The organism is Actinopolyspora biskrensis (genome assembly GCF_013408175.1).
Taxonomy (GTDB): Bacteria; Actinomycetota; Actinomycetes; order Mycobacteriales; family Pseudonocardiaceae; genus Actinopolyspora; species Actinopolyspora biskrensis.
Genome location: NZ_JACBYW010000001.1, coordinates 345,454 through 401,831, shown reverse-complemented (window position 1 = coordinate 401,831; position 56,378 = coordinate 345,454). Strand labels below are relative to the sequence as shown.

Annotated in this window: 56 protein-coding genes and 1 pseudogene (2 of these 57 only partly in view); 24 read left to right on the top strand and 33 right to left on the bottom strand. The window is 69.6% G+C overall.

Features of this window, described 5'->3' with window-relative positions; genetic code table 11:
* The 3 genes in view from FHR84_RS01820 to FHR84_RS01810 are tightly spaced (at most 2 nt apart) and all read right to left on the bottom strand, a layout consistent with a single transcriptional unit that may run on beyond the window.
* Positions 1–388, bottom strand: partial view of an ABC transporter permease gene (locus tag FHR84_RS01820; RefSeq protein ID WP_179533659.1) — the 5' end (the start) only. The gene continues 515 nt to the left of window position 1, outside the view; only the first 388 of its 903 coding nucleotides appear in the window; its start codon is at positions 386–388; its stop codon lies beyond the left edge, outside the window.
* On the bottom strand, positions 385–1,419 hold the full coding sequence (locus FHR84_RS01815; RefSeq protein ID WP_179533658.1) for an ABC transporter permease: 1,035 nt from the start codon (positions 1,417–1,419) through the stop codon (positions 385–387). The genes FHR84_RS01820 and FHR84_RS01815 overlap by 4 nt, the downstream gene beginning before the upstream one ends.
* Positions 1,420–1,421: 2 nt before the next feature.
* Positions 1,422–3,269, bottom strand: a complete 1,848-nt coding sequence (locus FHR84_RS01810; RefSeq protein ID WP_179533657.1) for an ABC transporter substrate-binding protein — start codon at positions 3,267–3,269, stop codon at positions 1,422–1,424.
* A 164-nt stretch (positions 3,270–3,433) separates the two neighbouring features.
* Between FHR84_RS01810 and FHR84_RS01805 the strand changes: the two genes are divergently transcribed.
* Positions 3,434–4,261, top strand: coding sequence for a M55 family metallopeptidase (locus FHR84_RS01805; protein WP_179533656.1), 828 nt, complete (start codon positions 3,434–3,436; stop codon positions 4,259–4,261).
* A 65-nt stretch (positions 4,262–4,326) separates the two neighbouring features.
* On the opposite strand, the gene FHR84_RS01800 is transcribed toward FHR84_RS01805, so the two are convergent.
* Positions 4,327–5,043 carry an Imm1 family immunity protein gene (locus FHR84_RS01800; RefSeq protein WP_179533655.1) on the bottom strand — a complete coding sequence of 239 codons (717 nt, stop codon included), beginning with the start codon at positions 5,041–5,043 and terminating at the stop codon, positions 4,327–4,329.
* A 466-nt stretch (positions 5,044–5,509) separates the two neighbouring features.
* Between FHR84_RS01800 and FHR84_RS01795 the strand changes: the two genes are divergently transcribed.
* On the top strand, positions 5,510–6,253 hold the full coding sequence (locus FHR84_RS01795; protein WP_179533654.1) for a sugar isomerase domain-containing protein: 744 nt from the start codon (positions 5,510–5,512) through the stop codon (positions 6,251–6,253).
* A gap of 160 nt (positions 6,254–6,413) precedes the next feature.
* Here the strand turns inward: FHR84_RS01795 and FHR84_RS01790 are convergent, their stop codons facing one another.
* From FHR84_RS01790 to FHR84_RS01770, 5 genes are all read right to left on the bottom strand, one after another.
* Positions 6,414–7,226: an enoyl-CoA hydratase/isomerase family protein gene (locus tag FHR84_RS01790; protein ID WP_179533653.1), complete on the bottom strand. Its 813-nt coding sequence runs from the start codon at positions 7,224–7,226 to the stop codon at positions 6,414–6,416.
* A 159-nt stretch (positions 7,227–7,385) separates the two neighbouring features.
* On the bottom strand, positions 7,386–7,595 hold the full coding sequence (locus FHR84_RS01785) for a helix-turn-helix domain-containing protein (protein ID WP_017975887.1): 210 nt from the start codon (positions 7,593–7,595) through the stop codon (positions 7,386–7,388).
* A gap of 621 nt (positions 7,596–8,216) precedes the next feature.
* A complete protein-coding gene (locus tag FHR84_RS01780) occupies positions 8,217–9,845 on the bottom strand; it encodes an ABC-F family ATP-binding cassette domain-containing protein (protein WP_179533652.1) in 1,629 nt (542 codons plus the stop codon).
* A 378-nt stretch (positions 9,846–10,223) separates the two neighbouring features.
* Complete coding sequence (locus tag FHR84_RS01775; RefSeq protein WP_179533651.1) at positions 10,224–10,901, bottom strand: acVLRF1 family peptidyl-tRNA hydrolase; 678 nt, start codon at positions 10,899–10,901, stop codon at positions 10,224–10,226.
* Complete coding sequence (locus tag FHR84_RS01770) at positions 10,898–12,505, bottom strand: deoxyguanosinetriphosphate triphosphohydrolase family protein (RefSeq protein ID WP_179533650.1); 1,608 nt, start codon at positions 12,503–12,505, stop codon at positions 10,898–10,900. Before FHR84_RS01770 ends, FHR84_RS01775 begins: the two co-directional genes overlap by 4 nt.
* A 143-nt stretch (positions 12,506–12,648) precedes the next feature.
* Between FHR84_RS01770 and FHR84_RS01765 the strand changes: the two genes are divergently transcribed.
* The gene (locus FHR84_RS01765; protein WP_179533649.1) at positions 12,649–13,884 is read left to right on the top strand and encodes a lycopene cyclase family protein; all 1,236 of its coding nucleotides are present in this window, start codon (positions 12,649–12,651) and stop codon (positions 13,882–13,884) included.
* Positions 13,885–14,314: 430 nt separating this feature from the next.
* Positions 14,315–16,111: a GGDEF domain-containing protein gene (locus tag FHR84_RS01760; protein ID WP_179533648.1), complete on the top strand. Its 1,797-nt coding sequence runs from the start codon at positions 14,315–14,317 to the stop codon at positions 16,109–16,111.
* 121 nt (positions 16,112–16,232) lie between these two features.
* Here the strand turns inward: FHR84_RS01760 and FHR84_RS01755 are convergent, their stop codons facing one another.
* The 7 genes from FHR84_RS01755 to FHR84_RS01725 form a co-directional block, all read right to left on the bottom strand.
* Positions 16,233–16,670 (bottom strand): metal-sulfur cluster assembly factor, encoded by a 438-nt coding sequence (locus FHR84_RS01755; protein ID WP_179533647.1) that lies wholly within the window; start codon positions 16,668–16,670, stop codon positions 16,233–16,235.
* Positions 16,667–17,128 carry a Fe-S cluster assembly sulfur transfer protein SufU gene (gene sufU, locus FHR84_RS01750; protein ID WP_017975895.1) on the bottom strand — a complete coding sequence of 154 codons (462 nt, stop codon included), beginning with the start codon at positions 17,126–17,128 and terminating at the stop codon, positions 16,667–16,669. The genes FHR84_RS01755 and sufU overlap by 4 nt, the downstream gene beginning before the upstream one ends.
* A 10-nt stretch (positions 17,129–17,138) precedes the next feature.
* A complete protein-coding gene (locus FHR84_RS01745) occupies positions 17,139–18,479 on the bottom strand; it encodes a cysteine desulfurase (RefSeq protein WP_179533646.1) in 1,341 nt (446 codons plus the stop codon).
* The gene (gene sufC, locus FHR84_RS01740) at positions 18,476–19,249 is read right to left on the bottom strand and encodes a Fe-S cluster assembly ATPase SufC (protein WP_092520576.1); all 774 of its coding nucleotides are present in this window, start codon (positions 19,247–19,249) and stop codon (positions 18,476–18,478) included. The genes FHR84_RS01745 and sufC overlap by 4 nt, the downstream gene beginning before the upstream one ends.
* A 104-nt stretch (positions 19,250–19,353) precedes the next feature.
* A complete protein-coding gene (sufD, locus tag FHR84_RS01735) occupies positions 19,354–20,553 on the bottom strand; it encodes a Fe-S cluster assembly protein SufD (RefSeq protein WP_179533645.1) in 1,200 nt (399 codons plus the stop codon).
* The gene (gene sufB / locus FHR84_RS01730) at positions 20,553–21,959 is read right to left on the bottom strand and encodes a Fe-S cluster assembly protein SufB (RefSeq protein ID WP_179534367.1); all 1,407 of its coding nucleotides are present in this window, start codon (positions 21,957–21,959) and stop codon (positions 20,553–20,555) included. The genes sufD and sufB overlap by 1 nt, the downstream gene beginning before the upstream one ends.
* A 50-nt stretch (positions 21,960–22,009) precedes the next feature.
* Complete coding sequence (locus FHR84_RS01725; RefSeq protein WP_179533644.1) at positions 22,010–22,858, bottom strand: helix-turn-helix transcriptional regulator; 849 nt, start codon at positions 22,856–22,858, stop codon at positions 22,010–22,012.
* Between the two features lie 198 nt (positions 22,859–23,056).
* On the opposite strand from FHR84_RS01725, the gene mptB reads away from it, so the two are divergent.
* The 5 genes from mptB (at position 23,057) to FHR84_RS01700 (ending at position 28,945) form a co-directional block, all read left to right on the top strand.
* Entirely contained in the window at positions 23,057–24,676 is a 1,620-nt protein-coding gene (mptB, locus tag FHR84_RS01720; protein WP_179533643.1) for a polyprenol phosphomannose-dependent alpha 1,6 mannosyltransferase MptB, read from the top strand.
* Positions 24,677–24,687: 11 nt separating this feature from the next.
* Positions 24,688–25,626, top strand: coding sequence for an ATP-binding cassette domain-containing protein (locus FHR84_RS01715; RefSeq protein WP_179533642.1), 939 nt, complete (start codon positions 24,688–24,690; stop codon positions 25,624–25,626).
* A gap of 122 nt (positions 25,627–25,748) precedes the next feature.
* Positions 25,749–26,465: an ABC transporter permease gene (locus tag FHR84_RS01710; protein WP_218862127.1), complete on the top strand. Its 717-nt coding sequence runs from the start codon at positions 25,749–25,751 to the stop codon at positions 26,463–26,465.
* A 139-nt stretch (positions 26,466–26,604) separates the two neighbouring features.
* Positions 26,605–27,456, top strand: a complete 852-nt coding sequence (locus FHR84_RS01705; protein WP_179533641.1) for an SCO6745 family protein — start codon at positions 26,605–26,607, stop codon at positions 27,454–27,456.
* A 511-nt stretch (positions 27,457–27,967) separates the two neighbouring features.
* Positions 27,968–28,945 (top strand): COX15/CtaA family protein, encoded by a 978-nt coding sequence (locus tag FHR84_RS01700; RefSeq protein ID WP_179533640.1) that lies wholly within the window; start codon positions 27,968–27,970, stop codon positions 28,943–28,945.
* A gap of 5 nt (positions 28,946–28,950) precedes the next feature.
* Here the strand turns inward: FHR84_RS01700 and FHR84_RS01695 are convergent, their stop codons facing one another.
* Positions 28,951–29,439: a GbsR/MarR family transcriptional regulator gene (locus tag FHR84_RS01695; RefSeq protein ID WP_017975906.1), complete on the bottom strand. Its 489-nt coding sequence runs from the start codon at positions 29,437–29,439 to the stop codon at positions 28,951–28,953.
* A 232-nt stretch (positions 29,440–29,671) separates the two neighbouring features.
* Here FHR84_RS01695 and FHR84_RS01690 point away from each other — a divergent pair, with 232 nt between their 5' ends.
* Positions 29,672–30,019, top strand: coding sequence for a hypothetical protein (locus FHR84_RS01690; protein WP_179533639.1), 348 nt, complete (start codon positions 29,672–29,674; stop codon positions 30,017–30,019).
* A 326-nt stretch (positions 30,020–30,345) separates the two neighbouring features.
* On the top strand, positions 30,346–30,690 hold the full coding sequence (locus FHR84_RS01685; RefSeq protein WP_179533638.1) for a methyltransferase: 345 nt from the start codon (positions 30,346–30,348) through the stop codon (positions 30,688–30,690).
* A gap of 64 nt (positions 30,691–30,754) precedes the next feature.
* Here the strand turns inward: FHR84_RS01685 and FHR84_RS01680 are convergent, their stop codons facing one another.
* A complete protein-coding gene (locus FHR84_RS01680; protein WP_179533637.1) occupies positions 30,755–31,687 on the bottom strand; it encodes an ATP-grasp domain-containing protein in 933 nt (310 codons plus the stop codon).
* Positions 31,684–32,001, bottom strand: a complete 318-nt coding sequence (locus FHR84_RS01675) for a hypothetical protein (RefSeq protein WP_179533636.1) — start codon at positions 31,999–32,001, stop codon at positions 31,684–31,686. Before FHR84_RS01675 ends, FHR84_RS01680 begins: the two co-directional genes overlap by 4 nt.
* Positions 32,002–32,180: 179 nt before the next feature.
* Here FHR84_RS01675 and FHR84_RS01670 point away from each other — a divergent pair, with 179 nt between their 5' ends.
* Positions 32,181–33,149 (top strand): quinone oxidoreductase family protein, encoded by a 969-nt coding sequence (locus FHR84_RS01670; RefSeq protein WP_179533635.1) that lies wholly within the window; start codon positions 32,181–32,183, stop codon positions 33,147–33,149.
* Positions 33,150–33,215: 66 nt separating this feature from the next.
* Here the strand turns inward: FHR84_RS01670 and FHR84_RS01665 are convergent, their stop codons facing one another.
* A complete protein-coding gene (locus FHR84_RS01665) occupies positions 33,216–33,584 on the bottom strand; it encodes a globin domain-containing protein (RefSeq protein WP_179533634.1) in 369 nt (122 codons plus the stop codon).
* A gap of 434 nt (positions 33,585–34,018) precedes the next feature.
* Here FHR84_RS01665 and FHR84_RS01660 point away from each other — a divergent pair, with 434 nt between their 5' ends.
* On the top strand, positions 34,019–34,714 hold the full coding sequence (locus FHR84_RS01660; RefSeq protein ID WP_179533633.1) for a DedA family protein: 696 nt from the start codon (positions 34,019–34,021) through the stop codon (positions 34,712–34,714).
* Positions 34,715–34,748: 34 nt separating this feature from the next.
* On the opposite strand, the gene FHR84_RS01655 is transcribed toward FHR84_RS01660, so the two are convergent.
* Entirely contained in the window at positions 34,749–35,789 is a 1,041-nt protein-coding gene (locus FHR84_RS01655) for a DUF2157 domain-containing protein (RefSeq protein ID WP_179533632.1), read from the bottom strand.
* A gap of 374 nt (positions 35,790–36,163) precedes the next feature.
* Here FHR84_RS01655 and tkt point away from each other — a divergent pair, with 374 nt between their 5' ends.
* The 6 genes from tkt to pgl all read left to right on the top strand — a co-directional run bounded on the left by tkt (position 36,164) and on the right by pgl (position 44,492).
* Positions 36,164–38,233, top strand: a complete 2,070-nt coding sequence (gene tkt / locus FHR84_RS01650; RefSeq protein ID WP_179533631.1) for a transketolase — start codon at positions 36,164–36,166, stop codon at positions 38,231–38,233.
* A 54-nt stretch (positions 38,234–38,287) separates the two neighbouring features.
* Positions 38,288–39,394 carry a transaldolase gene (gene tal, locus FHR84_RS01645; protein WP_179533630.1) on the top strand — a complete coding sequence of 369 codons (1,107 nt, stop codon included), beginning with the start codon at positions 38,288–38,290 and terminating at the stop codon, positions 39,392–39,394.
* A 145-nt stretch (positions 39,395–39,539) separates the two neighbouring features.
* Complete coding sequence (locus FHR84_RS01640; protein ID WP_179533629.1) at positions 39,540–41,165, top strand: glucose-6-phosphate isomerase; 1,626 nt, start codon at positions 39,540–39,542, stop codon at positions 41,163–41,165.
* Positions 41,166–41,194: 29 nt separating this feature from the next.
* Positions 41,195–42,724, top strand: a complete 1,530-nt coding sequence (zwf, locus tag FHR84_RS01635; protein ID WP_179533628.1) for a glucose-6-phosphate dehydrogenase — start codon at positions 41,195–41,197, stop codon at positions 42,722–42,724.
* Positions 42,721–43,695: a glucose-6-phosphate dehydrogenase assembly protein OpcA gene (gene opcA / locus FHR84_RS01630; RefSeq protein WP_179533627.1), complete on the top strand. Its 975-nt coding sequence runs from the start codon at positions 42,721–42,723 to the stop codon at positions 43,693–43,695. Before zwf ends, opcA begins: the two co-directional genes overlap by 4 nt.
* Entirely contained in the window at positions 43,692–44,492 is an 801-nt protein-coding gene (gene pgl / locus FHR84_RS01625) for a 6-phosphogluconolactonase (protein WP_179533626.1), read from the top strand. Before opcA ends, pgl begins: the two co-directional genes overlap by 4 nt.
* A gap of 275 nt (positions 44,493–44,767) precedes the next feature.
* On the opposite strand, the gene FHR84_RS01620 is transcribed toward pgl, so the two are convergent.
* On the bottom strand, positions 44,768–45,169 hold the full coding sequence (locus FHR84_RS01620) for a VOC family protein (protein WP_179533625.1): 402 nt from the start codon (positions 45,167–45,169) through the stop codon (positions 44,768–44,770).
* A gap of 177 nt (positions 45,170–45,346) precedes the next feature.
* Positions 45,347–45,571: pseudogene (locus FHR84_RS22695) on the bottom strand (RraA family protein); the annotation flags it as partial.
* Positions 45,572–45,727: 156 nt separating this feature from the next.
* Between FHR84_RS22695 and FHR84_RS01610 the strand changes: the two are divergent.
* Positions 45,728–46,195, top strand: coding sequence for a helix-turn-helix domain-containing protein (locus tag FHR84_RS01610; protein WP_246300088.1), 468 nt, complete (start codon positions 45,728–45,730; stop codon positions 46,193–46,195).
* A 9-nt stretch (positions 46,196–46,204) separates the two neighbouring features.
* Complete coding sequence (locus tag FHR84_RS01605; RefSeq protein WP_179533623.1) at positions 46,205–46,753, top strand: VapC50 family PIN domain-containing toxin; 549 nt, start codon at positions 46,205–46,207, stop codon at positions 46,751–46,753.
* 166 nt (positions 46,754–46,919) lie between these two features.
* On the opposite strand, the gene rraA is transcribed toward FHR84_RS01605, so the two are convergent.
* From rraA to FHR84_RS01590, 3 genes are read right to left on the bottom strand one after another with little or no spacing between them, the layout of a single operon-like run.
* Entirely contained in the window at positions 46,920–47,402 is a 483-nt protein-coding gene (gene rraA / locus FHR84_RS01600) for a ribonuclease E activity regulator RraA (RefSeq protein ID WP_179533622.1), read from the bottom strand.
* An 18-nt stretch (positions 47,403–47,420) separates the two neighbouring features.
* A complete protein-coding gene (locus FHR84_RS01595) occupies positions 47,421–48,089 on the bottom strand; it encodes a 4'-phosphopantetheinyl transferase superfamily protein (protein ID WP_179533621.1) in 669 nt (222 codons plus the stop codon).
* Entirely contained in the window at positions 48,086–48,955 is an 870-nt protein-coding gene (locus tag FHR84_RS01590) for a metallophosphoesterase family protein (protein ID WP_179533620.1), read from the bottom strand. Before FHR84_RS01590 ends, FHR84_RS01595 begins: the two co-directional genes overlap by 4 nt.
* A 202-nt stretch (positions 48,956–49,157) precedes the next feature.
* Here FHR84_RS01590 and FHR84_RS01585 point away from each other — a divergent pair, with 202 nt between their 5' ends.
* Both FHR84_RS01585 and FHR84_RS01580 read left to right on the top strand, forming a co-directional pair.
* Positions 49,158–49,526, top strand: a complete 369-nt coding sequence (locus FHR84_RS01585; RefSeq protein ID WP_179533619.1) for a hypothetical protein — start codon at positions 49,158–49,160, stop codon at positions 49,524–49,526.
* 249 nt (positions 49,527–49,775) lie between these two features.
* Positions 49,776–50,306, top strand: coding sequence for a GNAT family N-acetyltransferase (locus tag FHR84_RS01580; protein WP_179533618.1), 531 nt, complete (start codon positions 49,776–49,778; stop codon positions 50,304–50,306).
* A 147-nt stretch (positions 50,307–50,453) separates the two neighbouring features.
* Here the strand turns inward: FHR84_RS01580 and FHR84_RS23440 are convergent, their stop codons facing one another.
* From FHR84_RS23440 to FHR84_RS01560, 4 genes are read right to left on the bottom strand one after another with little or no spacing between them, the layout of a single operon-like run.
* A complete protein-coding gene (locus tag FHR84_RS23440) occupies positions 50,454–50,948 on the bottom strand; it encodes a DUF3558 family protein (RefSeq protein WP_425489851.1) in 495 nt (164 codons plus the stop codon).
* 29 nt (positions 50,949–50,977) lie between these two features.
* A complete protein-coding gene (locus FHR84_RS01570) occupies positions 50,978–51,466 on the bottom strand; it encodes a hypothetical protein (protein WP_179533616.1) in 489 nt (162 codons plus the stop codon).
* 14 nt (positions 51,467–51,480) lie between these two features.
* Positions 51,481–52,419 (bottom strand): hypothetical protein, encoded by a 939-nt coding sequence (locus tag FHR84_RS01565; protein WP_179533615.1) that lies wholly within the window; start codon positions 52,417–52,419, stop codon positions 51,481–51,483.
* 4 nt (positions 52,420–52,423) lie between these two features.
* On the bottom strand, positions 52,424–52,789 hold the full coding sequence (locus tag FHR84_RS01560; protein ID WP_179533614.1) for a hypothetical protein: 366 nt from the start codon (positions 52,787–52,789) through the stop codon (positions 52,424–52,426).
* Between the two features lie 615 nt (positions 52,790–53,404).
* On the opposite strand from FHR84_RS01560, the gene FHR84_RS01555 reads away from it, so the two are divergent.
* A complete protein-coding gene (locus tag FHR84_RS01555; protein WP_179533613.1) occupies positions 53,405–53,581 on the top strand; it encodes a hypothetical protein in 177 nt (58 codons plus the stop codon).
* Positions 53,582–53,760: 179 nt separating this feature from the next.
* Here the strand turns inward: FHR84_RS01555 and FHR84_RS01550 are convergent, their stop codons facing one another.
* The 3 genes from FHR84_RS01550 to FHR84_RS01540 all read right to left on the bottom strand — a co-directional run.
* Positions 53,761–54,588, bottom strand: coding sequence for an ESX secretion-associated protein EspG (locus FHR84_RS01550; RefSeq protein WP_179533612.1), 828 nt, complete (start codon positions 54,586–54,588; stop codon positions 53,761–53,763).
* Positions 54,589–54,709: 121 nt separating this feature from the next.
* Entirely contained in the window at positions 54,710–56,206 is a 1,497-nt protein-coding gene (locus FHR84_RS22690; protein WP_179533611.1) for a PPE domain-containing protein, read from the bottom strand.
* A gap of 9 nt (positions 56,207–56,215) precedes the next feature.
* Positions 56,216–56,378: the 3' portion of a DUF3558 family protein gene (locus FHR84_RS01540; RefSeq protein ID WP_179533610.1), read on the bottom strand. Its footprint extends 359 nt past the window's final position; 163 of the gene's 522 nt are visible here — the last part of the coding sequence; its start codon lies beyond the right edge, outside the window — the gene reads right to left on this strand; the stop codon is at positions 56,216–56,218.

Here is a 56,378-nt window from a genome sequence, read left to right as displayed (position 1 = left end):
GCAGCACGGTCTCCACCCAGCCACCGAAGTGCGCCGCCGTCAGACCGACCACGGTGCCGATCACCATCGAAAGCACGGCGGCCGCGGCCCCGACCAGCAGGGACATGCGCGCCCCCCACCAGGTCAGCAGCAGCACGGAGCGCCCCGACTCGTCCGTGCCCAACCAGTGCTGCGCTCCCGGTGGCCGCAGCGCGGACGCGTCGACCCCCGTGACGTCCAGCTCGGCGGAGTCGGTCAGCACCGGTGCCAGCACGGCCAGCAACACGGCGCACACGAGGACCGCGAGCCCGAGCACCCCACCGCGTTCGGCGCGGTAGACGCGCCACGAATCGGCCAGCGCGGCCAGTCGCCGCGAACGCACGTTTCCGGAGGGGGGATTCGTGGTCATGAGGCACGCACCCGTGGGTCGAGAACCCGGTACAGCAGTTCGGCCAGCACGTTCATCACGATCACGCTTCCCGCCAGGACGATGAACGTTCCCTGCAACAACGGGAGGTCGGGGACACGAAGCGCCTCGTAGGTCAACAGCCCCAGTCCGGGCCAGGAGAAAACGGTCTCCACGGTGATGGCACCGGAAACGACCAGCCCCAGGTGGAGGAATATCAACGTCACCGTGGGCAGCAACGCGTTGGGAACGGCGTGCCTGCGCCGCACCAGGTCCTCCCGCAGTCCCTTCGCGCGGGCCGTGGTCAGGTACTCCTCGCCCATCTCCTCGAGCAGGGAACTGCGCATCACCATCATGAACTGGGCGTGGATGACCGCCACCAGCGTCACGCACGGAAGCACGAGGTGGTGGCCCACGTCGAGCACGCGCGGCAGCACACCGGGTGGAACGTCGGGGGAGGACATTCCCGCCACCGGGAACAGCCCGGGCATCGGCCCGACCCCCACTCCGAAGGCCATCAGCAGCAGCAGACCCAGCCAGAAGGTCGGAACGGACCACAGGGTCAGCCCCACCGAGGTGAACCAGCGGTCGGCGGAGCCGCCGTGACGCCACGCCGCGCGCGTGCCCATCCACAGCCCGAGCAGCACGGCGAGCACCGTCGCGGTTCCCACCAGCAGCACGGTGGGGCCGATCCGCTCCCCGATCAGTTCCGCCACCGGCCGGTTGTAGGTGTAGGAGGTGCCCAGCTCCCCGCGCACCAGGTTCCCGAGGAAGTCGCGGAACTGCACGTACAACGGCTGGTCCAGCCCGAAGCGGTGCCGCAACGCGGCCAGCTGCTCGGCGCTGACCGGTGCCGACCTGGTCATGGTGCGTGCCGGATCGCCGGGCAACACCCGGAACAGGAAGAATCCGAGCACCACCACCAGCAGCAGGCTCAGCGCCCCGCCGCCCAGCTTCAGCGCCACGAACCCGAGGATCCGCGGCGCGCGGGCGGGGGGCCTCCGGACGTCGTCCCTGTCACGCGTGTCGGTCATGGCTATTCCCGGTGTTCCGCGGTACGACGCCTGTGAGCGCTCGCGGAGAACACCACGAGCGCGCCGAGCAGGACCACGCCCACGATCACGAACGCCGCGGAGCGGTACCCGGCCCCGCCCCCGGCGGTTCGCGCCCGTTCGGTCGGTTCCGCCCGGTAGTAGCCCCAGTAGCCCTGCTGGGCCGTGATGACACCGCGTTCCGCCGGCTGCCTCTCGAATCCCGCGAAACGGTCCGAGCGGTAGGCCTCGAGCGCGTTCGGGTAGAACAGGATCAGGCCGGTCGCCATCTCGTGGAACCGCCCTTGGGCCCGCTTCACCAGTTCCACCCGCGCGTCCCGGTCGAATTCGGCCAGCTGCCGCGCGTACAGCTCGTCGTAGCGCTCGTCGCAGAGGAAGCTGTCCGGGAGGCCTCCGCCCCCGGGGTTGGGCCTGGCTCCGCAGGTCTGCAGCCGCAGCACGTAGTCCGGATCGGGGTTGACGGACCAGCCGCTGATCACCATGTCGAAGTCGCCTGCCGTTGTGCGCTGGTTGACCTGGTTGTCCGACACCGGCTGCAGGCTCACCTCGACCCCGATCCCGGACAACCACTCCTTGACGAACTTGCCCACCAGCGCGTCGGTGGACGAGTCACCGTGCAGCACGAATTCGAAGTCCAGCGGCCGCCCGGAAGGCCCCCGGCGGATCCCGTCGGGACCGCGGGGATACCCGGCCTCGTCCAGAGCTCGGTCGGCCGCCTCGAGCGAGAAGGAGCGTCGCTCGTCGTCCGGGGGAGACCAGTGGTACTTCCGGAAGATGGGAGGCAGGTAACCGGCTCCGACCGTGCCGTGCCCCCCGAGCACCCGGTCGACCAGTTCGGACCGGTCGATCGCGCGGTCCAAAGCTTTGCGCACCCGGACGTCCCGCAGCGCGGGGTGGCCGGTGCCGATGGGGTCGCCCGCGCTGTTGGCCGCTCCCGGGTTCAGCACGAGCTCGTAGAACCGACGTCCCTTCCCCTTCACCCGTTCGATGTTCTCGGCCCCCTTCAGGGCGTCGAACTGCGCGGGGGTCAGCTTTCTCGCCACGTCGATCTCGCCCTTGCGCAGCGCCTGCACCGCGGCGTCGCTGTTCTCGAAGTTGACGAAACGCAGCCGGTCCACCGTGGGCGCCCCGCGCCAGAAGTCCTCGTTGGCCTCGAGGGTCAGGGACTGCTGCGGCCGGTAGTCGGTCACCTCGAAGGGGCCACTGCCCACGATGGGCATTCGCCGGTTCGCGAACCCGGCCACGTCGTCGACTTCCGACCAGACGTGTTCGGGCACGATCGGCACGGCGAGGGAGCGCATCGTGGCCTGGGGAGTCTCGGTTCTGATCACCACCCGCCCGTCGTCGGGGGCGGAGACCTCCGCGAAGTTGTCCACGTAGTTCCCGTTGGCCGTCGCCGCCGCCGAGTCGGTCATCATGCGGTCGAACGTGTAGGCGACGTCGTGGGCGGTGACCGGTTCCCCGTCCGACCACTTCACTCCTTCACGGATGTGAAAGGTCCAGGTGAGCTTGTCGCGCGAGGACTCCCAGTCGGTGGCCAGCTCGGGGACCACCGAGAAGTCCTCGGAGCTGTAGGTGGTCAGGGTCGGGTAGATCAGCCGAAAGACCTCGGTGGCGGCCCGGCTGAAACCGAGGAAGGGATTGAGCGAATCGAACTCCTGCTGAATCCCGACCCTGAGGGTGGCCTCCCCCTCCTGTCCCGAACCGTCGCCGCGCTCGTTCGCGGAAAGAGCGCCGGGGGCGAGGACCACGGGAAGCAGCAGCCCGGCGATCACCACGGTGGCCGCGGCACGCGGAAAGCTCGGTCGAACACCGGCAGACCGCACACCCATGGTGATCACTCCCTCACGTCACGTGGTAGAAAAGAACCACCGGACCCGTCTTCCAGTCAATGGTTCACCGTTTCGGCGTTGCGAGCACGTCGGACGAACACCGGACGCGCCCCGCCGCGTTTCGGGGGCTGCTCGAGAGGGCCACGGGTTCTAGGGTGGTTCTCGTGCGGATCCTGATCTCTGCGGACATGGAAGGCGCCACCGGCGTGACCGGTGTCGACGACGTGATCGCGGGCACCGAGCCCTGGCGGCGTTTCCGGGAGCTGTTCACCGGCGACGTCAACGCCTGCGTGTCCGGCCTGTTCGCGGCCGGGGCGACCGAGACGCTGGTCAACGAGGCCCACTCGGTCCAGCGTCACCTGCTGCTCGAACGGCTCGACGGGCGCGCTCGGATGCTCACCGGCAGGCACAAACCGCTGTCGATGATGGAAGGCGTCGATTCGGGAGTGGACGGTGTGGTCTTCCTCGGCTATCACACCGGAGCGGGCGCGGAGGGCGTGCTCTCGCACACCTACATGGAGAGCGGGTTGTCCGGGGTCTGGCTGGACGGTATCCACGCCAGCGAGGGAAGGCTGAACGCCGCGTTGGCCACCGAGCACGGAGTGCCCGTTCTGCTGGTCACCGGTGACGACCTCACCTGCGTGGAAGCCGGTTCCTACGCTCCGGAGTGCCGGACCGTCCCGGTGAAGGAATGCGTGAGCAGGTACGCGGCCGTCTGCTCCACTCCGGAGCGGACGAGTTCCGCGATCAGGACGACGGCGTCCGACGCCATGGGACTCGCCGGCCGTGGCGAGGGCGAGGTCGAGCCACACCGGGTCGAGCTGGAGTTCACCGGAACCCACCTCGCCGCCGCGGCGGCCCTCGTGCCCACAGTGGAGCAGCTGTCACCCCGACGTGTCGGTTTCGACGCCGCGGACATGACGACGGCGATGAAAACCTTCAAGGTGATCACCACCGTGGCCTCCAAGGCCGCCCAGGACACGTACGGGTGAGCCTCGCCCGCTGGGGCACGAGCCACGCGGTGCGAACGTTTCGCGCGTAACCGGTGGGCACCCGTTCACTCGCCCCAGCGGGCCTGCTGCCAGCCCACGTTCTCCGGGCACTCACCGCTCCGCACGAACTCGTCGAGCGCAGCGCGCAACTCGGTGAAGCCGACGACCGAACTGCGCGGAAAGGTCAAAGCGCTGCCCAGGTCGAAACGCAACACCGGCGCCTCCGCGGACTCCCGCGAACTGCGGGTCTGCCAGGAGTACAGCTGCCCGTCCTCCTGCTCCTCGGTGAAGTTCAGCGCCCCCACCTCGTCGTCGGCGGACGTCACCACCCGGACCTGCCGGTACGGCCCCGGAACCCCGTCGTCCTCGTAGGGCCGGTCCCAGACGTAGAGGTGGCAGGCACTCCCCTGCCGCGGCGGACGGAGCAACCGCTCGACCAACGCGTGCTTGTGCTCCTCGTCTTCGGCGTACTCCCGTTCACCGTCGACCACCCCGGTGGCGACCATGATCCCCAGCTCCGTGTTGCGCGCGCCGGTCGCCTCGGCGCGGAACGCGTCGAGTTCCGCGCGGGCCTCCCGCAGCGCGCGCAGGGTCGCCCCCTGGTGGTAGACCAGATCGGCCCAGTACGAGTGCTCCATCACCCTGTTCAGATCGGAGTAGGCGGACTCGGTGGTCTCGATCAGTTTGTCCACTTGGTCCAGCGGAACATCCGTCAGCCGGGCGAACACCTCCGAGAGGTTCTCCGGGGCAGCGGACTCGTCGTGCGACGGCGGATTCGACATGCTTTCCCCGTGTTTCAATCCGTGTACCCGATTCCCTGGTGGCACCGTTCGAACCTCTCCGCCACCGGGCTGTGGTGATCATGTTGCCAGCTCGGTTCGCCACGGTGGCGAGGCGGTGACCGAATCGCACCAACGACATCCGAGTGGGAACGGTACCGGCCGCTTCGTGCTCCGCGGACCCCAGGTGGGGAGGCCGTGCGGCCCGAACGCGGTCTCCGCGCCGGAGGCGTCCGCCCACGCGGAGTGATCCGCCACACAACTCCCCGCCGGAAGGCGGTTCCTGGGAGCATCGATTCCGCGAGAGCATCCCGGACGATCGAGGTTCTCCGCTCGGGGTGCGTGGCGATGCGGGCGGCGGAACCTCCCGCGGCGGCGCCGGACCGCTCGGACGGTCGTTCGGCGCCGGGAGCGCCGAAGCGCCGCGCCGATCGCCGACACGACGGAAAGACATCAGTGAGAGGACGGCATGCCGGACGGTTCGCACGCACGCAAGCACGCCGAGCGGAGTCTGCACGACCTGGATCGGGTGGTCGAGCACAACGGAGCGGCCCTGGGGGAGGCCGCGAAACTACTGATCGAATGCGTCTCGGCCGACGGTCTGGTGTTCACCGCCGGGGCCGGGCACTCGCTCGCCGGGGTCCTGGAAAGCTTCTACCGGGCAGGCGGACTGGCCGCGGTGCGTCCGCTCTACCACCCCGATCTGCTTCCGCTGCACGGAGCGGCCACCAGCACGGCCACCGAACGCAGACGAGGGCTCGCGGAGGAAACACTGCACGAGGCCGGCTTCGACGGCGGCACCGACGTGCTGGTGGTCTTCTCCAACTCCGGGATCAACCCCTACCCGGTCGAACTGGCCGCCACCGCGCGGGCGCGGGGGTCCGAGGTCATAGCCCTCACCTCGAAAGCAGCGGCGGAGGGCGCACCACGCCGCACGGACGCGGGCACCCTGAGCGAGCAGGCGACGCTGGTGCTGGACACGCTGGTACCGCCCGGGGACACCACCTACCCCGAGTCCGGCCCCGTGACCGCGCCCGCTTCCTCGCTGGCCAACGTGTTCCTGTGGAACCTGCTCATGGTCGAGGCGTACGAACGAGCCGACGAGGACGGGATCTCGCTGCCCTGGTGGCGCAGCTCGAACGCCCCGGGCGGTGACGAGGCCAACGCGTCCCGGCTGGAGCACTACTCCGGGCGGATCACGCGACTGCGCTGAGCCGGAGCGGCGGACTGCCCGGTTCGGACGACACGGCGGAATGCCTCAACTGGTCCAGACCGGATGTCGTCCGCGAGACCGCCCGCTCGCCCCGGGACCGAACCGCTCGACGACCGTCGATCGTCCGAACGCCACGAAACGGCCCGCACCGACGCGAAGGTCACCGATCCGGAGCGGTGGCTCCGCTCAGCTCCCCGAGCCTGCGGAGCTGAGCGGCCCGCTCGGCGGCGAGCTGCTGCTCCGGGTCCTCGGCCTCACTCGCCTGGGAGAGCAGTGCGAGAGTCTCCCTGACGGCACCGTGCGGCGCCTGCGCGATGGCATCGGCCAGCCGATCGGTGGCCGCCTCCAGCTCAGCCGGTTCGACCACGGAATTGGCCAGCCCGACGCGCGATGCCTCCTCGGCCGGAACGTCCCGTCCCGTCAGACACATCTCGGTGGCCCGGGAGTAGCCGACGGTCTGCACCAGCGGGAGCGTTCCACCGAGGTCCGGCACCAGACCGAGACTCGTCTCGGCCATGCGGAACACGGCGTCGGAAGCCAGCACCCGCATGTCACAGGCCAGGGCCAGCTGGAACCCGGCACCGATGGCATGCCCCTGAACGGCGGCGATGGTCACCCGTTCCGGATCACGCAACCAGCTGAATCCCTGCTGAAACGCGGCTATGTCGGCATCGGCCTGCTCCACCGGCCGCGATGCCAACGAGAGCAACCCGGGAGAACCGTCCACCTCCGCGGACTCGAACAGCCGACGGTCCAGCCCCGCGGAGAACGCCCTGCCCGCCGCTTTGATGTCGACGACGCGCACCTCTTCGGCGAGGTTCTGGCCGATTTCGCGCAACGCCCTCCACGTGTCCGGCGTCTGCGCGTTGAGCTGATCCGGCCGGTCGAGAACGATCGTGGCCCGGGCCCCACTGATCGTCAGTCGGACGTGCCCTCGGTCAAGTACACCGGGATCAATTGCCGATTCCGTCAAACGGTCCTCCGTCGCGATACACCACAGCGGTCGACGATGGCCACCAGCCTAGAGGACCGATCATGTCGTCGCGATCGGAGTCCGTAATCTTCACCGGCCGTTCGGGCACGGCGTGCCCGGCGCCAACAGCGTGCCGGGCACGCCGCACAGCTGCGAATGCTATTTCTTCTTGGATCGGGTCGCTCCTCCGCGCCCGCGCAATTGCACTCCCGACTCGACCAGCACGCGGTGCACGAAGCCGTAGGAACGGCCCGTCGCCTCCGCGAGTGAACGAATGCTCGCCCCCTTCTCGTACTTTTTCTTGAGATCGCTGGCCAGCTTGTCTCGTGCGCTTCCTGTGATTCGCGCACCCTTCTTTAGATCAACCACAGTGTCCCCGCCTTCCCCGTACAGGTAGGGCCGCTCACGACCCCTGTCAAGCCAATGATCGAACAGGAAAGCCGGAAACGCCAGACGACCTCGGCAACAGATCCCCCGGTGAAGCCGAATATATTCCTATTGATCTTGAAAATGCGGTATGGAGCACCGAAAGCCAAGATCAACAATTCGCTTCGAATATGCCCCGGGCCGTTCCGTCAGGGATTGACGAGGGAAAAAGGAGCGCTCGGCACGGCCCGCGGGCCCTGTCGCGGGCCCTGTCGCGGGCCCTGTCGCGGGCCTTCTCACCGCCGGTGCGGACCGGGCGGATGCTGCGCGGCCGGCTGCGACGTCCCGAAGCGGCGGAAGCAGCTTTCACGAGGCTCGCCCGCCGGCACCGCCGCGAACGAACCGAATCGACGAGTTCCCGCCAGGGACTTCCAGCGAAAGGGTTCCGTCCAACGCAGGCGCTCTGAGCCTGGGCGGTCGGCACCGCCGCGGGTTCTCGGTCGAGTGCCCGGCGAGGACGGCCCCGACGTCGTGTGGGGCTACCCGATGTCGGGGCCCCCGCGGCCGGGCGCCGACTGAGGTTCCGCCAAGTGACCACCCACGCGAGCCGACCAGCGAGCTCGGTCAGGCCAGTTGAACCAGGTCCATGTACTCCTCGGACCAGTGGTCCTCACTGCCGTCCGGAAGCAGGATCACCCGCTCCGGCTCCAGCGCCTCGACGGCACCGGGGTCGTGCGTCACGAGCACGACCGCGCCCGTGAAGCTGCGCAGCGCGTCCAGCACCTGCTCCCGACTCGCCGGGTCGAGGTTGTTGGTCGGCTCGTCCAGCAGCAGCACGTTCGCCGAACTGGAGACCAGACCGGCCAGCGCGAGCCGCGTCTTCTCCCCGCCGGAAAGCGTGCCCGCTGGCTGCTTGAGCTGCTCACCGTTGAACAGGAAGGCGCCGAGCAGCGTGCGCAGCTCCTGCTCGGGGGTGTTCGGAGCCACCCCCCGGATGTTCTCCCAAACGGTGGTATCGGTGTCCAGGGTCTCGTGCTCCTGCGCGTAGTACCCGATGCGCAGCCCGTACCCCGGCTGGACCTCACCGGCGTCCGCGGACTCCACCCCGGCCAGCAGCCGCAGCAGGGTGGTCTTGCCCGCGCCGTTGAACCCGAGCACCACCACCTTCGAACCGCGGTCCACGGCGAGGTCCACCCCGCTGAAGATCTCCAGCGAGCCGTACGACTTGGACAGCCCCTGAGCCGTCAGCGGAGTGCTGCCGCAGGGAGCGGGCGAGGGGAAGCGGATCTTGGCCGTCTTCTCCGACGCCTGCTCCTCGTCGAGGTTGGCGAGCATGTCATCGGCACGCCTGGCCATGTTCTTGGCCGCCACGGCCTTGGTCGCCTTGGCCCCCAACTTGTCGGCCTGAGCCTTGAGGGTGGCCGCCTTCTTCTCCGCGTTCGCCCGTTCCCGGCGCCTCCGCTTCTCGTCGTCGGCACGGGCTTCCTGGTAACGACGCCAGTTCATGTTGTACACATCGGCCTCGCCCCGCACCCCGTCCAGGTACCAGACCTTGTTGACCACGGCGTCGATGAGCTCCACGTCGTGGCTGATGACCACGAGCCCCCCGTCGTGGGCCTTGAGGAAGTCCCGCAGCCAGTTGATCGAGTCGGCGTCCAGGTGGTTGGTGGGCTCGTCGAGCAGCAGGGTCGTGTTGGACGCTCCCCCGGGGCCGGCTTCCGAAGCCGCGAACAGGATGCGGGCTAGCTCCACCCGCCTGCGCTGACCACCCGAGAGAGTTCCCAGCGACTGGTTGAGCACCCCGTCCGGCAGACCGAGGTTGCCGCAGATCCGGCCCGCCTCCCCCTCCGCCGCGTATCCACCCCGCGCGGCGAACCGCTCCTCCAGCTTGCCGTACCTGCGGATGGCCCGGTCCCGCTCCTTGTCGTCGACGAGCTCGGCCATCTCCGACTGGGCCTTGTCCATGTCCCGCAGGATTCGATCCAGCCCACGCGCGGACAGCACCCGGTCCCGCGCCGTCACGGAGAGATCCCCTTCCCGCGGGTCCTGGGGCAGGTAACCGATCTCGCCATGCCGGGTGATCTCGCCCCCGTAGGGCTCCCCCTCACCCGCCAGCACGCGCAGCGTCGTGGTCTTGCCGGTACCGTTGCGTCCGACCAGCCCGACTCGGTCACCGGGTTGGACGCGCAGCGCCGCGTCCGAGAGCAGTATGCGGGAACCGGCCCTGAGTTCGAGGCCATTCGCAGAGATCAACGAAAAACTCCGGATCGAGACGTATGGGGCTACAGATTTGCAGACGGCAACAGCCGTGACGAGCACGCGCTCCGCCGGCACGGAGTCGCGGGCCGCACCGACGGCGACCGAAAGAGGGTCGTACCGAGCTCGCGGACCCCACGACACGACATCACGAGTTCGCGCGGGGAGGGACCGCGGGCCGCGACCACTCGCGGGAGCGGCCATCCGCGCTCGACGAATCCACGAGCACGGAGAAAACGGCCGGTCACGAACCGGGACGAGTATACCGGCCACGACCGCGGAGCCGACAGGTATTTGTCGCCCGGAACTCACGAGCGCCTGCGCGGGCCCGAAGGCTCCGGACCGGGCGAAGCAGCGCTCCGCGGCACACGACCATCACTCCGGGGGCTCGCGAACCTCCACCTCCACGGCGCTCGCCCGCCGCGCCGCCTCCTTGAGCACGCTGAGCCTCGGTTCGGCCACCTCCAGCACCCGCGGCTCGGCCAGGGACAACAGCCGCGACAACCGGCTGTCCTCCTCCAGCTCGGAGAGCGCCCGCCGGTCACCCCCGAGCACCACCCCGTCCAGGGACTCGCGCTCCGGAAGCAGCACCTCGGCCACGGCCTCGGCCGCCGAGTCCACGGCCTTGCGGGCCTGGCCCGCGCGTCTGCGCGCATAGCGCTTCTGCGACCAACCTCCGGCCTTGTTCCTGCCCTGCACGTAGTGGCGATCGGTGGAGGAGGACACGATCCGCTCCCCCTCCGCGACACCGACGCTGTGCGCGCCGTGCCGGACCAGAACCAGCCCCGTCCGCCTCCGGCGGGACACGTGCGCGACCAGCCCGTCGACATCCAGCCCGGACGATTCCCCGTGCGGAGGTGCGAGTTCCTCGAAAGGGACCCGCACCCGGGCGGTCGCACCGTCCTCGGCCAGCACCCGGACCTCGCGCGGGCCCACCGAGGTCGACTCGGCACCCCCGTGGTTCCCCACGAACCGCTCGAACCAGCCCGGAAGCCTCGCCGGCTCCACCTCCACCGCTCTGCCGCCACCCGGCAGCTGTCTCACCTTGCTCACAGGACGAAGGTGTCAGACCACAGCTGGGTGGTTCGACCGGACAGGGACTCCAGCAGCGCGGCGGCCTGCTCGTCGGTCAACGAGGCGACGAAGTCGATGACCGCGCGCCCCCTGGCCATCCGCTCCAGCCTCTCCCGTTCGGGAACCTCGTCCACGGGACCGTTGCTTCTCGAGCGGCCCAACAGCTCGGGGTCCTGCACGCTCACCGCCTCGAGCTCGGCCGCGGCGTGCTCGAACAGGTCGCGCAGCCGATGCGGCAGCCGGGCGGACTCGCTGCGGTCGATCAGCCATTCGTCCAGCGCCTGGACCAGCTTGCTCAACAACCTGTCCTGACCGCGCTGGTGCAGCGCGAGGTCCGGACGTTGCAGCACGAAGCGCCGGTGCACGAACTTCAGTATCTGCACCTCGTGCCACTGCTCCGTGTCCAGGGTCACGTGCCCGGAGCGGGTGGTGGGATCGGCCTCCACCCGCACTCCTTCCACCAGACGCCGGGTCCAGTTCCCGGAAAACGCCGCGACCGCCTGCTCCGCCTGCTTGGAGCGGTCGAACGGCTGTTCCAGCAGCTTGGTGACGAGATCGGACTGAACCTTCTTGACCGCGTTGACGAACGCCTCGTCGTCGGCGATCCAGGAATCCTTGGAACGCAGCCTCCTGCGCAGGCTCTCCAGGGAGTACCCCGGGGCCTCGATGCCACGCTGCAGCGCGTGTTCGTCGATGCGGGCCAGCTCGACGCAGCGACCGAGCCACTCGGTCAGCTCCGTGGAAACGGTGGCGTGCTGCAGGATGCCCACACGGTGGAAATCCTCCAGGTCGTGGATCGCGTAGGCGATGTCGTCGGCGGTGTCCATGACCGAGGCCTCAACGCTCTGCTGCCAGCTCTCCAGACGGCCGGAGAACACGGACCTGCAGTCGAGCATGTCGTCGAGCTCGGTGCTGTAGCACGAGAACTTCGAGGCCCCCGTCTCCGGCGCGTCCTCCGGCTCGGAGGCCCCGCGCGGCGGTACCGGCAGCGAACGCGGATGCGGATCGGGGCGGGACAACCGCGTCCACGGGTACTTCAGCAGGGCGGCCCGCATCGCCGCGGTCAGGTCCAGGCCGTCCCCTCCACCCCCGCGGACGTCGATGCTGCTGACGATGCGGAACGTCTGGGCGTTGCCCTCGAAGCCGTCCACGAGCCCGAAGCGCTGACGCGCGATGCGGTCGAGAACCCGTTCACCGAGGTGCCCGAACGGAGGGTGCCCCAGATCGTGGGCGAGCCCCGCTCCCTCCACCACGTCGAGGTCGCAGCCACCGAGCCGGTTCATCGTGTCCCGACCGGCCGCGTCGCCGAGCAGGTTCTCCCCCAACGCCCGCGCGACCTGGGCGACCTTGAGGCTGTGGGTCAGTCTGTTGTGCAGCAGCAGGCCGGAGCCGCTGGGACTGACGACCTGGGTGACCCCGCCGAGACGCGCGAAGAAGGCGGAGCCGGAGACCCGGTCCCGGTCCGCGCGGAACGGGCTGGAGGCCAGATCCGACGACTGGTGCGGTGTCCCGTGCTCCTCGACTCCTCCCGTTCCGGTGCTGCTGCGCCGTGCGGTTCGCCCGGTTGGCGGATCCTTTTCCATGCCGTCACGCTATCTTCTGCCGACCCGGGGCGAGCACCGCTCGTCGTTCGTGTCGGCCCGGCCGCTCTCGTCGGGTGGGGACATCCCGCACTCCACCGGGGATCCCGACGGGAGCGCCGGGGTCCCCGCCGATTGGAGGCACGATGACGGATGTACTGGTCTGCGGAGCGGGCCCCGCGGGGAGAGCACTGGCCGCCGCCTGCGCCGACATCGGGCTGGGCGTGACCCTGGTCGATCCCGCTCCGGACGAGTGCTGGCCCCACACCTACGCGCTGTGGCGCGCGGAGCTGCCCGCGTCCCTCGGTGACGAGGTCGTGGCCACCACGGCCGGGAGGATGACGGCCGTCGGAACCCGCGCCCATTCCCTCACGGGCGAGTACTGCGTGCTGGACAACGCGGAGCTGCACCGCCGGTTGCGCAGAACGACGGTCCGCGAGGTGACCGGAACCGTTCACACGCTGGAGCGAACGGGAGACCGACGAACGGTCCGGCTGCGGGACGGGCGTTCGCTTCGGGCCGCGGTGGTGGTCGACGCCACGGGAGGCAACCGGACCCTCTGCGGAGGACGGCCGGCCCGCACGGCCAGCGAGCAGACCGCCGTCGGCGTGGTGGTGGACGAACCGCAGGCCCGACCGCTGGCCACCCCGGAGCAGGGGATTTTCATGGACTGGCGCCAGGCACCGGGCAACGACGGCTCGTGGCCGAGCTTCCTCTACGCGGTGCCCTGGCCGGGCAACCGGATGCTGCTGGAGGAGACGGCGCTGGCGCGTCGTCCCGGTCTGCCGTTGAGCACGCTGCGCGGTCGGCTGCGGAGCAGGCTGCGCGCGGCCGGTGTGCCCTTCGCGAAGGGCACGCACGAGGAGCGGGTCCGCTTCGCGCTGGACGACCCCGTTCCCGAGTCCGGACGGACGGTTCCGTTCGGGCTGGTTCCCTTCGGCGCCTCCGCGGGACTGATACACCCCGCCACGGGATTCAGCGTGGCCACCGTCCTGCGGCTGGCCCCGTTCGTCGCAGGTGCCCTGTCCGACGGCCTGGAGCACGGTCCGGTGACCGCGGCCCGCGACGCCCGCTCGGTGATCTGGCCCGGCTCGGCCCTGCTGAACCGCGTGCTGCAGCTGCGCGCCGCCGAAGGGCTGCTCGCGATGCCGCCCGAGGTGGTCCCCCGTTTCTTCGACGTGTTCTTCACGATGCCCGCCGAACGACGCCACTCGTTTCTCACTTCGACGAGTGACCCCGGCGGCAGCAGCGGGGCGATGACGGAACTGTTCCGCCGTTCTCCCTGGTGGCTGCGCCACCGGCTGGTTCACGGGGGCCTGTTCGGGCACGGTGTGCTCGGAAGCGGCGGAGGCAGGAGGCCCCGGGACGGGACGCGCCCCTGAGCCTCCTTCCCCACGCGGGCCGGGACCTCCCGGAACCGGCGGCGCAGCGTGTCCCCCCGTGATCGGTCTGTTGTGTGGATCGCCACATCGCACACCCCTGATTGCTGTCACGGCGGGAACGAACGCGCTATGTTGTCGCAGGACGACCAGTAGGACTTCGTTGACTCGGCTGCCCTGGTGGTCGCCGGACGAAATCCTTCCACCCGCTCGCGGAAGCAGGGTCTCGACATCGGGTAACGACCTACGCGCCGGTCGAGGACGCCCTCGCGAGAGCACGACGCGGAAGACCCCGCGGTGGTGCCTGCGAGCTGGGGGGATGTTTCGGTGCTCTCCGCTCCGAAGCACGAGCTCGAGGACTCCGAACGAGCGCTGTCAGGCAGGAGCGTTGATATGTCAGTGAACAGCTGGTGAACGGACTCGCTGAGAAGGCATGAATCCGGGCAGTATCGACCACGTGCTTGGGCCCGCCAACGACGTGCGATTCGCGTTCCAGCCACTGATCAACATCCGCACCGGCGCGGTGGTGTCCGTGGAGGCGCTCGCCCGTCCCGCGGACGGGCACATCACCGACCTGTTCCGCGAGGCCGCCCGCGACCGGCGGGTCGGTGAGCTGGACGTAGAACTGGCCGTTTCAGCCGTGGACCGGGTTTCCGAGCAGCAGTCCCTGCTGCCGCTGCACCTCAACGTCTTCGGCGGGACGGTCGCCTACGAATCCGATCGGATGCGCGCGCTGCACGACAAACTCGCCGAGGTCGGACGCCGCGCCCCCGAGATCACCCTCGAACTCAGCCCCCCGTTCGCCAGGTTGGAGTTCGACAAGCTCCGCACCGAGGTCGAACGGTTGCGCTCCCACGGGTACCGGATCGCGATCGACGGGATCGGTGAGGGGGACGTCCCGCTCAAGCTGATCACGGACCTGGGGCCGGACGCCATCAAACTCGACCCCGGAGTGGTGCAGGGGCTGCCCGACGACCCCGGAAGCACCGCTCTGCTGAGGTCGCTGCGCGGCCTGTGCGAGGCGACCGGAGCCGTGCTCATCGCGGAAGGCGTGGAGAGCGAGCGTCAGCTGGACGCGCTCCGGCAGTCGGGGGTCCGGACGGTCCAGGGCAACCTGTTGGCCCCGGCCGCGCGGCGGCCGCCCACGTCCCTGCAGATCACGGAACCCGCCGCCGAGATCACCGACGCCCCCGCCGACTCCGTGCCGACGCCTTCCGGCCCCCGGGTCACCGATTTCCTCTCCCCGGCGACCATGCTGCCCTCCGATACCACGGCGGACTCGGTGCGCGGGGTGCTGTCCGATCACCCAGAGGTCAGCGGTGTGGTGCTCGTGGACCAGTACAACAGGCCCGAGTACTCCATCGACCGCAACCGTTTTCTGCTCGCCGTCACCGGCCCCTACGGTCACGCGCTGCACGCACAACGACCCGCCGCCCGGCTGGCCGACGAACCCAGGGTGGTCAACACCGCCACCACGGCGATGGAGGCCCTGAACCTGGTCAGCGGTTCCGATCAGACGAGGGTGCACGACGACGCCGTGGTCGTGGACGAGCAGGGCAGGTGCCTCGGGGTGGTCCGCGCGGTTCATCTGATTCGCGGCATGGCGGAGTTCCGGGCGGAACAGGCCGCCGCGCTCAACCCGCTCACCAGACTCCCCGGCAGCGACGCCATCCAGCGCGATGTGGACTCGCGGATCGCAGGCGGCGAGGTCTTCGCGCTGAGCTGGCTGGACATCGACGGTTTCAAGAGCGTCAACGACAACGCGGGCTTCTCCACCGGGGACGAGCTGATCCGCTCGGTCGGCAGGAGTCTCACCGACGCGGCCACCGCCCTGGACTCGGTGCGGGTCGGGCACGTCGGCGGGGACGACTTCCTGCTCGTGGCGAACCTGGACGATCTGGTCACCCTCGCCGAGATGGTCCTCGACCCGCCCCGGGAAGCCGGGGGGATACGGGTGGGCCTCTCCCTGTCCACTCTCGTGTGCACCCAGAGCGGGACCGCCTCGTACCAGGAGGCCTCCCGGATGCTGGTCCCGCTGAAGCAGCAGGCCAAGTCACTCGTCGGGTCCAGCTGGGTGATGTCGCGGATCGGCTCGGACCGTGTCGACGTGCTGCGTGGCCACGAGGACATACCGGAGCAGACCGAGCCGGTGTTCCCGGACCGCGATCCGGACCCGCCCCTCGGCGGTTCGGGCGGGCCGCACAACGGGCGCCGCCGGGGGAACCTCTGACGGCTCCCCGGTTCGGGGCGGAGGCCGCCGCGACGAGAACGGACCCCGGGAAACACCTTCCCGGGGTCCGTGCGGGGATCGCTTCAGTTCGCGGGAGTCCCGCCTTCCACGGCCACTCGACTCACAGCGTGAAGCCGAGGGCCCTGAGCTGCTCCCGTCCCTCCTCGGTGATCTTCTCCGGCCCCCACGGCGGAATCCACACCCAGCTGATCTGGAAGTCGTTGACCAGACCGCCACCGGGTCCACCGGTCAACGCGGAGCGCGCCTGCTCCTCGATGACGTCGGTGAGCGGGCAGGCCGGGGACGTCAGCGTCATCTCGATGGTCGCCGAGTTGTCCTGCTCGACCTGCACTCCGTACACCAGACCGAGGTCGACCACGTTGATTCCCAGCTCGGGGTCGACCACGTCGCGCATGGCCTCCTCGACGTCCTCCTTCGAGGCCAGCTCGGCCGCTGCCGTCGCGGTCTCGGGCATGCCCTCGGCCCCGCGAACCACCTCGTCGGCGCCTTCCTCCGTGGCGACCCCGCCCGTGCGGGATTCGTTCTCAGTACTGGTCATGACGCTCCCACCTCATCGACAACGCGCGATACGGCGTCCCGGAACGCCATCCACCCCAGCAGGGCGCATTTGACCCGCATGGGGTACTTGGCGACTCCTGCGAAGGCGACACCGTCCTCCAGGACGTCCTCGTCGGGTTCGACCTGGCCGCGCCCCTCCATAAGCTCGGTGAAGGCGGCCTGCTTGTCCAACGCCTCCTGCAACGGACGTCCGACCACCAGATCCGTCAGCACCGAGGTAGCGGCCTGACTGATGGAACAGCCCTGTCCGGAGTAGGAGACGTCCTCGACGGTGGCCTCCGTTCCGGTACCGGTCAAGTGAACGCGTAACGTGACCTCGTCACCACAGGTCGGGTTGACCTGAAACGACTCGGCGTCGAACGGTTCCCGCAGACCGTGCCGATGCGGATTGCGGTAGTGGTCCAGGATGATCTCCTGGTACATCTGTTCGAGCTGCATCACCACATCCTCAGCCTGCCGTCGGTGTCACCGCGAAGAAACGCTGCGCCTCCCGAACAGCATCCGCCAACGCCGTGACCTCGTCGAGCTCGTTGTACAGGAAGAAGCTCGCCCGGATCGTCGCCGGAACTCCCATCCTCCGGTGCAACGGCCACGCGCAGTGATGTCCGACTCTCACTTCGACGCCCCGGTCGTCCATCACCTGACTCGCGTCGTGCGGATGTATCCCGTCGATCACGAAGGAGACGGCCCCGCCGCGGTCCTCGGTGTCCGTGGGACCGATGATGCGCACTCCGTCGACAGCCGACAACTCGCGCAGCGCACGCTCGACCAGCTGGTGCTCGTGCTTGGCGACCCGTTCCATGCCGACCACCGACAGGTAGTCCACCGCCGCGCCGAGCCCGACCACCTGGGAGGTCATCGGGACTCCCGCTTCGAACCGCTGCGGCGGCTCGGCGAAGGTCGAACGGTCGATGTGGACCAGTTCGATCATCGAACCGCCGGTCAGAAACGGCGGCATCGCCCTGAGCAGCTCGTGCCTGCCGTAGAGCACCCCGATCCCGGAGGGGCCGAGCATCTTGTGCCCGGAGAACACGGCGAAGTCGACTCCGAGGGCCCCGAAGTCGACGGGCCCGTGCGGAACCGACTGGCACGCGTCGAGCACGACCAGCGCGCCGACCTCGTGCGCGCGCCGCACGATCGAGTCGAGCGGGTTGACGGTTCCGAGCACGTTCGACTGCTGGGTGACCGCGACCACCTTGGTCCGCTCGTGCACCAGGGTGTCCAGCTCCGAGAGGTCGAGCCGTCCCTCGTCGGTCACCCCGAACCAGCGCAGCGTGGCGCCGGTCCGCTCGCACAGCTGCTGCCACGGGACGAGGTTGGCGTGGTGCTCCATCTCGCTGACCACGATCTCGTCCCCCGGGGCGAGGCGGAAACGCTCCGCCTCGGGACCGGAGGTGGCCGCGTTGCTCATGGCGTAAGCGACGAGGTTGACGCCCTCGGTCGCGTTCTTGGTGAACACGATCTCGTTCGTGTTCACCCCGACGAACCGGGCGACCTTGGCACGCGCGCCCTCGTAGGCGTCCGTGGCCTCCTCCGCGAGCTGGTGCGCGCCACGGTGCACCGCCGCGTTGGAGTTCTCCAGGAAAGAGCGCTCCGCGTCGAGCACCTGACGGGGGCGCTGGGAGGTCGCCCCGGAGTCCAGGTAAACCAGATCGCGCCCGTCCCGGACCGTCCGCTGGAGAATCGGGAAGTCGGCACGGATCGCGGCGACGTCCAACGGCGCCGACGTGGTGCTCCCACCTGTCTGCTCGGTGTCCTGCCCCCGGACACCGGGAGGCTCAACGGTCATGACTGGACGGTTGCCTCCTTCTTGTTCGCGAAACGGACGTAGCCCGACTCCTCCAGCTCGTCGGCCAGCTCCGGACCACCGGACTCGACGACCTGGCCACCGACGAAAACGTGCACGTAGTCGGGCTTGATGTGCTTGAGGATCCGGGTGTAGTGGGTGATCAGCAGCACACCCTTGTCCCCGCTCTCCCGGTAGCGGTTGATCCCGTCGGAAACCACGCGCAGCGCGTCGACGTCCAGACCGGAGTCGGTCTCGTCCAGGATCGCGAACTTCGGGTCGAGCAGGTCGAGCTGCAGGATCTCGTGGCGCTTCTTCTCACCGCCGGAGAAGCCCTCGTTGACGCTGCGCTCGGAGAACGACTCGTCGATCTCCAGGTTGCCCATCGCCTGCTTGACTTCCTTGACCCAGTGACGGATCTGCGGCGCCTCACCCCGCGTGGCCGTGGCGGCACTGCGCAGGAAGTTCGACATGGACACGCCCGGAACCTCGACCGGGTACTGCATGGCGAGGAACAGGCCGGCGCGAGCGCGCTCGTCCACGCTCATCTCCAGCACCTCCTCACCGTCGAGCAGCACCGAGCCCGAGGTGACGTTGTACTTGGGGTGCCCGGCGATCGCATAGGCCAGCGTCGACTTGCCGGAACCGTTGGGGCCCATGAACGCGTGGGTCTCGCCGGAACTCACGGTGAGGTTCACACCGGTCAGGATCTCCTTGGATCCCTCCTCGGTCTCGACCTCGGCGTGCAGGTCCTTGATTTCCAGGGTGGCCATCGTGTTCGTTCTTCTCCCGGTGTTGGCGCGAAAAGCTGTTGTCTGACGCCGCGGCAGCGGCGGTGGGCGGGGCCGAAACGCCGGAGCGCTTCGGCCGTGGCCGGTTAAACTCCGACCGCCGCCAGTTCCTCGTCGATCGCGGCCTCCAGCCGCTCGCGGACCTCGTCGATCGTGATCTTCTGCAGGATCTCGCCGAAGAAGCCGCGCACGACCAGCCGACGTGCCTGGTCGTAGGGGATGCCCCTCGCCTGCAGGTAGAAGAGCTGCTCGTCGTCGAAACGCCCGATCGCGCTGGCGTGACCGGCCCCGGCGATCTCTCCGGTCTCGATCTCCAGGTTCGGCACCGAATCGGCGCGAGCCCCCTCGGTGAGCACGAGGTTGCGGTTGAGCTCGAAGGTGTCCGTGCCCTCGGCCGCTGCCTGGATCAACACGTCGCCGATCCAGACCGACCTGGCCGAATCGCCCTGCAGCGCCCCCTTGTAGGTGACGTTGCTGCGGCAGTTCGGCTGGGCGTGGTCCATCAGCAGCCGGTGCTCCTGGTGCTGGCCGCCGTCGGTGAAGTACACCCCGAGGATCTCGGCGTCACCGCCGCGGTCGGCGAAGGTCACCTTGGTGTTGACCCGCACGAGGTCCCCGCCGAGAGTGACGGCGAAGTGGCGGAACACCGCGTCCTTGCCGAGGTGGGCGTGCTCGGAGGAGACCTGGGTGGCGTCCCCCTCGAAGTCGTGGATGGTGATCACCGACAACCGCGCGGATTCCTCGGCGATCATCTCGACGTTGTCACCGATCACGCCGGAACCGCGGTAGTCCAGCACCACGGTGGCCTCGGACATGGGCTCGGCCCGCACCTGCAGGTGCCCGTAGGCGGTGCTGTCCCGCCCCGGTCCGTGCACGGTGACCGTGACCGGGTCGGCGGCCCGGGTCTCCTTCGGGATGGTCACCACGGTGGCCTCGGTGAACGAGTTCCACGACTGCGCGGCGACCCTGTCCGCGGGCGCGCCACCCGTGCCGAGGCGCTCGTCGTCCCGGCCGACGGTCTCGACCTTGGCGGCCGAGCTCCCGTCCACTTCGACGCGCAACGAACCGGTGGCCGAGGCGGACCCGTCGTGCAGTCCGCGCAGCCGCTTCATCGGGGTGAAGCGCCAGTCCTCCTCACGACCGCCGGGAACCTCGAAGGCCTCCACGTCGTAGGAGGTGAAGCGGTGACCGCGGGAACTCCGCGGCGGAGCCGCGGAGTTCCGCTGGCCACCGGCCTGCTCGTCGAGGCCATCACGGCCGGACGTTTCGAGAGTCGACTCCGTCATCAGCCGACGGCCCCTTCCATTTGCAGCTCGATCAGACGGTTGAGTTCCAGTGCGTATTCCATGGGCAGCTCGCGAGCGATCGGCTCGACGAAACCACGCACCACCATCGCCATGGCCTCGTCCTCGGTCAGACCACGCTGCATGAGGTAGAACAGCTGGTCGTCACTGACCTTGGAGACGGTGGCCTCGTGGCCCATCGTCACGTCGTCGACGCGCACGTCCACATAGGGGTATGTGTCCGACTGGCTGATGTTGTCCACCAGCAACGCGTCGCACTTGACGTTGGACGCGGAGTGGTTGGCGCGCTTGGCGACCTTGACCAGACCGCGGTAGGAGGTGCGCCCACCACCTCGGGCGATCGACTTGGACACGATCGACGAGGAGGTGTGCGGAGCCATGTGCTCCATCTTCGCGCCGGCGTCCTGGTGCTGGTTCTCACCGGCGAACGCCACCGAGAGGACCTCGCCCTTGGCGTGCTCGCCCATCAGGAAGACCGACGGGTACTTCATGGTCACCTTGGAGCCGAGGTTGCCGTCGACCCACTCCATGGTGGCGCCCTCTTCGGCCTTGGCACGCTTGGTGACCAGGTTGTAAACGTTGTTCGACCAGTTCTGGATGGTCGTGTAGCGGCAACGGGCGTTGCGCTTGACGACGATCTCCACCACGGCCGAGTGCAGCGAGTCGGTCGAGTAGATCGGCGCGGTGCAGCCCTCGACGTAGTGGACGTAGGCACCCTCGTCGACCACGATCAGCGTCCGCTCGAACTGGCCCATGTTCTCGGTGTTGATCCGGAAGTAGGCCTGCAGCGGGATGTCCACGTGGACACCCTTCGGCACGTAGATGAACGAGCCACCGGACCACACGGCGGTGTTCAGCGCGGAGAACTTGTTGTCCCCCGCCGGGATCACCGAGCCGAAGTACTCCTCGAAGATCTCGGGGTGCTCACGCAGCGCCGTGTCGGTGTCCAGGAACTTGACACCTTTTTCCTCGAGGTCCTCACGGATCTTGTGGTAGACCACCTCGGACTCGTACTGCGCGGCGACACCGGCCACCAGACGCTGTTTCTCCGCCTCGGGGATTCCCAGCTTGTCGTAGGTGTTCTTGATGTCCTCGGGCAGGTCGTCCCAGGTCTGGGCCTGTTCCTCCGTGGAACGGACGAAGTACTTGATCTTGTCGAAGTCGATCTCCGACAGGTCCGCGCCCCAGTTGGGCGTGGGCTTGCGCTCGAACAGGCCGAGCGCCTTCAGCCGAGCCTGCAACATCCAGTCGGGCTCGTCCTTCTTGGCGGAGATCTCCCGGACGACGTCCTCGTTCAGGCCACGCTGCGCGTTCGCGCCGGCGACGTCGGGATCGGCCCAGCCGTACTCGTAGTTGCCGAGCGTGGCGAGGGTCTCCTCCTGGGACATTGGTTCGGAACTGGGCACCGTGGTGGGTGTGCGCTGCTCCGCAGCGGCAGTCATACGGGCTCCCCTCCATCATGAGGAATCGGGGCGGTCTCCTGTTGCTTCGGTTCCCGCTCGGCGGTCCCCGGTTCAACAGCGTCGTGGTCGGTTTCCGAGCGTCCTTCCACCCGGCCCTCCGACCAAACGTGCGGGACGTGCGTGGTGCAGGCCGCGTCGCCGTTGGCGATCGTAGCCAGCCGTTGCACGTGGATACCGAGAACCTCGGCGAAGGCCTCGGTCTCGGCTTCACACAGCTGCGGGAAGTCCGCAGCCACGTGGGCCACCGGGCAGTGGTGCTGGCAAAGCTGCTCACCCGATCCGACGTCTCGTGTGGAGGCGGCGTACCCCTCCCGCGTCAACGCGTCGGCCAGCACCCGAGCACGTTCGGCAACGGTCTCGCCCGCTGCCAGAGCTTCCCGGTGGTGCTCGACGAGAGCAGCCATCCTCCGCTTGGCGAACGAACGCACCGCCTGCTCTCCGGACTGCTCGGCCAGAAACCTCAGAGCCGACGCAGCCAGGTCGTCATAGGCGTGGCCGAACCGTGCCCGACCCGATTCGGTCAGCAGGAACAGCTTAGCCGGACGTCCCCTCCCCCTGCGGCCTCGGCGGGTGGACTCCCTGATCCACGCCTCGCCGTCCGCGACGAGCGCGTCGAGGTGCCTGCGCACCGCCGTGGCGCTGATACCGAGGTGCTCGGCCACCGCGGCCGCGGTGACCGGCCCCTGTTCCAGCACCATCCTGGCGACCAGCTGCCGGGTCCGCCCGTCGCCGGCGTTCGGAGCCGACTGCCCCTGTTCGGCAGCCGGTTCCGCGGCGGCCCATCCGGCCGTCGCGCCCGGTGGGGAGGCTCCGACGTTTTTCACAACACTGATGTTACCTAATTATCCGGCTCCTGGCAGGAGGCAGGGTTGACCACATGACCTGACTCACACCTCCGGAGGTCCGGAAAGCGCCGTCCGGGGGAGTGCCCGCACCAGTGAGCCGGCAGCACGCCCCGGTCCGAGGACACGGGCGCGCCCGTGGACACCACCGCGGGAAGCCACTCGCTAGGCTCGGTCGACATGGCGGCAGGCGCAGCAACCGGCACGGGGGAGCACGGCGAGCACCCCCGCGAGCGGAAACGACTCGGAACGACGACGGAGCTTCCCCCCGAGAGCGGGGACGAAGCCCCGGCGCCGCTCGACGAGCGGGAACGCCGCCAGCTCGCGCTCACCCGACGCTTCGGGACCACCGGAGCGCTGATACTAGCCGTGGGTGCGATCGGCGCGGGAGCCGCGCCGGTGGACAACCCCGTCTCCGGGATGCGTCTGATCGGGCTGCCCGCCCGGATGCCCACGGTGGCCATGGCCTGCTCCTGGCTGGGCGTGCTGATGATCGTCGTCGCCTGGCTGTGGCTGGGCAAGCTGGCCACTCCCGGGCGGAGCAGAGTGCTGTCCCGCACCCAGCTGGGCCGCACCATCGTCATGTGGGGGCTCCCGCTGGCCGTGGCCCCTCCGCTGTTCAGCCGCGACATGTACGCCTACCTGGCGCAGAGCGCCGTCGCGGCCAGCGGGGCCGACCCCTACCAGGTCGGGCCCGACACCGCCCTGGGAGTGGACAACCCGCTCACCGCCAACGTGCCCAACATCTGGCGGGACACCCCGGCGCCCTACGGGCCGCTGTTCCTGATGCTCGGACGCGTCGTCGCCGTGCTGGTCGGCAACAACGTCGTCTTCGGCGTGCTGCTGTGGCGGATCGTCATGCTCGCCGCCCTGGCCCTGGCGATCTGGGCCATCCCCCACCTGGCTGCCCGCTGCGGTGTGCACCCCTCCTGCGCGTTGTGGCTCGGCGCGGCCAATCCGATCGTGCTGTTCCACGTCGTCAGCGGCATGCACAACGAAGCGCTGCTCATGGGGCTCATGCTCGCCGGGATCGAACTCGGGCTCAGGATGCGCGGGAACCTCGGGACCGTGGCCGCCGCCGTGGTCATAGTGATCGCGGGTGCCATCAAACCACCCGCGTTCATCGCGCTCGGATTCTTCGGGATCTACCTGGCCAGACGACGCGGCGGGAGGATCGTCGACCTGCTGCGGGTGGCCCTGCTGCTCACCGTGGTCTTCCTCGCCACGATGACCGTGATCACGATGACCAGCACCTGGGGACTCGGATGGCTGGAGACCTTCGACGTGCCCAACCGCATCAAGACCTGGCTCGCGCCGATGACGGCGCTCGGGATGTTCGGAGGCGGCGGGGTCGGCATGCTGCTCGGCATCGGCAACCACACCGACGCCATGCTGAGCATAACCAAGGTCGTCGGTTACGGACTGAGCGTGGCGGTCTGCCTGTGGCTGCTGTGGCGCTCGTTCCGCGGCAGGATGGAACCCCTCACCGGGCTCGGAATCACCCTGGGAGCGGTGGCGCTGTTCGGACCGGTGCTGCACCCCTGGTACCTGCTGTGGGCGCTGCCCCCGCTGGCCGCCTCCACCCACGACTCCCGGTTCCGGACGGCGATCACCGCCGTCAGCGCCGTGGTCGCGCTGCTGGTTCCCCCGACGGGAGCCGCCTACGTCCTGCGTGCCTACATGATCCCCTTCGCCGTGATCGCCGCGCTCGTCGCGTTCGCCCTGGTCCTGCTGTGCGTGCGCGGAAGGGTTCCACGCCTGTTGCCGACCCGGGGGGAACGCCTCCCGGCCGGGTCCTAGGCTGGGAGAGCGTGACCCCAGACGCCGACCACGCTGCCGTGCGAGTGCGCGGACTGACCAAGCGATTCGGCGAGAACCTCGCCGTGGCCGATATCGACCTGTCCATGGCCCACGGAGAGGTGCTGGCCCTGCTCGGCCCGAACGGAGCGGGGAAGACCACCACCGTGGAGACCTGCGAGGGCTTCCTGCGCCCCGACCACGGGCAGGTGCGGGTGCTCGGGCTCGATCCCGTCGCGCAGGGTCCACGGCTGCGGCCGCGCATCGGTGTGATGCCGCAGGGCGGCGGCGCCTACCCCGGGATCCGCGCCGAGGAGATGCTCCGCCTGGTCGCCTCCTGCTGTGCCGCACCGCTGGATCCGGCGTGGCTGCTGGAAACGCTCGGGCTGAACGAAGCGCGCTCCACCCCGTACAAGAGGCTCTCGGGCGGACAGCAGCAACGCCTGTCCCTGGCCTGCGCCCTGGTCGGCAGACCCGAACTCGTCTTCCTCGACGAGCCGACGGCGGGCATGGACGCGCACGCCCGCAACCTCGTGTGGGAACTGATATCGGCCCTGCGCTCCGACGGAGTCGGGGTGCTGCTGACCACGCACCTGATGGACGAGGCGGAGACCCTGGCCGACCGCGTGGTGATCGTGGACCACGGACGGGTGCTGGCCGACGGGACTCCGGCCGAGCTGACCGCGGGCGAGGAACGGCGTCGCGAGCTGCACTTCCGCTCCCGCCCCAAGCTGGACCTGGACCTGTTGCTCTCCGCCCTGCCCGAGGAGTGCGCGGCCTGGGAAACCCGCCCGGGCCAGTACCTGGTGCGCGGCGAGATCGACCCGCAAACGGTCTCGACCGTCGCCTCCTGGTGCGCGCAGCACGGCGCGCTCGCCGACGAGTTGCGGCTGGGACGTCGCAGCCTGGAAGACGTCTTCCTCGACCTCACCGGACGGGAGTTGCGCGCGTGACACGAGAAGACCTCGGCGACCAGGAGGACACCCTGGGAACGGAGCTCCGCGCGAGGAGGGACTCCCCGAGCTTCGCCCCGGGGACGTTCCACCCCGCCCCCGGAAGGGCGAGCCCCCTGCGGATGCTCGTCGCGCAGACGCGGACGGAGACGCTGCTCACACTGCGGCACCCGGAACAGACGCTGCTCACACTGCTCATCCCGCTGGTGCTGCTGATCGGCCTCAGCGAGCTGGACATGGGGATCGTGGCCCAGCCGCGGGTCGACTCCGTGGCCCCGCGCATCCTGGCGCTGGCCGTCATGTCCACCGCCTTCACCGGCCAGGCCATAGCCCTCGGCTTCGACCGGCGCTACGGGGTCATCAAACGCCTCACCGCCACCGCCCTGCCGAGATGGGTGCTGATCGCGGGACGCGTGCTCGCCGCGCTGCTCGTGGTCGCGTTGCAGACACTCGTGCTGTCCGGCACTGCGGTGGCCCTCGGCTGGCTCCCCTCGATCACGGGCGCGCTGCTGGCCGTGCCCGTCCTCGTGCTCGGGACGCTGGCCTTCGGCGCCGGAGGCGTGCTGATCGGAGGGGCCCTGCGGGCCGAGATCGTGCTCGCCGTCGCCAACACCGTCTGGTTCCTGCTGCTGCTGGCGGGGGGACTGGCCGTGCCGGCCCGGCACCTCCCGGCGGCGTTGACCGTCGTCGCCGACTACCTCCCCTCGGGAGCGCTGGCCGAGGCCCTCAGCGCCTGCTTCGCCGAAGGCGGAGGTCCTCCGCTCCGCTCGTTGCTCGTCCTGCTCGGCTGGGGACTGGCCGCGGGCGCGCTCGCGGTCCGCACCACCAGGACGAGCTGAGGGACTCGCGTGACGAGCGACACCCGCCGGCGGCGGGGCCCGGGCCGGCCTGCTGCGGCGGGGCCCGCGTGCGGCTCCGGCGGGACGGGTACCGCGACGAGACGTGTCCTTCTCCACGGAGACGATCTAGAGTGCGCCCATGCAGACTCGGATCTCCAGGGAAGCCAAGCAGGCCCTCGAAGCCCCGCACTCGATGATCTACTTCGCCCCCGAGGCGGAGCGGGAGACGACCGCCCTCGGACTCGAACCGGGCGCCATGTCGTACTTCGCGGCGCGCGCCGCCCCGCTGGGCCCGGTCGGCCCCGGTGTGGTGAGCGCGACCTTCTACAACTTCAACCCCGAACTGGTCGCCACGTGCGTCCCGAAGGCGTGGTCGATCGCCGACCCGGTGGAGATCGTCGCGGCACGCTTCCGCGCCGCATCGGCCGCGCTGGAGCGGATGCTCGGCTCGGAGACGCTGGAGTCGGAGACCGTCCGCGAGGCTGCCGAGCTGGCCGCCAGGGCCACCGAGGGGTGCTCACCCGCGGGCAAACCGCTGTTCGCCGCGCACGCGGACCTGTCCTGGCCCGAACGGCCCCACCTGCGGCTCTGGCACGCGCTGACCCTGCTGCGTGAGTTCCGGGGCGACGCGCACATCGCCGCGCTGCAGCAGGCGGGGATCGGCCCGCTGGAGGCACTGGTGCTGCAGAACGCGACGGGCAGGGGGATGAACGCCGCCACGCTGCGCCGGACCCGGCACTGGTCCGAGCAGGACTGGGAGACCACCCGCCGGGAACTGACCGAACGAGGGCTGTTCGACGATTCGGGCGAGCTCTCCGCCGAGGGGGAGGATCTCCTGGAACGGGTCGAGGAGGCCACCGACGAGGCCGCGCTCCCGCCGTGGCGGCACCTCGGTTCCACGGAAGCGGCTCGCCTGTTCGAACACGGCTCCGCGCTGAGCAAGCAGGTCGTCAAGGCGGGCGCCTTCCCCAAGGAGGCCTTCATCCAGTGACGTTCGACGGCTCTCGCTGCGTAGGTGGTTGCTTGGCCGGCACGCGAGTCGGCGCCTTGCTGTGTTGGGCCGCTCTTGGGTGGCCACCTGCGCGGCGAGCGGCCCGGCCTCGCAGTGCACCCGACTCACGCACCGGAGCTTCTCCTCCTGCGCGGGCTGAAGCGTCTGCGCTGACCGAGGCATTCCGCTGGAAGTGCGCCGATCTCCCCCTTCGGCGCGGCCAGCACCGAAAACCCAGACAGCCCCGTCCAAGAGAATCACTCCAACGCGGGTGCTCTGAGCCCGAGTCACCGGCACCGCCGCGGGTTCCCAGCCGAGCGCCCGGCGAGGACGGCCCCGACGTTGTGCAGGCCGCTGTCCGATGTCGAGGATCCCGCAGCCGGGCGCCGACTGAGGTTCCGCCACCCGCACCGCCAAGCAAAAAGACCCGCCGACCAGTACTCAGGTGACGCACGGCACGATCCGCGGCCCCGCCCTCGCCCGCCCCGCGCGTGTGCCTACCATCGTCCTCGTGCCGACACTCTCGCTGCCCGAGCGGATCTCCCGACCGTCTCCCCGACTCGTCCTGGGTTCGGCGATAGCGGTGCTGGTGACCCAGTGCCTGATCGCGGTCACCGGTGCCACCGTCCGGGTCACCGGCTCCGGGCTGGGGTGCCCCACCTGGCCGCAGTGCTTCCCGGGAAGCATGGTCCCGGTCTCGCACGCCGACATCGAGCCGCTGCACCAGGCCGTCGAGTTCGGCAACCGGCTGCTCACGTGGGTGGTCGCCGCGGCCGCGCTGATCTGCGTGCTGCTGTCCTGGCGCGTGCGGCCCGTGCGGCCGCGGCTGCGGCTGCTGGCCGCGGTGGTGCTGCTCGGCGTACCGGTGCAGGCGGTGATAGGCGGTATGACCGTGCTGCTCGACCTGCGCTGGTGGAGCGTGTCGCTGCACTTCATGGCCTCGGCGGTGCTGATCTGGCTGGCCGGGCTGCTGGTCAGGGCCGCGCGTGAGGGCGACGATCCCGCGTACCCCGTGGTCCCGGCGGGCATGCGCAGGCTGCTGGTCGCGTTGACCGTGGTCGCCGCCGCGATGGTGTTCGCCGGAACGCTGGTGACCGCGGCCGGACCGCACGCGGGCGATCCGGCCACTCCGCGGCTGCCGCTGTCCATCCCGCTGCTGACCCAGACGCACGGGCTGCTCGTGATGGCCTACCTGTGCCTGCTGGCGGTTTTCGGCGTGTGGCTGCGCAACGCCTCTCCCACGCGGGGACTGCTGCGGGCCTACGCCGCTTCCTGCCTGGTCGTGCTGGCCCAGGGGATCGTCGGGTCGGTGCAGTACGCGATCGGCGTTCCCGAGGGGCTGGTCGTGCTGCACGTGGCCGGGGCGACACTGGTGATCGCCACGGTCTCGCTGCTGTGGGGCGAGTCCCGCTACCGGGGCGAGCCGGTCGGGCCGGAACGCGCGTTCACCGAACGCGGGACGGGTGTCTCGGAGACCGTGAGCGGCTGAACCGCTCAGCTCCTGCGCCGGGAGTCGCGTTCCCAGCGTCGCCACAGTTCGGGGATCTCCTCCGACAGCCACTGGTAGAACTCGTGCACGGTCCGCAGCCTGCGGGCCCGCTCGCCCTGGCCGCTGAACATGCGCAGCCCGGACTCGAGCAGCCCCTCCAGCTCGACCATGCGGTGCATGCGCGCGCTGACCAGCTCGGGCCAGCGCTCCTCCTCGACCCGGTACAGCGCCGCCTCGCGGCCCTGCCGCGTCGTCTTGGAGATGATGCCCATGCGCAGCAGAAAGCGCACGTTGGTGCTCACCGATCCGGTGCTGGCGCTGAGCGCGTGGGACAGCTCGGCCGCGGTGCGTTCCGGCGGGTCGCAGATCAGCAGGAAGGCGAGGATGCGCCCCGCGATCAGCGGCATCCCCTCGGTCGCCTCGAAGTGCGCCGCCATCTGCTCGATCCACTCCGACATGGCGGGCCGGTCGGTGCGCTGGGTGTACTCGGCCACTGCTGTGCTCGCCTCCGGTGCCGGACCACGGCAGCACCGTGATCGGTTTCGCTCAACACTGAAACAATAGGCTTAACCGACGTACGAGGGCAAGTCGACCGGCTCGATGCGCGGGACCGAAAGTGCTCGAGCGCCGGTTACGTGACGAGGACGAAGCCGCTACTGTGCGAGATCGGCGCGGTGGCACCGTGCCACGGAAATCGGCAACCGCGGTGTTCGGGAGCAGCAGCGCATGGACGACGACATCCCCACCCCCACCGAACGAGGGCAGCATCAGCACGCCGCGTTGGAAGCGCTGGTCGAGGTGGCCCGCCGAGGCCGCCAAGGCGGGCTGACGCCGCTGGACTGGACGGTCAGCACCACCGGCGCGCGGCTGCTGGGCCAGGTGCCGCCCTGGAGCGAGCAACGCGCCGACGTGCTGCACCAGTGGGCCGCGCTGCTGGAGGCCCAGCTGCTGCCCGAGGACGGCACCGGCAACCGGTTGGCAGCGGTCGCACGCGTTTCCGGCCCCTCCCGGCCCGTCACCATCACCTTGACGGCCACCGTCGACGAGATCGCCGCCACCCTCGCCCCGTGGTGAGCGGCACGGCAGCGACCGGACTGCGCGGCGGGTCCTCCCGCGGTGCCGTCGCGGGGACGCTCCCGACGTCGGGCACCCGCTCACGGGACCGCGAGAGCTCCACTCGACGAGCACCCACGAGAACCGAACCGACGAAGTACGACCGGGAGCCGTGTTGAACAGCGGGATGTTGCGGCGCAGAGCCTCCGACGACTCGATGATCGAGTACGTGAATCCGTCGCCGACCCGCCTGGCGGGGGTGCTGGGCCTGCCCACTCTGGGTTTCTTTCGCCGCGAGCGTGGTAGCGGCGTGGCGCCGCGCGGGAGCCGTTTCGCTGCCACCGACCGTGAAGCGGGCAGGCGCGATCACCGCGGTGGCGGGCGGGGGGCTCACCGCGGCGGGAATGAGCCGGTTCACCCCGAAGCAGGTCGCCGGTGCCGAGCTCGACCGGCTCGTCGACTCCGGCGTCTACCGGGTGACCCGCAACCCCCAGTACACGGGATACACGCTGTCGCTGGCCGGACTCGCGGTCGCGCGCGGATCCGGCGTAGCGGCCCTGCTCGGGGCAGGCGTGGTGGCGTGCTTCCGCTACTGGATCTCCCTGGAGGAGTCCTACCTCGACGACAAGCTCGGCGAGACCTACCGGGAGTACCGGCGCCGCACGCACCGCTGGCTCGGCCCGCCGAAGTGAGCCGGGCACTCCGGCCGGAGCGATCCACTTCCGGGTCCACCCCGGCCGGAACCGGAGCGCGGGCTCACTCGGCGCGGCGCGCGAGCTCGGAACGCACGGCCGAGGCGAACCGCAACGGCGCGGCCCGGTCGGCGAGGGAGAACCCGAGCCGGGGCTCGGTGAGCTCCAGCTCGAGCAGCATGGGCGCACCGTCCTCGCCGCGCACCAGGTCCACCCGGGCGTAGAGCAGCTCGTGGCGGGTGATCCCGAGCAGCGCGCTCGTGGCGTCGAGCACGTCCTCGGCGGCCCGGCGCAGTTCCGGTGCGGGCTCGGTGGCGAAGGGCCCCTTCTCGATTCCGAGCTCTCCGGAGTCCCCCGCGGGGTCCAGCAGCGGGCCCTTGACGAAGCCGTGCGAGTACACCCCGCCGAAGAAGACGACGGCGGTCTCCCCCTCGCGGTCGACGGCGGGCTGGTAGGGCTGCACGAGCGCGGCCACACCCTCCTCGTGCAGCGCGTTCAGGTGCCGCACGGCCTCCGCGCGCTGCTCCGGGAGGAAGCGCACCGCTCCCCTGGAGCCCGCGCCCACGCTCGGCTTGACGACGAACTCCCGGTCGGGCCAGTTCACGGACTCCGCCGTCCCGCAGGCCGCGGTCCCGGCCGGTTCGCCCGGATCGACCACCTCGGTCGGGGTCACCGGCAGTCCGGCGGAGATAAGCTCACCCAGGTAGCGCTTGTCGGTGTTCCACCGCACCACCGAGGCGGGATTCGCCAGCGCGGGAACGGACTCGCACCACTTCAGGAACTCGTCCCTGCGGTTCGTGTAGTCCCAGGTGGTGCGCAGCACCACCAGACCGGCCTCGGCCCAGGGGCGCGACTCGTCCCACACCGCCCATCCGGCGTGCAGGCCGAGTTCGGCCAGCGCCTCCGGCAGCAGCGCCTCGTCCACGCCGGTCTCGGGCCGGTCGGCGGAGGTCGCCAGCAGCACTTCGCGGTTCGGAACGTCGACCGGACCGCTCATCGCGCGCGGGGCCCCGCCATGCGCCTGCGGTGGCCGGGGCCTATGGTCAACGCCGCAGCGGTGTCGGCGTCCCACTCGCTGCTGTCCAGCCCCTCGACCTGCTCCACCACCGACTCGCCGGTGGCCGGATCGGGCACCATGACGTCACCCAGCGCGCCGTCCGCGCCGATCAGCACGATCCGGGCCCCACCCCGTCCGAGGTTCTCGACCACGGCCCGCGCCGATCCACCGTGCCCGGAGACGAAACGCGTCGCCGCCTCCACCGCACGCCGGGGTGCCTGCTGTTCGGTCTCGCTGTTCTGCTGCGTCGCCACGTCGCCGATCCTAGGACGTGCGGTTCGGGATTGACGCGAACACGTGGTCCACGCCTCCCGGTGTATCGATACCGTCCGAGCACGCCCACCCTCCGCGGGGAGCGGAACGTGGCATGATCGGCGGTCACGAACGTCCGTCCACTCGCACGTCACAGGCTGCTCGACCAGGAGGTTTTCCAATGCGCGCTGTCCGGATCGCGGAACACGGAGGTCCCGAGGTCCTGCGCACCACCGAGGTCGCCGACCCCGGGACGGGACCGGACGACCTGCTGGTGGACACGACCGCCTGCGGTGTGAACTTCATCGACACCTACCAGCGCAGCGGCAAGTACTCGGTCTCGCTGCCCCACGTGCCCGGTTCCGAGGGCGCGGGCACCGTGTCCGCCGTGGGGTCCGGGGTCACGGGGTTCGCGGTGGGCGACCGGGTGGCCTGGGCGATGGCTCCCGGAAGCTACGCGGAGCGCGTCGCGGTCCCGGCGGACAAGGCCGTGAAACTGCCCAGCACCCTGGGGAGCCGCACGGCCGCCGCGGCCATGCTGCAGGGGCTGACGGCGCACTACCTGATCTCCTCCACGCACGTGGTCGGCCCGGGAACCGTCGCGCTGGTGCACGCCGCCGCCGGAGGCATGGGGCTGCTGCTGACCCAGTGGATCACGCGGCGCGGCGGCACCGTGATCGGAACGGTCTCCACCCCGGAGAAGGAACGTCTCGCGCGGGATGCCGGGGCGAGCGAGGTCATCCGCTACACCGAGCGGGACGTGACCGAGGGGGTGCGGGCGGCCACCGACGGCCGGGGCGTGCACGTGGTCTACGACGGGGTCGGCAAGGACACTTTCGAGGCGAGCCTTTCCTGCCTGCGTCCCAGGGGGACGCTGGCGCTGTTCGGTGCCGCGAGCGGACCGGTTCCCCCCTTCGACCCCCAGCGGCTCAACTCCGCGGGATCGCTGTTCCTCACCCGCCCCACGCTGGCGCACCACGTGCTCGACCGGGCCGAACTGGACTGGCGGACCGGCGAGCTGTTCGACGTGGTCTCGCGCGGTGAGCTCACCATCCGGATCGGCGGCGACTACGAGCTGGGCGAGGCGCCCCGCGCCCACGAGGACCTGGAGGGCAGGCGCACCACGGACAAGCTGCTGCTGAAGCCTTGACCCCTCCCTCCACCGGGAGGAACGCCGCACCGCGGTGTCCGCGTCACCGGCGCTCGTCGCCGGTGTTCACCGGGCGACCGCGGGGACGGTGATCACGTCCCTGGCCAGCGGGGCCACGGCGAACAGGGTCTCGGAGAGCACGGTCTCCGGGACCGCGCTCTCCCGCAGCGCGTCGGCCAGGTAGCCGATGACCAGGCCGTACTCGTCGTAGTGGATTCCGGGGTCGGGCGTGCCCGCCCCCTCCTGCCCGACGGGAGCGGGCTCGCCGCGCAGCACCCCGGCGAACAGCCGCGTCTGGTGCTCCCGCAGCAGGTGGATGTTCGTGCCGTGGAAGTAGCCGGCCAGCCTCGGTTCGGACAGTGCCTTCTCGTAGAACCGGGTGACGACATCGCTCACGACGCTTTCGCCGCCCATCTGTTCGAGGACCGTGCGCATCGCTTCCTCCCGAGGTCGAATCGACGATCACCACCCAGTGAACCTCATTCACTTTTCGGGCGTGTAATTACCGCGTGAACAGCCGGCGTAGAGCTCGCCCGCGCGGCCGCGACGTGCGGGCACCGCGGTGGCCGGAACCGGAACACGGCGGAAGTCCTCCGTCCAGCGCGACGGGGAGCACGTGGACCCGCCCGGCGGTGAACGGCCCGTCGAATTCACCACACCCGAAAAATCCCCCGCACCCGATTTCGCCCCCGTACCATGATTCCCGGGGCCGCCGCCGAGGGGTCGAAGTTTTTCCCGCCGGGGGAGCGGGCCCGCGAAATGGTGCCGAATACGACGGAGCACAACGACGATCACCCGGCCCGCGCGCGGCGCTGTGTATGATCGCGGAGTCAGTTTCGGCGCAGCGATCTCGATTCAGGAGCGGACGCATGTCGTTGGTTTCCGACACGTTGGACACGCTCTCGGCCCTGCCGGCCGGGCTGATCCTCCTCGTCGCCGGAGCCATGGCATTCGCGGAATCCGGTATCGGAATCGGGATGGTGCTGCCCGGCGAGACCCTGGTGCTGGTCGCCAGCGCCTCCGTGGACAACCGAGCGCTGCTCGGCGCGCTGCTGGTCGTGGTCACGATCACGGGCTCGGCCGGGGACCACGTCAGCTATCTGCTGGGCAGACGCTACGGGCCCTCCATGCGGAACACCTCGGTGGTCCGCCGCATGGGCGTGCCGCGCTGGGACCAGGCCATGGGCGCCCTCGACAGGCACGGAGCCGTCGCGATCTTTCTGACCAGGCTGGTGCCCGTGGTGCGGACCTTCGCCCCCGCGGCGGCCGGAGTCTCCGGTGTCCGCTACAACCGCTTCTTACCCGCCTCGCTGGCCGCCGCCGCGTTGTGGGCGGCGGTTTACGTGTGCGCGGGCGCCCTGGCGCGTGCCTCGCTGGAACAGGCCGAGAACATTCTCGGCACCGTGGGATGGATCGTACTCGGTTTGCTGGTCGCGGCAGGAATCGTGATTTTCGCCGTGCGGCGGATCAGAACGAGAAAACACGCGGAATCGTACGAACGAGCGAAATCGGTGCCACGTGCCGAGAATCCGATCAACGCGGTCGGCGAAAAAGATCCCTCTTGAGCACTGCGGCCGGGTGGGTCCGGGAGGCGGGCCATCACCCGCGTCCCGCTCCTCCCGAGGCGTCCCGCTCGGCTCCGCCCCCGCGCCTCGTCCGCCGTATCCCGACGGCTCCGCCGAGCAGCAGCACCGCACCGAGCACCAGCACGATCAGCGCACCGAGCAGGTCGCTGTCCACCAGATCGGACAGCCCCTCGCCCACCAGCATCATCACGCCGATCAGCCCACCGACGAGCAGCACGGGGTCCCGGCGCCGCGCGAAACCGGCCAGCAACGCCGCCGCGACGAGGAACAGCACCGGGTAGCTCCACAGCTCGTAGCTGCTCCCCAGCGGCCAGTAGGCCCCCAGCAGCAGGATGATCACGCCCAAGGTGAGCGCGAGCCGTGGCGCGACGAAGAGCCCCCGCAGCGCGAGCACGGTCCAGACGATCCCGAGCGCCAGCAGCGCCACGGCCGTGATGTTGTGCGCGGAGAGGAACGTCCCGCCGTGGTAGGGGCTGTAATCGGGCCCCACCCACAGGTTCGCGAACTCCCGCACGACCGACACCGCCGCGACGGCCACGGCCAGCAGGCCGGGCACCGCGGGCAGCGCCAGGTAACCGAGCGACGCGATCACCAGAGCGGTTCCCGTCGCGGGCAGCAGCGTGTCCAGCTCCGGAGTACCGATCCCGACGGCCGTCCCCCCGGTGAGCGCGGCGAGCGCGAACAGCGTGGCCACGATCCTGCCCCGCGCTCCGGGCTCGCGCGCCTGCTCGCGCAGCCCGTTCCTGCCACCGCCCAGGTAGGCACCGATCAGCACGAACACGATCGTCAGCCCCGCCATGACGCTCACCCGGAGCGGCCTGGCCAGCGTGTCGTGCAGTCCCGACACGAGCACGGAACCACCGACGAGCATCAGGGCGGCGCCGAGATAGCCCGCGATCTCCACGAGCACGTTGCGCGCCCTGGCGGAGTCGCGTGCTCGTCCCTCCGACTCGACGGCCTCGACGGCGGCCCTCGCCTGCTCGTCGGTGAGCTCGCCCGCCGCGACCAGTTCGTACAGCGCGTCACGCTGTCCTCGGCTGAGTGCCCCGACCAAGGTTCCCCCAATCCGTTCGAACGCCCGACGGTCCCGAAACCGTCGGAACGGGCGATCCCCCCACTTCGGGCGTGACCCGATCATCCCCCGGTTCCTGTACACAAGTCCACCCACCGCGGAATCCCTCACCCCGCTCGGTAACCGAAGGAGCCCGTTCGATCACGGAGCGAGTTCGACGGCGGGTTGTGTCGCCAACGCCACGCCGAAAGGGCCCCACCGGAACCGGACGGGTCGCGACACGCCGGATCCAACACGATTACGCTGCAAGTTGGACGAGGGATAACAGCGGAACGAATCGGTCAAGTTCGACCGGATTCACCGCACGAGGGAAACTGGAGCCGCGAGGAGTGTCCGTCACAGACGACCTTGCCCGTTTGACCACCAAACGAGTTCCCGAGGACTGGACCGAGCTGGACCAGCGCGCCGTGGACACGATCCGCGTTCTGGCGGCCGACGCCGTCGAGAAATGCGGCAGTGGCCACCCGGGCACCGCGATGAGTCTGGCCCCAGCCGTGTACGCACTGTTCCAACGAGTGCTGCGGCACGACCCCAACGACGCGAGCTGGATCGGCCGGGACCGCTTCGTGCTGTCGGCCGGGCACTCGAGCCTGACCCTGTACCTGCAGCTCTACCTGTCCGGCTACGGGCTGGAGCTGGACGACATCAAGGCGCTGCGCACCTGGGACTCGGCCACTCCGGGGCACCCGGAGTACGGCCACACCACGGGTGTGGAGACCACGACCGGACCGCTCGGTCAGGGACTCGCCAACGCGGTCGGCATGGCCATGGCCGCACGGCGCGAACGCGGCCTGTTCGACCCCGAGGCCGAGTCCGGCGAGAGCGTCTTCGACCACCAGATCTACGTGCTCGCCTCCGACGGCGACATCGAGGAGGGCGTCACCTCCGAGGCCTCCTCGCTGGCGGGAACCCAGCAGCTGGGCAACCTCACGGTGATCTACGACGCCAACGAGATCTCCATCGAGGACGACACGCACATCGCCCTGTCCGAGGACACGGCCAAGCGCTACGAGGCGTACGGCTGGCACGTGGTCACCGTCGACGGCGGTGAGGACGTGCGGGGCTTCCTGGACGCCGTGGAGGCCGCGCGCGCCGAGACCGACCGGCCGAGCATGATCGTGCTGCGCACGGTGATCGGCTACCCGGCGCCGAACAAGATGAACAGCGGCAAGGCCCACGGCGCCGCGCTGGGCTCCGAGGAGGTCGCCGAGGTCAAGAAGGTTCTCGGCTTCGACCCCGAGAAGTCCTTCGAGGTCTCCGAGGAGGTGCTGGCCCACGCCCGCTCGGTCGCCGAGCGCGGCAAGGCCTCCCACGAGAAGTGGCAGATCGCCTTCGACTCGTGGGCCGATGAGAACCCGCAGCGCAAGGCACTGCTCGACCGGATCAGCGCCAGGCAGCTGCCCGCGGGCTGGGCGGACGCGCTGCCGAGCTGGGAGGCCGACGGGAAGGGCATCGCCACCCGCAAGGCCTCCGCCGAGGTGCTGGCCTCGCTCAAGGACGTGCTGCCCGAGCTCTGGGGCGGTTCCTCCGACCTCGCCGAGAGCAACAACACCACGATGAAGGGCGCCGACTCGTTCGGTCCCGAAAGCATCTCCACGGGCATGTTCCCCGCCCAGCCCTACGGGCGCACGCTGCACTTCGGCGTCCGGGAGCACGCCATGGGGTCGCTGCTCAACGGCATCGCGCTGCACGGGGGAACCCGTCCCTACGGCGGCACCTTCCTGATCTTCTCCGACTACATGCGGCCCGCCGTGCGCCTGGCCGCGCTGATGCGCGTGCCCACCGTCTACGTGTGGACGCACGACTCGATCGGTCTCGGAGAGGACGGGCCGACCCACCAGCCGATCGAACAGCTGGCCAGTCTGCGTGCCATCCCGGGGCTCTCCGTGGTCCGCCCGGCCGACTCCAACGAGACGGCAGCCGCGTGGAAGGCCGTGCTGGAGAAGCCCGACGGCCCCGCCGGGCTGGCGCTGACCCGCCAGGGCGTTCCGACCCTGGAGGGCACCGACCGTGCGGGAGTCTCCCGGGGCGGTTACGTGTTGGCCGAGGCCTCCTCGGGTACCCCCGAACTGGTGCTCACAGCGACCGGTTCCGAGGTGCAGCTGGCCGTGGAGGCCAGGAAGATTCTGGAGGCCGAGGGCGTTGCCACTCGTGTGGTCTCGATGCCGTGCGTCGAGTGGTTCGACGCGCAGGAGGGCGACTACCGCGAGCGGGTGCTGCCGTCCTCGGTGCGCGCGCGGGTCTTCGTCGAGGCGGGCATCGCCCAGTCCTGGCACCGCTTCGCCGGCGACAACGGTGAGATCGTCTCGCTGGAGCACTTCGGTGCCTCGGCCGACTACAAGACGTTGTTCGACGAGTTCGGCATCACGACGGAAGCCGTGGTCGCGGCCGCGCGGCGGAGCCTGAGCAGCGTGCGCTCCGGCTGAGCCCACGGGCGCACGCCAACCGACCCGCAATGCTGCGAACGACGGAGGTAACTAGTGAGCGGCAACAGCAACCTGCAGGCGCTCAGCGACGCCGGTGTGGCCGTCTGGCTGGACGACCTGTCCAGGCAGCGGATCAACTCCGGCAACCTCGCCGAGCTGATCAAGGACTACAACCTCGTCGGGGTGACCAGCAACCCCACGATCTTCGCGAGCGCCATGTCCGACGCGGAGGAGTACCGCGAGCAGATCAACGAGCTCGCCGCCCGCGGGGCGGGCGTGGACGAGGCCGTGCGCGAACTCACGACCAGGGACATCCGGGAGGCGGCCGACGTCTTCCGTGACGTGCACAAGGCGACCGGCGGCGAGGACGGCAGGATCTCGCTCGAGGTCGATCCCCGGCTGGCGCACGACACCGAACGCACGGTCACCGAGGCCCTGGAGCTGGCCAAGGCCGTGGACCGGCCGAACATGTTCGTCAAGATCCCGGCCACCCCGGAGGGACTCCCCGCCATCACCCGCACCCTCGCGGAGGGCGTGAGCGTGAACGTGACGCTGATCTTCTCGGTGCAGCGCTACCGGGAGGTCATGGACGCGTTCATGGCGGGCCTGGAGCGGGCCAAGGACAACGGTCACGACATCAGCCGGATCCACTCCGTGGCCTCGTTCTTCGTCTCCAGGGTCGACTCGGAGATCGACAAGCGGTTGAAGGCCATGGGGGCCTCCGAGCACCTGTACGGCAGGGCCGCCATCGCCAACGCCCGGCTGGCCTACTCCGCCTACGAGGAGACGTTCACCGGATCGCGTTGGCAGGCGCTGGAGCAGGCCGGCGCCAACCGGCAGCGTCCGCTCTGGGCGTCCACGGGAGTCAAGGAGCCCGCCTACTCCGACACCCGTTACGTCGACGAGCTGGTGGCCCCGCACACGGTCAACACCATGCCCGAGTCCACGTTGTACGCGACCGCCGATCACGGCAACATCGTGGGTGACACGGTTCGTGGCACGGCCGCCGCGTCCCAGGAGGTCTTCGACTCCCTCGCCGAGGCGGGAATCGACCTGGACGACGTGTACGCCGTCCTCGAACGCGAGGGCGTGGAGAAGTTCGAGAAGTCCTGGGAGGAGCTGCTCCAGACGGTCTCGCAGCAGCTCGAACAGGCTCGGTAGCAGCGGTCGGCCCGTCCACGTGCCGCGGCCCGTGGACGGGTCACCGCCCGGACGCAGGCGGCCGCCCGGTCGGAGGAACCGGCGGCCGCCTGTCAACGTGTGCACCTTTTCGTCACGTGTTGACGATCGAACGCGAAGGAACCGTATGACGACTGAAACCTCGGCCGAGATCGCCGATCCTTCGCTGGCACGGGAGGCCGAGTCCCTGGTCCAGCGGCTGGTCAACGACCGGGCCGCGAGCAAGCTCGCCGCCGGAGATCCGACGCTCTGGGGAACGGACGCCGAGGAGGAGGCGTCCGCGCGACTGTCGTGGACGACGTTGCACGAAACGTCCCGCGGGCTGCTCGCCGAGATCGACGCACTGCGCGCGGAGCTGCACGAGGAGGGGCTGCACCGCGTGGTGCTCGCCGGCATGGGCGGTTCCTCGCTGGCTCCCGAGGTCATCACCGCGACCGCGGGGACCTCGCTGGTCGTGCTCGACACGACGGACCCGGCCCAGGTCTCCGACGCCCTGGAGGGCGAGCTGGACCGCACGGTCGTGGTCGTCTCCTCCAAGTCGGGGACCACGGTGGAGACCGACTGCCACCGGCGGATCTTCGAGCAGGCCTTTTCCGAGGAGGGCATCGACCCGGCCCGCCGCATGGTCGTGGTGACCGATCCGGGCTCGCCGCTGCAGGAGCTGGCCGAGGAGTCCGGCTACCGCAAGGTCTTCGCCGCGGACCCGAACGTCGGGGGACGTTACTCCGCGCTGAGCGCCTTCGGGCTGGTTCCGGCCGGGCTGGCCGGAGCCGACATCGCCGGACTGCTCGACGACGCCGCGGCCGCCTTCCCCGCACTCGCCTCCGATGACGAGTCCAACCCGGCGATCCGGCTCTCCGCCGCACTGGCCGCCGCCCACGGGAACGGCGCGGAGAAGGTCGTCCTCGCCGACAGCGGCTCCGGGATCGTCGGCTTCAGCGACTGGGTGGAACAGCTGATCGCCGAGTCCACCGGCAAGTCGGGGATCGGGCTGCTTCCCGTTCCGGTGGAGAACGTGGAGGCCACCGGCTTCGCCACCGCGGGTGGGGACGCCACCCCGGTCGCCGTCGGTCCGCCGGACGGAACCGCCTCGATCAGCACCCGGGGCCCGCTCGGGGGAATGATGCTGCTCTGGGAGTTCGCCACGGCGCTGGCGGGCAGGCTGCTCGGGATCAACCCGTTCGACCAGCCCGATGTCGAAGCCGCCAAGGAGGCCGCGCGCAGCCTGCTGGACGGCCCGGCAGGCGGACCGATCGCCACCCCGGCGGTGGTGGACGGTTCGATCGAGGTCCACCCCTCGGGTGACTGGCTCTCCCCCGGGGTCGGGACCGTGGCCGAGGCGCTGCGGTCCCTGGTCGCCATCGCCCCGAGCAGCGGCTACCTGGCCGTGCAGGCCTATCTGGACCGTCTCGACGACGCCTCGATCACCGTGCTGCGACCAGAGCTGTCCCGGCGCAGTGGTCTGCAGACGACCTTCGGCTGGGGACCGCGCTTTCTGCACTCCACCGGCCAGTACCACAAGGGCGGGCACCAGAACGGGGTCTTCCTCCAGGTGACGGGCAGTCCCGGAGCGGATCTGGACGTCCCCGGGCGTCCCTACACCCTGGCCGGTCTGCAGCGCGCGCAGGCGCTCGGGGACGGCCAGGTCCTCGCGCAGCAGAACCGGCCGGTGCTCCGCCTGCACCTGACCGACCGCGCCGCCGGACTGGTGGAACTGGTCAAGGCGGTGCAGGATTTGCGTGCGGCCGGCTGAGGCGCGGCTCTAGCAGGAAAGGACGAGACGTGAGCTCCCCTGAGCACAATCCACTGCGCGACCCCAGGGACAAGCGGTTGCCGCGCATCGCGGGACCGGCCGGTCTGACCATATTCGGGGTCACCGGCGACCTGTCGCGCAAGAAGCTGATGCCGGCCATCTACGATCTCTCCAACCGGGGGCTGCTGCCCCCGGGGTTCGCCCTCACCGGCGTGGCCCGGCGGGAGTGGGAGAACCAGGACTTCGGCGACGTCGTCTACGAGGCGGTCAAGGAGAACGCGCGCACCCCCTTCCACCAGGCCGTCTGGGACCGGCTCGCCGAGGGCATCCGCTTCGTCTCCGGCAGCTTCGACGACCCGGGCACGTTCGAGCGACTGAGTCGGACGATCAAGGAGCTCGACGAGGAGCGCGGCACCGGGGGCAACCACGCCTTCTACCTCTCGGTCCCGCCGGGGGCGTTCCAGACCGTGCTGACCAACCTGTCCCACTCGGGGCTCGCCGAGCAGACCGAGGACGAGTGGCGCCGGGTCGTGATCGAGAAGCCCTTCGGGCACGACCTGGAAAGCGCGAAGGAACTCAACCGGACCGTCAACGAGGTCTTCCCCGAGGACTCGGTGTTCCGCATCGACCACTACCTCGGCAAGGAGACGGTGCAGAACATCCTCGCGCTGCGCTTCGCCAACCAGCTGTTCGAACCGCTGTGGAACGCCCACTACGTCGACCACGTGCAGATAACCATGTCCGAGGACATCGGGCTCGGCGGTCGCGCGGGCTACTACGACGGGATCGGCGCCGCCCGCGACGTGATCCAGAACCACCTGCTCCAGCTGCTCGCGCTGACCGCCATGGAGGAGCCGCTCTCGTTCTCCCCGGGCGACCTGCGCGCGGAGAAGAGCAAGGTGCTCTCGGCCACCAAACCGGTCGGACCGTTCGCCCAGACCACGGCGCGCGGCCAGTACACCGGCGGTTGGCAGGGCGGCCAGCAGGTTCCCGGGCTCCACGAGGAGGGCGGTTTCGCCTCCGACTCCAAGACGGAGACCTTCGCGGCGATCACCCTGGAGATCGAGAACCGCCGTTGGGCCGGGGTGCCGTTCTACCTGCGCACCGGCAAGCGGCTCGGCAGGCGGGTCACCGAGATCGCCGTGGTGTTCAAGCGCGCGCCCCACCTGCCGTTCGACGACACCATGACCGAGGAGCTCGGTCAGAACGCGCTGGTGATCCGGGTGCAGCCGGACGAGGGCGTCACCATGAGGTTCGGGGCCAAGGTGCCGGGCACCTCGATGGAGGTGCGCGACGTGACGATGGACTTCGGCTACGGGCACTCCTTCACCGAATCCTCGCCCGAGGCCTACGAGCGGCTGCTGCTGGACGTGCTGCTCGGCGAGCCCTCGCTGTTCCCCGTGAACGAGGAAGTGGAGCTGTCCTGGCAGATCCTCGACCCGATTCTGGACTACTGGGCCCAACACGGGTACCCGGAGAAGTACAAGGCAGGAAGCTGGGGGCCACCGTCGGCTGAGACGATGCTGGCCCGCACTGGACGAGTCTGGAGGCGGCCGTGATCGTCGATCTGCCCTCCACCACCACCTCGCAGGTCAACAAGAAGATGGTCGAGCTGCGGGAGTCCGGTGGTGCCGTAGCACTCGGCAGGGTGCTGACACTGGTCATCGTCACCGACGACAGCTCGGAGACCGAACAGGCCATCCAGGCGGCCAACGAGGCCAGCCGGGAACACCCGGCGCGGGTGATCGTGGTCGCCAAGGGCGCACGGCAGGCCGCGGCCAGGCTCGACGCGCAGATCCGCATCGGGGGCGACGCGGGCGCCTCGGAGGTCGTGGTCCTGCGGGTGTACGGCGAGTTGGCCGAGGAGGGGGCTGCTTCCGTCGTGCCGCTGCTGCTCCCGGACGCCCCGGTGGTGGCCTGGTGGCCCAACGACTCCCCCGAGTACCCGGCCAAGGACCCGGTCGGGGAGCTGGCCCACCGCAGGATCACCGACGCCGCCGCCGAGCCCGACCCGATCGACGCGCTCGGCGCCAGAACCAGGTCCTATGTGGACGGCGACACCGATCTGGCCTGGACCCGGCTGACCTCGTGGCGGGCCCTGCTCGCCGCGGCCCTGGACCAGCCGCCGTTCGAGCCGATCCGGGGCGCCACCGTCTCCGGCGAGGCCGACTCCCCGTCCACCGACCTGCTGGCGGGCTGGCTCGCGTCCAGCCTGGACATCCCGGTTCACCGGAAGGTGAACCGGGAGGGGCCGGGGATCGTCTCCGCCGTGCTGGAGCGTCCGAGCGGCAACGTCGAGGTGGTCCGCCCGGACGGCAAGATCGGCTACCTCACCCAGCCGGGCCAGCCCGACCGCAGGGTCGCGCTGGAACGCCGCGCCGTCCGGGACTGCCTGGCCGAGGAGCTGCGCAGGCTGGGACCGGACGAGATCTACGAGAGCACCCTGCGCGGGCTGTCCGAGGTCGTTCGCGAGGACCCGGACGAGCACGCCGAGGAGTCCGAACCGGTGTCCGCGGGGCAGCAGTCATGAGCAACGACGAGATCATGGTGCACTCCGACACGGACGTGCTGACCGAGGCCGCCGCCGCGCGGCTGATCACCAGGATCGTGGACGCCCAGCAGGCGCGGGGTTTCGCCTCGATCGTGCTGACCGGCGGCGGCACGGGTATCGGGGTGCTGCGCAAGGTGCGGGAGTCGCCCGCGCACGCGGCCGTGGACTGGTCCGCGGTGAACGTGTTCTGGGGGGACGAGCGCTTCCTCCCCGAAGGCGACGGTGAGCGCAACGAGACCCAGGCCCGCGAGGCCCTGCTGGACCACGTTCCGGTCGATCCGCGCCGGGTGCACCCGATGGCTCCCTCGGACGGCCGGTTCGGTTCCGATGTGGACGCGGCAGCGGAGCACTACGCCGCCGTGCTCGGCGCGCTCGCCGAGACGGGCTCGGCCGCGCCGGTTCCCCGGTTCGACGTGCTGATGCTTGGTGTCGGCGAGGAGGGGCACACCGCTTCGCTGTTCCCCGCCACCCCTTACGTGCGGGACACCGAGCACGTGGTGCTCGGGGTGCACGACTGCCCGAAGCCCCCCGCGGAACGGATCTCGCTGACGCTGCCCACGATCGGGGCCGCCTCCGAGGTGTGGTTGATGACCGGTGGCGCGGGCAAGGCGGAGGCGGTGGCGCGGGCGCTGGGCGGCGCGCACGCCGTCGACGTTCCGGCGGCCGGTGCCCGCGGCAGGCAGCGCACGCTGTGGCTGTTGGACCGTCAGGCCGCGGCCGAGTCGGCGGCGGTGACCGCTCCGGCGACGCCGGAGCAGGGCACCACCCCGCCGTGATGCTGCCTGCCGGGACGCCGTCCGCTAAGGACGCCCTGACGAACTGCTCCGGTCCCACGGTCCTCGGCCCGCCGACGACCGTGGGCCGGGGCACCGGCTCTGGTGAGCCGGGTGGCCGTCGCGTTCCGGTGATCGCGAATCCGCCGCCCCGAAAATCCCGCCTCGGGTCGTGCCCATAACTTTTGACGATTCCGCGCGAAACGTCCTTCCCGGAGCGACTCCGGAGGGCCGGTCCCGCGCGAAACGCCGCGCTCGGACGGAGGCCCGCGGCGTCCTCAAGCGCCGCGCTGGGTCAGCCCGTACAACGTGCCCTCCGGGTCGGCGAACTGCGCCCAGCGGGTCTGCCCGCTGGGGTCCCACGGCGCGGGCTGCGGCTCCACCGGAAAACGCACTCCCCGTCCCGCCAGGGACGTGAACGTCGCGTCGAGGTCGTCGCAGTCGAACCACACGTGGCTCATCTCGCCCAGCCGCCTGCGCACGAGCCCGCGAACCTCCGGATCGCCCTCCGCGATCACCAGGTACGTCGTCGCTTCCGGGATTCGCACCTCGATCCAGCGGGAGCTCTCGCCGTAGGCCGCGTCGGCCTGCACCTCGAATCCGAGCGTTTCCGTGCAGAAGTCGAGCACCCGCTGCTGGTTCTCCGCGTAGAGGACGACGAACTTGGGATTGGTGATCATCGGGAAACCTCGCACCCGCCGAAGAGTTCTTCCGAACCAACGGTAGGGCCCGTCTCCGGCCGCACCGGTCCACGAACACGCTCGCGGGCCCCTTTCCGATGAAGGAATCCGGGGCGGGCCCTCCCGCTCACACGTTCGGGCCAGGGTCTCCGGCCGGTCCGCCGGAACCGGCACGCGTCACGATTCGACCGGGGTCCGGCTCACCACCACACCGTCGTGATCGCTGAGCAGGTACTCGCCCGGGACGAACCGCACCCCTCCGAACTCCACGGTCACGTCCGCCTCTCCGGCACCGCTCTTGGAGCTCTTGCGCGGATTCGTGCCCAGCGCTCTGACACCGAACTCCATCCCGTCGATGACGGCGGAGTCGCGGATCGCGCCGTTGACGACGATCCCGCCCCACCACGGTCGATGCGATGACGCCACGGGAGGGCGCGACCTCGCAAGATCCAAAGTTTTCGAATTTTTCGAGTAAGCGTGTACACTGGCACGTGTCAGGAAACGAGTGGTCCGCGCGGACCGCTGTGCATCGAGGGAGGGTCACCGATGACCGCGACGATGCAGGACCAGACTGTGCTACCTCCGGATGCCGGGGAGGAGCAGAACCTGTTGGGCGCGCTGGCCAAGCAACTGGCCCGCGACGAGCAGGGCGAACACGCCCTGCTGCTGGGGCCGGATGGCAGCGAGATCGAGTTGCCCGATCCCGTGTTCCAGGCATTGCGTGATGTCGTCAGCGCGATGTCGCAGGGATTGGCCATCACGGTGGCCCCGCACAACACGATGCTGACCACCCAGGAGGCGGCCGACCTGCTGGGGATCTCGCGACCGACATTGATCAAACGGCTCGAGGCGGGCGAGATTCCCTACGTGCTGCACGGCCGTCACCGGAAGGTGCGGTTGAAAGATGTCGTGGCCTACCGGAATCACACGTGGCAGGAACGAGAGGAAGCGCTCGACGAGATGGGCGCCGCCGGCCAGGAAGCCGGTTTCCACGACGACACCCTGCAGCCACTGCCACAGGAGTAGGAGCCCGCGGTGGCCTTCCCCGCCTTCCTGGACACGTGCGTCCTCGTTCCGGGGTATCTCAACGACACCCTGCTGCGGCTGGCCTCAGCGGAGACGTACCGCCCGCTGTGGTCCGCCGACGTGCTTGAGGAATTGCACCGCAACCTGGTCAGGATGACTTCCGAGGCGCAAGCCGACCATCGGCTGCGCAACATGCGGCGTCACTTCACCGATGCCGAGGTCACCGGCTACGAGTCCTTGATACCGGCCATGACCAACGACGAAGGCGATCGTCATGTGCTGGCGGCCGCCGTGCGGGGAAACGCCGCCGTGGTCGTCACCGCGAACCTGCGCCACTTCCCCGAGCAAGCGCTGAAGCCGTACGCGATCGAGGCCGTGCACCCCGACGAGTTCCTGCTCGACCAGCTCGACCTCTACCCGGCGCGGGTCATGGCCTGCCTGGCCCGGCAAGTCAGCGCCTACACCAGGGAGCCCACCACGATCGCGGGCTTGATGAACCGCCTCGAACGCACCGGCCTACCGAAGTTCGCCGCCGAGATTCCGCGCCACCAGCAGTGACCGCCTCCTGCCCGGAGCGGACTGACCAGCTGTGCTGTCCCGGCCCGGTGGGACCGCCCCCCGGTCCGAACCTCAGGAGAGCACGCTCCCGACGGAGCGAGGGACCAGGAGCCCCGGCTGGTTCCCACGAAAGAAAGGACGACGGTCCCGCCGGGGCCGGCACGCGTCACGATTCGACCGGGGTCCGGCTCACCACCACACCGTCGTGATCGCTGAGCAGGTACTCGCCCGGGACGAACCGCACCCCTCCGAACTCCACGGTCACGTCCGCCTCTCCGGCACCGCTCTTGGAGCTCTTGCGCGGATTCGTGCCCAGCGCTCTGACACCGAACTCCATCCCGTCGATGACGGCGGAGTCGCGGATCGCGCCGTTGACGACGATCCCGCTCCACCCGTTGGACCTCCCGAGTTCGGCGATGAGGTCGCCCACCAGCGCCGTGTGCACCGAGCCCGCACCGTCGACGACGAGCACGGCCCCCTCTCCCGGCTCGGACAGCGTCTTCTTGAGCAGCGCGTTGTCCTGGAAGCACCGCACCGTCCGGATCGGCCCGGAGAAGACCTGGCGGGTGCCGAAACGGCACAGCTGCAGATCGCAGCTGCGCACGTCTTCCCCGTCGCGGTCGGCGAGGTCCGCCGTGGTTGTCGTCATGGTCGAATGCCTTTCGTATCAGCTGGTCGTCAGGTAGGGATCACCGGCGCGGACGACCACGGCCGTGGCCACGAATCCGGCCTCGGACACGGATCCGCCGGTGAACCCCGTGAGCGTCCCGTGCGCGGTTTCGACGGGAGGGGCGGTCAGTTCGGCGCGGAAACCACCGTCGGGCCCGAAGCTCACGAACGCGTCGGTGAAACCGAGCCAGCGACCCGTCAGCGGGAACCACGCCTTGTACACGCTCTCCTTCGCGCTGAACAGCAGGCGGTCCCAGCTCCGGTCGGCGGGCAGCCGCGACAGCAGTTCCCGCTCCCGCTCGACGGTCACCTGTTCGAGCACCCCCGGGGGCAGCTCACCGTCGGTCTCGGCGTCGATACCCAGCGAGCGAACCACGCCTTCCCGCGCGACGGCTGAGGCGCAGTACCCGGTGCAGTGCGTGATGCTGCCGACCACGCCCTCCGGCCAGAGCGGTTCCCGGTTCGTTCCACTGGGGACGGCGATCTCGCCGTAGCCGAGCCCGGCCAGCGCGCGGCGCGCGCAGCCGCGCGCCACGGTGAACTCCCGCCTGCGCTTGTGCACGGCTCTGGCGACGGACGGCTCCTCCTCCGGCAGCAGCCGCGCCCGCGGGTCGTCGCCGAACGTCTCGGAGGACACCACCCCCTCCGGCAGGATTCGCTCGATCACCGGTGGGCCCTCACCAGTTCCTCGAAGGTGCGTTCGCCCGCGGGCGGCAGAATGCTGTGCAGCGGCTCCCCCGGGCCTCCGCGTCTGCGCCACTCCCGCGGATAACCGAGCGAGACCTCCTCGAACGGCACCCCGTCGATCCGGTCGGTCACCGGGATGTGCAGGTGACCGTGGACCTCGGCCAGCGCGCGGAAGCGCAGGTGCCAGTCGGCGGTGAGTTCGGTGCCGCACCAGATTCCGAACTGCGGGTAGTACAGCCTCCTGGTGGGGTCGCGGTGCAGCGGCCAGTGCGAGACCAGCACGGTCGGCAGGTCCTCGGGGATGGCTTCCAACCGGGGCAGGGTTCGCCTCACCCGGTCGTGGCACCACGCCGTCCGCGACTCGTGCGGATCGGGGTGCAGCAGCACCTCGTCGGTGCACACCACCCTGGTCTCGTAGGCGTGTTCCAACGCCTCCGCGGCGGTGGTGCCGGGGGTGCGGAAGCTGTAGTCGTAGAGCACGAACAGCGGGACGATCACGACCTCCCGCTCCCCGTCCCGCCACACGGGGTAGGGGTCCTCGGGGGTGGTCACGTCCAGTTCGCGGCACATCCGCACCAGGTGGTCGTAGCGTTCGACGCCGCGCGCGGACACCTCGTCGTCGGCCGGGGTCCACAGTTCGTGGTTGCCGGGGACCCAGACGACCTTGGCGAACCGCTCGCGCAGCAGTTCGAGGGCCCAACGGATCGTGTCCGTCTTCTCGGCGACGTCCCCGGCCACGATGAGCCAGTCCTCGTCGGTGTGAGGCCTGATCGTGTCCAGCACCGGGCGGTTGTCCCGGTGGGAGACGTGCAGATCGCTGGTCGCGAGCAACGACGGCGCCGCCATGCGCCAGACCCTACCGGCCGGTCGTCGCGCGCGGGAGAGGACGTGCTACACACCGCACCGGTGTTGACAGCCGCGCTTCACGCCGTCGACGGGCGAGCGGTCCGGGCATCACCGCCCCCGGGCCGGATTCGGCGCCGTGGGCGCCCGCTCGCCCGGCCGAGCGACGTCCGGCGGTGCGGAGGGGCCGTGGCAGGATCGGGTCATGGACGAGGTCGGCGAGCACGAGGACCGGGACGGATCCGCGCCGGACGGGCGCGGCACGGACGGCGGGCGGGAACCCGGTTTCGCCGAGACGCTGCGCAGCCAGTCCGCGGGCTGGCTGCTGCTGGCCGAGCGGATGCACCCGCGGCAGCAGCCCGCGCTGGACGAGCTGGACGAGCTCGGCACGGGCAGCGAGACGTTGCGGGCCACGCTCGACGAGTTCCGCCAGCAGGCCCTGCTGCTGCACAACGCCATGTCCGCCCAGGCCCGGGCCTACGAGGAGATGCTCGAGTCCGGCGGGCCGGACGATCCCGAGGCCTACGAGAACTACCGGCAGGCCACCCAATTCATCAACGAACTCCTCCCTTAGTTTTGCGAAGCGACTTGCTCGGGTGGTCGGGTAGCCGTCACGTGAGTCGGCGCCTTGCTGTGTTGGGCTCGCTCTTGAGTAGCGGCTACGCGGCGAGCGGCCCGGCCGTGCAATGCATCCGACTCACGCACCGGAGCTTCTCGATCTGCGTAGGCTGAAAGCACTCCACGTCGCACGAAGCCTGTTGTCAGAGGTTCCCCTTCGACGGGACAACGCCGAAGTCCCCGCTATGCAGTCGGCAGGAAAAACATGACAGGAGAAGCTCCCGTGAACGATGCCTGGTCCACTCGACCGGAAGGAGCGGCGGACCGCGCCGCCGTCCGCGCAGTCAACCTCGCGGCCTTCCCCACCGCCGAGGAGGCCGACCTGGTCGACGGGTTGCGTGCCGACCCGTTGGCCTGGATGGACGGCCTGTCGATGCTCTCCGAGACCGCAGAGGGCACCCCTGTCGGCCACGCCCTGCTCACCCGCTGCCACGTCGACGACCACCCCGCGCTGGCGCTGGCCCCGTGCGCGGTGCTGCCCGAGCACCAGCGGCGCGGAGCGGGCGCGGCCGCCATCCGCGCCGCGCTCGACGCGGCCAGCGCGCTGGGCGAGAACCTCGTGGTCTGCCTCGGGCACGCCGAGTACTACCCGCGGTTCGGATTCACCCCCGCCTCCGGTTTCGGCGTGCGTGCGCCGTTCGAAGCCCCCGACGAGGCGATGATGGCGCTGGCGCTGGACGGGAGCCGACCCGTTCCCGGCGGGACCATCCGGTACCCGGACGCCTTCGGCGTCTGACCGGTTCGCCCGGGCGCGGCGGGAACTCTCCATCCCGCCGCGCGCCGTGAGATCACCTCGCCCGGAACGGGCCACGGTGCCGTGTTCCCCGACTGCGGGACGGAACGGATCCGGCCGGCACGGAACACTCGCCTTCCTGTTGTCGCGTTAACCTGCGAGTGCTCGAATCGCATTCCCCGCGAACCGGCGAGCCGTCTCACACGTGGGTGGGTCATCTGTCGAGTTCTCACTCACGTGCACTTTCAGCGATTGGTCACTCGCCACATCGACGTATGACGTGCAGCTGTCGTGCGGCTCACTCGCAGATTCGCCGTACTCGATCCTGATCACGCGATATCCTTTCACCCGGGACAAATCGACCGCCCGGGAAGACTCCATGGACCCGTCGGTCCACCGATCGATTCCGTGGTTCGTTACGACAGCGACAGAGACAGTCCCCCCGTACAGAGGCGAATACTGACAACTCGTACCTTCTTCGCCCGCACCTTCCACAACCGAGACCGGTTGCGGCGGCGCCTTCACCTGAAGATCACGCAGTTCTGCCTGCGAAATCAGATCACATGGCTGCACATTGTCCAACGACAACTCGCGTGGTCGGTCCGACGAGCCACACGCCGTCGCCACACCCAGCAGCACCAACATCGCGGACACGAACCGCACGGTACGACCACTCATCCGTAGTATCGCACCTTCAGCTCGGCGACTTGCGCCTGAAAGTGCTGGATCAGACGCGGAACTACCTCGGTGGCCCGCGCGACGAACTCGCGCTCGCTCAGCTCACGCACGGTCCCGCGACGGATCGACACGCTGAATTCCTGCATTCCGACCGTGGATATGGTGACGCGTCCGTCGCTGGACTCTGCACTCGCCTCGACCGCGTGCATCTCTTCCTCGAAGGCGAAGTCGTGCTGGTCGTTCGGTTCGATATTCAGGTTCGTGGTGCTGATCGCCTCGCGGTACTGCCGCACCCACCCGGTGTACAACCGTCGGGCCAACCCCGCCAAAGCACGTTCCAGAAAACGCTCGTCGATGAACTCGTACACGCTCTCCCCGAACGTGAGCGTGACCTGATTACGATCACGTAGCTCGGCTTCGAGGTCCACACCAGGAGCGTTCGCCCGGACCCGAATCCTGTCCAGTCGCTCAGCCAGTTCACCCACTGTACTACTCCCGTCTAGGTCGCCCGCCCGAGCCCGTCATCGCTGGTCACTTCGTCGCCGCCCATGCCTGCCAACGCCGGGCGCGCCGAGACGAAATCGCTGCGGGCAGCCTTTATTTCACCCGGAATCGCGTCCAGAGTCTTGGCGACATCACCACCGGATTTGCGGATCTCCTCGGTGAGCTCGTCGATCGAATCCTTCATGGACTGTATGATCTGCTCCGCTGAGCCGCCTTCCTTGTTCGACTCCTTCGGGTCACCCAACTTCGCCCCGTCCATTCCGGCGGCACCAACCGCACCGGCGGCCCCCACGGCCGGGATCACGGCTGCCGAAGCTCCTCCGGTAAACGGAACCGAACCGACTGCCGCCACCGCGGCAGCCACCGAAAAGGTGAACTTCAGCTCGTTCTTCCCACAACTGTTGGTATTGTCCAAACCGTTGAGCGTTTCCTTCGCGATAGTTTCAATGTCGTCACGTGCTCGGCGCCACCGCTCCTGATCCGCTTCGAGCGCACCTCTCATCGCGCCGAGCAGCAAAAACTGATTCTCGGCCACAGCCGGGAACGGGTCGAGGAAATTCGTCTTGAATTTGTCCGCGGCCTCACCGGTCCAGTCCTCCAACTTGTCCCCGGCGGAGTCGACCTGGGCCAGATCCGGATTCGCAGTGATGTTCCCACCGTTGATCGGGTCCTTCTTTCCGGAGGACAGTTGCTGCATCGCGTTCCCCAGCGCCTCGATCAGCGGATCGTAAGACTCGGGGTCGGGCATGCCCGCGAACGGCTCGAAGCGCGGTACTGCCGCTCCTTCGTATTTTCGCTGGATCTCCGCATAGTTGACCCCACGGGCCCCGCTGGGGCCACCCTGACTGGCTGTATCCACCTCATGCTGGTACTCGACTTCGGCGGCGCGCTGCTCGATCTCCTTCGCCCGCTGCATCAAGTCGTCGAAACTCATACCCTCACTCCGGTTTCGGTTTCCCGCGATCGTCAATGAGCCGCTGTAGCTCCGCCGCAGCGACCCGGTCGTCCTCCGCGTACTGGTCGGCCGCCTGGTTCAACGCCTCGGCGGTCTCGTCCAGGTTCTCCCGGGTCTTGCGCAACAGGTCGATGACGGAATCGTGCGCCTGCTGGTACTTGTCCACCACCGCACCCCGCTCTGCGACGAACTGCTCGGGCACACCCGCGAGCCCGTCCACCCCATCCAGCGCGCTCGCACACTTGTCGATCGCGCTCCCGTACACATCGGATACCGTCGAAAGGTGGGATTTGGCGACCTGTTTCAGTCCGTACAGGTCGGCACCGAAATCCTTGCCCGTGTGTGCCATGTTCCTGCCCTTCGGTCGGCGTAGTATCCGTTATGCTATCTCCCGCAGCGACACCGAGGGTGAAACTCACGAAAAAAGGATAAAGACCGCGTCGGCTTCCGCCCCGTGTCTCGGTCAGGCGCGACGCGTTCGCTACTAGCAGGCCTGAAGAATCAACTCCCGCACCCGTTACCCGTTTCGCGTCAACCTTTCCGCCGGTGGCCTTTGTGGTAGTGCCGACGATGACGCCCACGGCCCGGTGCTTGAGGAGCAGTGGACCGGAATCCTGCGGTATGCCTGGCTAACCACACGTGTGGTCTAGGCTGCCTGGGTGCGTGGTAGTAGCGGAATTGATCCGGATGTGTTGCGGCGACTGCTGCGGTAGCAGGCGCTGACGTTGGGCGCGCTGGCTGCCCTCGCGTCAGGAGCTCATCACCTACGGCGCGGGGAATACGGTGCCGGAACCGACGAGGCTGTCGACATCGTCCGCCGCACCCGGGGTGCGAGCAGAAGAACATCGCGTGGCGCTGCAACGGCCCGGATTCGACCACGTGGGCCGCTACCACTGTCGGCACCCTCGTTTTCGAAGGTGCTATCTACTGTGCTCGGATCAACAGGCCATTGTGGACGAGGAGTGTGGAGCGTGATCCGATCGTCATCGTCGTCCACACCGACCGAGAAGCCGCGGAACAGCGCACAACCGACGAGCTGCGTCGCACCGAAGGCTCCGACTGCCACACAGTTTCGCTGCCCCTCGGATGGCGAGCCGACTACCTGTCCGTAGCCGAAGAATGCGGGCTGCTGATCGGATAACGTGCGGAGCACGTTATCCGATCATGGACGTCCTCTGCCCTGGGCTGGATCAGCGCCAGAAGGCCCGGACTCTTCCCCCACCGCGCGCGGTGGCTCCGTCATCCCGATCTCGCTTCCGCGATCCTTCCACCACCACACGGCCTCGTTCGGGGCGGGAGGACGCCGAGCCGCTGGTGGGCTCACCGCACGGTGGTGATCAGCTCCTCGATCTTGTTGCCGAGCACCCTGGCGTCGGCCGGGGTGAGCGCGTGCACGGGTTCGCCGGTGCTGCCGCGCTCGGTGTGGTCGAGGTAGCGCCCGTCGGGTTCGGCGTTGTCGAACCAGCGCACCACCGCCGAGCGGTTCACGCGCCCGTTGCGGTCGCGGGCGTTGGCCGCGAGCTGGCCCGCCCGCAGGTGCTCGGCGCCCCCGACGGCCCGGTACGTCTCCAGCTGGCGGTCCCCGCTGGTGGCGCTGCCCCGCGTCGTCGCGGCCCGTTCCAGGAAGCCGTGCTGCGCGGGTTCCTGCTCGGTCTCCTCCTTCGGGAAGGAGCTGGACGGCACCTTCACCGGCCCCTGCTTGCCCGGCGGGGCCGCGGGCAGGGTCGGCAGCAGCGCCTGGGACAGGCTCACCCCTTCGTGCAGTTCGACGGTCAGGGGCCCGCCGTAGCGCTCGGTCTCACCGGGTGGCTGGACGCCGAGGACGATCCTGCTGCCCTCGGTGACCGCGGCGATCGTGCGCCAGAGGTGTGGTTCACCGGCCCGGGGGACCCACAGCGAGTCCACCCACAGGTAGGGCTTGGCCAGCACCGTCAGCACCCGGGCCAGGCCCGGTTCGATCTCGTCGTCGACGATCAGCCCCTGCGAACGCATCGTCCCGTACTCGCGTTTGCCCACTTCGGCGAACTCCTGCCGCGTGTGGGTGTAGGGCGCCACCTCCAGCGGAAGAGCCAGGTCGTCCAGCCCGAGATAACCGTGCACGAAGTACAGGTGCAGCGGGTGCAGCTGCCAACGGCCCGCGACGGCCAACTTTCTCCCCTTTTGCTTCGTGCGGAGCTCCTCCGCACCTGGTGTCTTCGAATGCTTTCCCGATGTGCTGCCGCTCGGCGCGGTAACTACCAGGCCGACCGAGCCGCCGAGTCCTACCCGTTCACTCGATGACCGGCGGGGCGGTCCTGGGCATGTCGTTGAACCACACGTCGTCCCACTCCTCCAGCCAGCTGGGGCGCTCGTGTTCCTCCTCCTCGCCGCCCTGACCGCGCTGGCCGCCGCCCATCCCCATGGGGCCGCGCGCGCCACCGCCGCCGCGTCCCGCGGAACCGGCCGTGGTGCCACCACCGCCCGAGGCCGGGCCGGCACCGCTCTTGACGGAGCCCGTGCCGGAGCGTCCCCCCGGCCCGATGTTGGAGCCCGATCCGGCGCCTCCCGGAGCGCCTCCGGCGTAGCCGCCCGCGACGGCGCCACCACCGGCACCTCCGGCGGCACCACCCGCACCGGGGCCACCCGCGCCCGCTCCGGGCCCGCCGGCGGACGGGCCGGACGCCCAGGCCGATTCGCTGTCCGAAGGCGACACCGAGGATCCTCCCCCGGGGAGCGTGCCGGCTCCGCTCCCGCCGGGCTGCCGCGACTGGCCGTCCCAGCCGGGGCCACCGCCCTGGCCGGTTCCGGAGCCGCCTCCCGAGTAGCCACCGCCGGGGTAACCGGCCGTGCCTGCCCCTCCGCCGGAGTAGCCCCCGGTTCCACCTCCGGGGCCCCTTCCGGGCGGGACACCCGCGGTGCCCGGGCCATCAGGTTTGGAGTCCGGTGGGGGCGCCTGCTTGCCGTCCAGCTGACGGTACGCCGGGACCGTGGTGTCCACGTCGCGGTAGGTGGCCCCCATGACCCGGTCCATGGTCTCCTGGGCCTTGCGTTCCTCCTGCTGGCGCTCGTGCATCTGCCGCAGGGCGTCCGTCCCACCCCCGAGAGGACCGGCGGCGAGACCGCTGACCACGGTCCGGCTCACGTCGTGGTCCTGCGGTTCGGGCACCATCGCCTTGACCTGGCCCGCCGCCGAACCGGCCTCCTCGATCTTGTTGCCGGTCAGCCGGAAGCACTCGCCGCTGCCGCTGGACCACTTGGCCAGGGGCTGCGCGGACCGCTTGGCCGCCTCGGCCGCCTCGCCGGACCAGCCGCTGTCGATGGCTCTGGTGGCCTCCTGGACGAGTTCGTCGCCGATGGAACTCAGCTCCTTGCCGATGTTCCGCCATCCTTCGGCCACGGCTGCCGCGTCGGACTGGCTCAGCGTGTTCTGGTTGGTGTCGTAGATCTGGCGGTGCCCGTAGGACTGCCAGTTCTCCTGCTGCGAGATCGAGGCCGGATCGTAGCCTGCCGGGGCGTCCAGCCGCTGGTTGCGCTGGGCCAGCTCGTCACGCAGCTGCTGACCCTGCTTCTCGGCGGCGGCCGCCCGCTCCTGTTGGGCGTTCTCCGCACGCGTGTCGAAGCCGAAGACACTTCCGACGTCGTCGCGCACCGCCCCGGCGAAGTCACCGGCAGCGTTCCACGTGGCACTGGCGGCGTCACCGACGGCGTCCACCGTCGCGTTCGCCGCTTCGCCGACGGCCTCACCCGCCGAGCTCGCCTGCTCGCCCAGCCAGCCCATCACACCCATGACGTCACCTCACGCCGGTTCCGGAACGTTCGGCTCGACCTTCTCGGCGATCTCCAACGCCTTGGCGCACTCGTCGAGATCGTCAGAACGACTGAATTCTTGAGCTTGAATCTGGATCATGCCTTGTCCGGCGTCGAACAAAGCACTGCAGATCCCGGCTTGAGTCGCCCCC

What these genes read in the sequence shown, in the direction of transcription:
- FHR84_RS01815 (WP_179533658.1), bottom strand. Translation starts at nt 1,419, where the DNA reads ATGACCGACACGCGTGACAGGGACGACGTCCGGAGGCCCCCCGCCCGC.
- FHR84_RS01810 (WP_179533657.1), bottom strand. Translation starts at nt 3,269, where the DNA reads ATGGGTGTGCGGTCTGCCGGTGTTCGACCGAGCTTTCCGCGTGCCGCG.
- FHR84_RS01800 (WP_179533655.1), bottom strand. Translation starts at nt 5,043, where the DNA reads ATGTCGAATCCGCCGTCGCACGACGAGTCCGCTGCCCCGGAGAACCTC.
- FHR84_RS01795 (WP_179533654.1), top strand. Translation starts at nt 5,510, where the DNA reads ATGCCGGACGGTTCGCACGCACGCAAGCACGCCGAGCGGAGTCTGCAC.
- FHR84_RS01770 (WP_179533650.1), bottom strand. Translation starts at nt 12,505, where the DNA reads ATGGAAAAGGATCCGCCAACCGGGCGAACCGCACGGCGCAGCAGCACC.
- FHR84_RS01765 (WP_179533649.1), top strand. Translation starts at nt 12,649, where the DNA reads ATGACGGATGTACTGGTCTGCGGAGCGGGCCCCGCGGGGAGAGCACTG.
- FHR84_RS01760 (WP_179533648.1), top strand. Translation starts at nt 14,315, where the DNA reads ATGAATCCGGGCAGTATCGACCACGTGCTTGGGCCCGCCAACGACGTG.
- FHR84_RS01755 (WP_179533647.1), bottom strand. Translation starts at nt 16,670, where the DNA reads ATGACCAGTACTGAGAACGAATCCCGCACGGGCGGGGTCGCCACGGAG.
- sufU (WP_017975895.1), bottom strand. Translation starts at nt 17,128, where the DNA reads ATGCAGCTCGAACAGATGTACCAGGAGATCATCCTGGACCACTACCGC.
- FHR84_RS01745 (WP_179533646.1), bottom strand. Translation starts at nt 18,479, where the DNA reads ATGACCGTTGAGCCTCCCGGTGTCCGGGGGCAGGACACCGAGCAGACA.
- sufC (WP_092520576.1), bottom strand. Translation starts at nt 19,249, where the DNA reads ATGGCCACCCTGGAAATCAAGGACCTGCACGCCGAGGTCGAGACCGAG.
- sufD (WP_179533645.1), bottom strand. Translation starts at nt 20,553, where the DNA reads ATGACGGAGTCGACTCTCGAAACGTCCGGCCGTGATGGCCTCGACGAG.
- sufB (WP_179534367.1), bottom strand. Translation starts at nt 21,959, where the DNA reads ATGTCCCAGGAGGAGACCCTCGCCACGCTCGGCAACTACGAGTACGGC.
- mptB (WP_179533643.1), top strand. Translation starts at nt 23,057, where the DNA reads ATGGCGGCAGGCGCAGCAACCGGCACGGGGGAGCACGGCGAGCACCCC.
- FHR84_RS01710 (WP_218862127.1), top strand. Translation starts at nt 25,749, where the DNA reads ATGCTCGTCGCGCAGACGCGGACGGAGACGCTGCTCACACTGCGGCAC.
- FHR84_RS01705 (WP_179533641.1), top strand. Translation starts at nt 26,605, where the DNA reads ATGCAGACTCGGATCTCCAGGGAAGCCAAGCAGGCCCTCGAAGCCCCG.
- FHR84_RS01690 (WP_179533639.1), top strand. Translation starts at nt 29,672, where the DNA reads ATGGACGACGACATCCCCACCCCCACCGAACGAGGGCAGCATCAGCAC.
- FHR84_RS01680 (WP_179533637.1), bottom strand. Translation starts at nt 31,687, where the DNA reads ATGAGCGGTCCGGTCGACGTTCCGAACCGCGAAGTGCTGCTGGCGACC.
- FHR84_RS01670 (WP_179533635.1), top strand. Translation starts at nt 32,181, where the DNA reads ATGCGCGCTGTCCGGATCGCGGAACACGGAGGTCCCGAGGTCCTGCGC.
- FHR84_RS01665 (WP_179533634.1), bottom strand. Translation starts at nt 33,584, where the DNA reads ATGCGCACGGTCCTCGAACAGATGGGCGGCGAAAGCGTCGTGAGCGAT.
- FHR84_RS01660 (WP_179533633.1), top strand. Translation starts at nt 34,019, where the DNA reads ATGTCGTTGGTTTCCGACACGTTGGACACGCTCTCGGCCCTGCCGGCC.
- FHR84_RS01640 (WP_179533629.1), top strand. Translation starts at nt 39,540, where the DNA reads ATGACGACTGAAACCTCGGCCGAGATCGCCGATCCTTCGCTGGCACGG.
- pgl (WP_179533626.1), top strand. Translation starts at nt 43,692, where the DNA reads ATGAGCAACGACGAGATCATGGTGCACTCCGACACGGACGTGCTGACC.
- FHR84_RS01620 (WP_179533625.1), bottom strand. Translation starts at nt 45,169, where the DNA reads ATGATCACCAATCCCAAGTTCGTCGTCCTCTACGCGGAGAACCAGCAG.
- FHR84_RS01610 (WP_246300088.1), top strand. Translation starts at nt 45,728, where the DNA reads ATGCAGGACCAGACTGTGCTACCTCCGGATGCCGGGGAGGAGCAGAAC.
- rraA (WP_179533622.1), bottom strand. Translation starts at nt 47,402, where the DNA reads ATGACGACAACCACGGCGGACCTCGCCGACCGCGACGGGGAAGACGTG.
- FHR84_RS01590 (WP_179533620.1), bottom strand. Translation starts at nt 48,955, where the DNA reads ATGGCGGCGCCGTCGTTGCTCGCGACCAGCGATCTGCACGTCTCCCAC.
- FHR84_RS01585 (WP_179533619.1), top strand. Translation starts at nt 49,158, where the DNA reads ATGGACGAGGTCGGCGAGCACGAGGACCGGGACGGATCCGCGCCGGAC.
- FHR84_RS01580 (WP_179533618.1), top strand. Translation starts at nt 49,776, where the DNA reads ATGACAGGAGAAGCTCCCGTGAACGATGCCTGGTCCACTCGACCGGAA.
- FHR84_RS23440 (WP_425489851.1), bottom strand. Translation starts at nt 50,948, where the DNA reads ATGTTGGTGCTGCTGGGTGTGGCGACGGCGTGTGGCTCGTCGGACCGA.
- FHR84_RS01565 (WP_179533615.1), bottom strand. Translation starts at nt 52,419, where the DNA reads ATGAGTTTCGACGACTTGATGCAGCGGGCGAAGGAGATCGAGCAGCGC.
- FHR84_RS01560 (WP_179533614.1), bottom strand. Translation starts at nt 52,789, where the DNA reads ATGGCACACACGGGCAAGGATTTCGGTGCCGACCTGTACGGACTGAAA.
- FHR84_RS22690 (WP_179533611.1), bottom strand. Translation starts at nt 56,206, where the DNA reads ATGGGTGTGATGGGCTGGCTGGGCGAGCAGGCGAGCTCGGCGGGTGAG.